General features: G+C 71.2%; 46 protein-coding genes and 1 pseudogene (2 of these 47 cut by a window edge). 20 read left to right on the top strand and 27 right to left on the bottom strand.

The genetic code is table 11. The annotated features are described in order from the left end of the window. Together QFZ64_RS06005 and QFZ64_RS06000 are read right to left on the bottom strand one after the other, a co-directional pair. Positions 1-1,205: the 5' portion of an ATP-dependent DNA ligase gene (locus QFZ64_RS06005; protein ID WP_307063081.1), read on the bottom strand. 334 nt of this gene lie to the left of the window's left edge; only the first 1,205 of its 1,539 coding nucleotides appear in the window; the start codon lies at positions 1,203-1,205; its stop codon lies beyond the left edge, outside the window. Between the two features lie 86 nt (positions 1,206-1,291). After that, positions 1,292-2,299, bottom strand: a complete 1,008-nt coding sequence (locus QFZ64_RS06000) for an NAD(P)/FAD-dependent oxidoreductase (protein ID WP_307063079.1) — start codon at positions 2,297-2,299, stop codon at positions 1,292-1,294. Positions 2,300-2,375: 76 nt separating this feature from the next. Here QFZ64_RS06000 and QFZ64_RS05995 point away from each other — a divergent pair, with 76 nt between their 5' ends. Continuing rightward, complete coding sequence (locus QFZ64_RS05995; protein WP_307063078.1) at positions 2,376-3,002, top strand: helix-turn-helix domain-containing protein; 627 nt, start codon at positions 2,376-2,378, stop codon at positions 3,000-3,002. Between the two features lie 72 nt (positions 3,003-3,074). Here the strand turns inward: QFZ64_RS05995 and QFZ64_RS05990 are convergent, their stop codons facing one another. Next, entirely contained in the window at positions 3,075-5,780 is a 2,706-nt protein-coding gene (locus QFZ64_RS05990) for an ADP-ribosylglycohydrolase family protein (RefSeq protein WP_307063076.1), read from the bottom strand. A gap of 373 nt (positions 5,781-6,153) precedes the next feature. On the opposite strand from QFZ64_RS05990, the gene QFZ64_RS05985 reads away from it, so the two are divergent. The 4 genes from QFZ64_RS05985 to QFZ64_RS05970 all read left to right on the top strand — a co-directional run bounded on the left by QFZ64_RS05985 (position 6,154) and on the right by QFZ64_RS05970 (position 9,806). Further along, entirely contained in the window at positions 6,154-7,131 is a 978-nt protein-coding gene (locus tag QFZ64_RS05985) for an NADPH:quinone oxidoreductase family protein (protein WP_307063074.1), read from the top strand. Next, positions 7,128-8,357: an acyl-CoA dehydrogenase family protein gene (locus tag QFZ64_RS05980; RefSeq protein ID WP_307063072.1), complete on the top strand. Its 1,230-nt coding sequence runs from the start codon at positions 7,128-7,130 to the stop codon at positions 8,355-8,357. Before QFZ64_RS05985 ends, QFZ64_RS05980 begins: the two co-directional genes overlap by 4 nt. After that, a complete protein-coding gene (locus QFZ64_RS05975) occupies positions 8,354-9,454 on the top strand; it encodes an acyl-CoA dehydrogenase family protein (protein WP_307063070.1) in 1,101 nt (366 codons plus the stop codon). Before QFZ64_RS05980 ends, QFZ64_RS05975 begins: the two co-directional genes overlap by 4 nt. A gap of 157 nt (positions 9,455-9,611) precedes the next feature. Then, positions 9,612-9,806, top strand: a complete 195-nt coding sequence (locus QFZ64_RS05970) for a hypothetical protein (RefSeq protein ID WP_307063067.1) — start codon at positions 9,612-9,614, stop codon at positions 9,804-9,806. Between the two features lie 59 nt (positions 9,807-9,865). Here QFZ64_RS05970 and QFZ64_RS05965 read toward each other — a convergent pair whose 3' ends face one another. Together QFZ64_RS05965 and QFZ64_RS05960 are read right to left on the bottom strand one after the other, a co-directional pair. Continuing rightward, positions 9,866-11,116 (bottom strand): phosphodiester glycosidase family protein, encoded by a 1,251-nt coding sequence (locus tag QFZ64_RS05965; protein WP_307063065.1) that lies wholly within the window; start codon positions 11,114-11,116, stop codon positions 9,866-9,868. Between the two features lie 120 nt (positions 11,117-11,236). Next, positions 11,237-11,620 carry a DUF779 domain-containing protein gene (locus QFZ64_RS05960; RefSeq protein ID WP_307063062.1) on the bottom strand — a complete coding sequence of 128 codons (384 nt, stop codon included), beginning with the start codon at positions 11,618-11,620 and terminating at the stop codon, positions 11,237-11,239. A gap of 316 nt (positions 11,621-11,936) precedes the next feature. Here QFZ64_RS05960 and QFZ64_RS05955 point away from each other — a divergent pair, with 316 nt between their 5' ends. Beyond that, a complete protein-coding gene (locus QFZ64_RS05955; RefSeq protein WP_307063060.1) occupies positions 11,937-14,345 on the top strand; it encodes a phosphoketolase in 2,409 nt (802 codons plus the stop codon). Positions 14,346-14,547: 202 nt separating this feature from the next. Here QFZ64_RS05955 and QFZ64_RS05950 read toward each other — a convergent pair whose 3' ends face one another. Further along, the gene (locus QFZ64_RS05950) at positions 14,548-15,444 is read right to left on the bottom strand and encodes an SDR family oxidoreductase (RefSeq protein WP_307063058.1); all 897 of its coding nucleotides are present in this window, start codon (positions 15,442-15,444) and stop codon (positions 14,548-14,550) included. Positions 15,445-15,565: 121 nt separating this feature from the next. Here QFZ64_RS05950 and QFZ64_RS05945 point away from each other — a divergent pair, with 121 nt between their 5' ends. Then, complete coding sequence (locus QFZ64_RS05945) at positions 15,566-16,138, top strand: TetR/AcrR family transcriptional regulator (protein WP_307063056.1); 573 nt, start codon at positions 15,566-15,568, stop codon at positions 16,136-16,138. Positions 16,139-16,624: 486 nt separating this feature from the next. On the opposite strand, the gene QFZ64_RS05940 is transcribed toward QFZ64_RS05945, so the two are convergent. Together QFZ64_RS05940 and QFZ64_RS05935 are read right to left on the bottom strand one after the other, a co-directional pair. Then, entirely contained in the window at positions 16,625-17,086 is a 462-nt protein-coding gene (locus tag QFZ64_RS05940; protein WP_307063054.1) for a DUF397 domain-containing protein, read from the bottom strand. Positions 17,087-17,165: 79 nt separating this feature from the next. Continuing rightward, positions 17,166-17,732, bottom strand: coding sequence for a TetR/AcrR family transcriptional regulator (locus QFZ64_RS05935; RefSeq protein WP_307063052.1), 567 nt, complete (start codon positions 17,730-17,732; stop codon positions 17,166-17,168). Between the two features lie 96 nt (positions 17,733-17,828). Between QFZ64_RS05935 and QFZ64_RS05930 the strand changes: the two genes are divergently transcribed. Next, complete coding sequence (locus QFZ64_RS05930) at positions 17,829-18,290, top strand: nuclear transport factor 2 family protein (protein ID WP_307063050.1); 462 nt, start codon at positions 17,829-17,831, stop codon at positions 18,288-18,290. 85 nt (positions 18,291-18,375) lie between these two features. Here QFZ64_RS05930 and QFZ64_RS05925 read toward each other — a convergent pair whose 3' ends face one another. Further along, positions 18,376-18,642 carry a DUF397 domain-containing protein gene (locus tag QFZ64_RS05925; protein ID WP_373430556.1) on the bottom strand — a complete coding sequence of 89 codons (267 nt, stop codon included), beginning with the start codon at positions 18,640-18,642 and terminating at the stop codon, positions 18,376-18,378. Positions 18,643-19,039: 397 nt separating this feature from the next. Between QFZ64_RS05925 and QFZ64_RS05920 the strand changes: the two genes are divergently transcribed. Together QFZ64_RS05920 and QFZ64_RS05915 are read left to right on the top strand one after the other, a co-directional pair. Then, entirely contained in the window at positions 19,040-20,470 is a 1,431-nt protein-coding gene (locus tag QFZ64_RS05920) for a WGR domain-containing protein (RefSeq protein ID WP_307063048.1), read from the top strand. 994 nt (positions 20,471-21,464) lie between these two features. Then, a complete protein-coding gene (locus QFZ64_RS05915) occupies positions 21,465-22,361 on the top strand; it encodes a hypothetical protein (protein ID WP_307063046.1) in 897 nt (298 codons plus the stop codon). A 392-nt stretch (positions 22,362-22,753) separates the two neighbouring features. Here the strand turns inward: QFZ64_RS05915 and QFZ64_RS05910 are convergent, their stop codons facing one another. The 9 genes from QFZ64_RS05910 to QFZ64_RS05870 all read right to left on the bottom strand — a co-directional run bounded on the left by QFZ64_RS05910 (position 22,754) and on the right by QFZ64_RS05870 (position 34,874). Next, entirely contained in the window at positions 22,754-23,866 is a 1,113-nt protein-coding gene (locus QFZ64_RS05910; protein WP_307063044.1) for a hypothetical protein, read from the bottom strand. A 717-nt stretch (positions 23,867-24,583) separates the two neighbouring features. After that, complete coding sequence (locus QFZ64_RS05905; protein WP_307063042.1) at positions 24,584-26,290, bottom strand: alpha-glucosidase; 1,707 nt, start codon at positions 26,288-26,290, stop codon at positions 24,584-24,586. 210 nt (positions 26,291-26,500) lie between these two features. Further along, entirely contained in the window at positions 26,501-28,093 is a 1,593-nt protein-coding gene (locus tag QFZ64_RS05900) for a glycoside hydrolase family 76 protein (RefSeq protein ID WP_307063040.1), read from the bottom strand. Between the two features lie 179 nt (positions 28,094-28,272). Further along, the gene (locus QFZ64_RS05895) at positions 28,273-29,169 is read right to left on the bottom strand and encodes a carbohydrate ABC transporter permease (protein ID WP_307063038.1); all 897 of its coding nucleotides are present in this window, start codon (positions 29,167-29,169) and stop codon (positions 28,273-28,275) included. 1 nt (position 29,170) lies between these two features. Then, entirely contained in the window at positions 29,171-30,193 is a 1,023-nt protein-coding gene (locus tag QFZ64_RS05890) for a carbohydrate ABC transporter permease (protein ID WP_307063036.1), read from the bottom strand. 118 nt (positions 30,194-30,311) lie between these two features. Then, complete coding sequence (locus tag QFZ64_RS05885; protein ID WP_307063034.1) at positions 30,312-31,595, bottom strand: ABC transporter substrate-binding protein; 1,284 nt, start codon at positions 31,593-31,595, stop codon at positions 30,312-30,314. Positions 31,596-31,717: 122 nt separating this feature from the next. After that, positions 31,718-32,773, bottom strand: a complete 1,056-nt coding sequence (locus tag QFZ64_RS05880; RefSeq protein ID WP_307063032.1) for a LacI family DNA-binding transcriptional regulator — start codon at positions 32,771-32,773, stop codon at positions 31,718-31,720. 262 nt (positions 32,774-33,035) lie between these two features. Next, on the bottom strand, positions 33,036-33,437 hold the full coding sequence (locus QFZ64_RS05875) for a hypothetical protein (protein ID WP_307063030.1): 402 nt from the start codon (positions 33,435-33,437) through the stop codon (positions 33,036-33,038). A 204-nt stretch (positions 33,438-33,641) separates the two neighbouring features. Continuing rightward, positions 33,642-34,874 carry an FAD-dependent monooxygenase gene (locus QFZ64_RS05870; RefSeq protein ID WP_307063028.1) on the bottom strand — a complete coding sequence of 411 codons (1,233 nt, stop codon included), beginning with the start codon at positions 34,872-34,874 and terminating at the stop codon, positions 33,642-33,644. 177 nt (positions 34,875-35,051) lie between these two features. Between QFZ64_RS05870 and QFZ64_RS05865 the strand changes: the two genes are divergently transcribed. Both QFZ64_RS05865 and QFZ64_RS05860 read left to right on the top strand, forming a co-directional pair. Continuing rightward, positions 35,052-35,642, top strand: a complete 591-nt coding sequence (locus tag QFZ64_RS05865; protein ID WP_307063026.1) for a MarR family winged helix-turn-helix transcriptional regulator — start codon at positions 35,052-35,054, stop codon at positions 35,640-35,642. A 202-nt stretch (positions 35,643-35,844) separates the two neighbouring features. Continuing rightward, on the top strand, positions 35,845-36,102 hold the full coding sequence (locus QFZ64_RS05860) for a DUF5302 domain-containing protein (protein ID WP_307063024.1): 258 nt from the start codon (positions 35,845-35,847) through the stop codon (positions 36,100-36,102). 127 nt (positions 36,103-36,229) lie between these two features. Here the strand turns inward: QFZ64_RS05860 and QFZ64_RS05855 are convergent, their stop codons facing one another. Further along, positions 36,230-36,973 carry a FadR/GntR family transcriptional regulator gene (locus QFZ64_RS05855; protein WP_307063021.1) on the bottom strand — a complete coding sequence of 248 codons (744 nt, stop codon included), beginning with the start codon at positions 36,971-36,973 and terminating at the stop codon, positions 36,230-36,232. Positions 36,974-37,124: 151 nt separating this feature from the next. Between QFZ64_RS05855 and QFZ64_RS05850 the strand changes: the two genes are divergently transcribed. Further along, positions 37,125-38,861 (top strand): IlvD/Edd family dehydratase, encoded by a 1,737-nt coding sequence (locus QFZ64_RS05850; RefSeq protein ID WP_307063019.1) that lies wholly within the window; start codon positions 37,125-37,127, stop codon positions 38,859-38,861. 58 nt (positions 38,862-38,919) lie between these two features. After that, positions 38,920-40,107: a fumarylacetoacetate hydrolase family protein gene (locus QFZ64_RS05845; protein ID WP_307063017.1), complete on the top strand. Its 1,188-nt coding sequence runs from the start codon at positions 38,920-38,922 to the stop codon at positions 40,105-40,107. A 42-nt stretch (positions 40,108-40,149) separates the two neighbouring features. Here the strand turns inward: QFZ64_RS05845 and QFZ64_RS05840 are convergent, their stop codons facing one another. From QFZ64_RS05840 to QFZ64_RS05825, 4 genes are all read right to left on the bottom strand, one after another. Next, on the bottom strand, positions 40,150-42,519 hold the full coding sequence (locus QFZ64_RS05840; protein ID WP_307063015.1) for a glycoside hydrolase family 3 N-terminal domain-containing protein: 2,370 nt from the start codon (positions 42,517-42,519) through the stop codon (positions 40,150-40,152). Between the two features lie 174 nt (positions 42,520-42,693). Then, positions 42,694-43,590, bottom strand: a complete 897-nt coding sequence (locus tag QFZ64_RS05835) for a carbohydrate ABC transporter permease (RefSeq protein ID WP_307063013.1) — start codon at positions 43,588-43,590, stop codon at positions 42,694-42,696. Between the two features lies 1 nt (position 43,591). Next, positions 43,592-44,497: a carbohydrate ABC transporter permease gene (locus tag QFZ64_RS05830; RefSeq protein ID WP_307063011.1), complete on the bottom strand. Its 906-nt coding sequence runs from the start codon at positions 44,495-44,497 to the stop codon at positions 43,592-43,594. After that, positions 44,494-45,801: an extracellular solute-binding protein gene (locus tag QFZ64_RS05825; RefSeq protein ID WP_307063008.1), complete on the bottom strand. Its 1,308-nt coding sequence runs from the start codon at positions 45,799-45,801 to the stop codon at positions 44,494-44,496. Before QFZ64_RS05825 ends, QFZ64_RS05830 begins: the two co-directional genes overlap by 4 nt. Positions 45,802-46,238: 437 nt before the next feature. On the opposite strand from QFZ64_RS05825, the gene QFZ64_RS05820 reads away from it, so the two are divergent. From QFZ64_RS05820 to QFZ64_RS05795, 6 genes and pseudogenes are all read left to right on the top strand, one after another. Continuing rightward, entirely contained in the window at positions 46,239-47,261 is a 1,023-nt protein-coding gene (locus tag QFZ64_RS05820) for a LacI family DNA-binding transcriptional regulator (protein WP_307063006.1), read from the top strand. A 239-nt stretch (positions 47,262-47,500) separates the two neighbouring features. Next, positions 47,501-48,958 carry a DEAD/DEAH box helicase gene (locus QFZ64_RS05815; RefSeq protein ID WP_373430555.1) on the top strand — a complete coding sequence of 486 codons (1,458 nt, stop codon included), beginning with the start codon at positions 47,501-47,503 and terminating at the stop codon, positions 48,956-48,958. 549 nt (positions 48,959-49,507) lie between these two features. After that, positions 49,508-49,642: a hypothetical protein gene (locus QFZ64_RS05810; protein WP_307063004.1), complete on the top strand. Its 135-nt coding sequence runs from the start codon at positions 49,508-49,510 to the stop codon at positions 49,640-49,642. Continuing rightward, positions 49,642-50,316, top strand: coding sequence for a restriction endonuclease (locus tag QFZ64_RS05805; protein WP_307063002.1), 675 nt, complete (start codon positions 49,642-49,644; stop codon positions 50,314-50,316). Before QFZ64_RS05810 ends, QFZ64_RS05805 begins: the two co-directional genes overlap by 1 nt. Before the next feature lie 43 nt (positions 50,317-50,359). Then, positions 50,360-51,085, top strand: coding sequence for a restriction endonuclease (locus tag QFZ64_RS05800; RefSeq protein WP_307063000.1), 726 nt, complete (start codon positions 50,360-50,362; stop codon positions 51,083-51,085). Between the two features lie 430 nt (positions 51,086-51,515). Continuing rightward, a pseudogene (locus tag QFZ64_RS05795) lies at positions 51,516-51,986 on the top strand (SAM-dependent methyltransferase); the annotation flags it as partial. Positions 51,987-52,560: 574 nt separating this feature from the next. On the opposite strand, the gene QFZ64_RS05790 reads toward QFZ64_RS05795, so the two are convergent. The 4 genes from QFZ64_RS05790 to QFZ64_RS05775 form a co-directional block, all read right to left on the bottom strand. After that, complete coding sequence (locus tag QFZ64_RS05790) at positions 52,561-54,084, bottom strand: aldehyde dehydrogenase family protein (protein ID WP_307062998.1); 1,524 nt, start codon at positions 54,082-54,084, stop codon at positions 52,561-52,563. Between the two features lie 167 nt (positions 54,085-54,251). After that, positions 54,252-55,529: a GAF domain-containing protein gene (locus tag QFZ64_RS05785; RefSeq protein ID WP_307062996.1), complete on the bottom strand. Its 1,278-nt coding sequence runs from the start codon at positions 55,527-55,529 to the stop codon at positions 54,252-54,254. 197 nt (positions 55,530-55,726) lie between these two features. Next, entirely contained in the window at positions 55,727-56,326 is a 600-nt protein-coding gene (locus QFZ64_RS05780) for an N-acetylmuramoyl-L-alanine amidase (protein ID WP_307062993.1), read from the bottom strand. A 243-nt stretch (positions 56,327-56,569) separates the two neighbouring features. After that, positions 56,570-57,671: the 3' portion of an ROK family transcriptional regulator gene (locus tag QFZ64_RS05775; protein ID WP_307062991.1), read on the bottom strand. Its footprint extends 107 nt past the window's final position; the window shows 1,102 of its 1,209 coding nt (coding positions 108-1,209); its start codon lies beyond the right edge, outside the window; it ends in the stop codon at positions 56,570-56,572.

Below are 57,671 nucleotides of genomic sequence, written 5' to 3'. Positions count from 1 at the left end.
CTGCGCCGGCCGTGTCCCCACTCGGCGGCCAGCACCATCAGGTCGAGGGTGTGCACCGGCTTCACCTTCAGCCAGGAGGCGCCGCGTCGGCCCGCGCTGTAGGGGGCGTCCAGCGACTTGACGACGACGCCCTCGTGCCCGCGCTCCAGCGTCGCCGCGAGGAACGCCTCGGCCCGTGCGCTCTCCTCCCGGCCCGTCACCACCGCCCGCCGCACCCGCAGGGGCTCCGGGACCAGCAGGGCGAGTTCGGCGTGCCGGTCGGCGAACGGCAGGTCGAGCAGGTCGCGGCCGTCCACCGCCAGTACGTCGAAGAAGACGGGGGAGACCGGCACGGCCGTCGCCGCCCGCGCCACGTCCACCCGGGAACCCACCCGGCCCGCGGTCTCCTGGAAGGAGCGGGGCCGCCCGTCCTCGGCCAGCGCCAGCACCTCGCCGTCCAGCACGAACCGGTCCTGCGCCAACCGCTCGGCCACGGAGACGACTTCGGGCAGCCGGTCGGTGATGTCGTCGAGCGTACGGGTGTACACGCGCACCGTGCCGCCGTCCCGGTGCACCTGGACCCGGATGCCGTCCAGTTTCTCCTCCACCGCGCAGGCGCCCAGCTTCTCCACCGCCGCGGTGACCGAGGAGGCGGTGTGTGCGAGCATCGGCAGCACCGGGCGGCCGACGGTGAGCCGGAACGCCTCCAGCGCCGCCGGTCCGTCCGCGAGCAGCGCCCGCGCCACCGGCTCCAGCGCACCGGCCAGCATCACCGCCCGCCGTACATCCGCCGGTGCCGCGCCGGTGGCACCGGCCAGCCCCTCCGCCGCGAGCGCGTCCAGCGCGCCCTGCCGCACCTCACCGGTGAGCAGGCCGACCAGGAACCGCTGCTCCTCCTCGGTGGCCGCTGCCATCAACGCGCCCAGCAGGCGGCCGCGCGCGGTCTGCGAACCGGTGCCGGTGACGGCGCCGATCGCGGTCAGCCGGGCGTCCACCTCGCGCACGGTCAGCGTGGGCTCGGCGGCCGGGGACACGGGGGTGCCGAGCAGCTTCCAGCCGATGCCGAGGCGCCCCTGTGGCAGCCGGCCCGCGAGGTAGGGGATGACGACAGGCACATCCTCGGGGTCGGCCGCCCGGAACAGCTCGGCGAGCAGGGCGGCCTTGCGGGAGCGCGACGAGGTGGCCGCGACCTCCCGGGACACACGGGCGAGCCGGTGCAGCAGCATGCAGCCATGGTGCACCGGGAGCAGGGGGTCCACACCTTCGCGCCGGTCCCGTCCGGATCGCCCGTCCCGGTCCGAGCCACCCCGGTCTACGCCGCCCCGTCCCGTGCCACCCCGACCCGGGCGTCGATGTCCTCGAAGACCAGCTCGCCGTTGACGGCGGCCGCCGCCGTGTACCCCGTGCTCGCCGCGTTGATCACCTGCTGCGCGACGAGGGTCGCGTTCCCCGCGGCCCACACCCCCGGCACCGTCGTACGCCCCGTCTCGTCCACCACCGGACAGGAGCCCATCGGGGTCTCCCGCAGCTCGGCGCCCAGCTTCTCCAGCAGCCCCGTGCGCGGCACCATGCGGGGCGCGACGAAGACCACGGAACGGGCGTGCACCGAGCCGTCCGCCAGCCGTACGCCGGTGATCCGGTCCTCCTCGACCACCAGCTCCGCGACCTCGCCCGGGACGACGTCCACGCCCGCCGCGGCGAGCCTGCGCAGCTCGTCGTCGGAGAGGTCCTCCTCGGCCACGGCGTTCAGGAAGAGCGTGGTGTCCTTGGACCAGTGGCTGACCAGCAGGGCCTGGTGGACGCTCATCGGGGAGGTGGCCAGCACTCCGAACGCCTCGTCGCGCACCTCCCAGCCGTGGCAGTACGGGCAGTGGATGACGTCCCGTGCCCAGCGCTCGGCGACACCGGGCACGGACGGCAGCTCGTCCTTCAGCCCCGTCGCCACGACGACCCGCCGAGCACGGACCGTCCGCCCGCCGGCCAGGGCGGCGGTGAAGCCGAGGGGGCTTGTCCCGTCCGCCCCGTCCCGGGTCAGGTCGACGACCCGGTCCTGGACCAGCTCGACCGTCCCGTACCGGGCGATCTCCTCGCGGCCCACGGCCAGGAGCTCGGCCGGCGGCATGCCGTCCCGGGACAGGTAGCCCTGCATGTGCGCGGCGGGCGCGTTGCGCGGTTCGCCCGCGTCCACGACGAGCGTCCTGCGCCGGGCCCGGCCGAGGACCAGCCCGGCGGAGAGCCCGGCCGCGCCGCCCCCGACGACGAGGACCTCGTAGCTGTCGGTGGGTCGGTCGATGTGGTTGTCGGTGTGCGTGTCGGTCATGGTGACCACCTCCACGGGCAGCCTCACCGAACCCCTCCGTATTGACAAACGAACTTGCCGAACCTGCAATGAAGCGATGAGCGACGATGCGCGGGACGAAACTCCCGCAAGCGGTGACGGCGACACGGACGAGGTCCTCGCCGAGGTGGGCCCCCGGTTGCGGCGGATCCGCAAGGAGCGCGGCGCCACGCTCGCCGCGCTGTCGGAGGCGACCGGCATCTCGGTGAGCACACTGTCCCGGCTGGAGTCCGGGCTCCGCAGGCCCTCCCTGGAACTGCTGCTGCCGATCGCCCGCGCGCACCAGGTGCCGCTGGACGAACTGGTGGGCGCCCCGAAGGTGGGGGACCCCCGGGTACGGTCGGAGCCGATCGCCCGGTTCGGCCGCACGTACTGGCCGCTCACCCGCCAGCCCGGCGGGCTGCAGGCGTTCAAGGTGCTGGAACCGCAGCGTGCCTGCGAACCCCACCCGCGCACCCACGAGGGTTACGAATGGCTGTACGTCATGTCGGGGAAGCTGCGGCTCGTGCTCGGCGACCACGACGTGGTGCTGGGCCCCGGTGAGGCGGCGGAGTTCGACACGCGCGTGCCGCACTGGTTCGGCTCGACGGGGGAGGGGCCGACAGAGTTCCTGAGCCTGTTCGGCCCCCAGGGCGAGCGGATGCACGTACGGGCCCGGCCGACGCGACGGGGCGGGGACGCCTGACGTCGCGCCGGTACGGGGCCTGTGCCGGGCCGAGATCCAGGTCGGTGCCGTGCCTGTGCCGGGTCCCGCGGGTCACCAGCCGGGGTAGCGGCCCCACCAGTGCGGGTCCCAGCCGCTGACGTACTCGCTCCCGCTGGGTGGATCGGTGAACTGGGCGACGAGGTCGTGGGCGAGGGTGTCGAGCACCCAGGCCAGCTCGTGCCGGCTCACCAGGCCGACGGGCAGCGCCTCCGCGCCGTGCGCCGCGCCGAGCAGCGCGCCGGTCACACAGGCGACCGAGTCGCCGTCCGGGGCCCCGGCGGCGAAGCACAGCGCGGCGTCCAACTGGTCCCGGCCGGGGAAGGACGCGGCGACGTACACCCCGCCGAGCAGTGCCGACGGCGCGGTGGCGTCGGGCGCGAGCTTCGCGAGCCGTGCCGCGTCCGCGGGATGCCCCTCGGCCTCCCCGAGCGCGGCGCAGAGCCGGTCGCGCTCGTCGGCCGTCAGATCCGGGTCGGCGTAGGGAAGGGCCCGCATGCCGTCCCGCAGGGCCTGCCGGACCCGCGACCGCCCGGCGGGCCCGGAGTCCCGGGCGTCGTCCTGCGCGGCGGTGAGGCAGTGGCCGGCCAGGACCACCGCATGGGCCGCCGCGGACTGCGCGGCCGGGTCGCCGTGGGTGAGGGCGGCGACGCCCCGTGCCAGCCCGGCTGCCTGTCCGTGGGTGTGGGCGGCGCCGACCACGGCGACGGGAAGGGTGCGGGTGAGCGCGTGGCAGCCGCGGCTGGCCGTCGGCTTCCCCGTGTCGCCCTGCTCGATCCGGGACAGGGCCGCCACGGTCGCCGGAGCCGAGCCGCGCCGTTCGGCGAGCACGGACACCTGGGCGAGCCAGCCGTCGGGCCAGACTCCGTCACCATGGGCCCAGCGTGCGCGCATCCGCTCGACCTCGATCCCTTGGAGGGCGGCCCAGCGGCAGTAGGCGTGCGCGATGCCCCCCGAAGGTGAGCAGATGCCTCTGTGATCGTCGCGCACGAGACCGCGGATGGTGCCCTCCGCGGTGAAGCAGGCCAGTTGGGTGCTGACACCGGCCCGCAGGGTTCCGGCGGCGGGCAGCTTGCCCTTCGCGGTGCCCAGCGTGTCCCCCAGCGCGAGCCCGAGCATCAGGCCGCGCACCCGGGAGGCAGCGCCCTTCCCATTCAGGAATTCCGCAGGCCGCTCCGCCTGCGCCGACCGCGCGGACTCGCTGGGCTCGGCGGACCCGGTCCCCCGGACGGGCCCGACGGCCCCGGCGGCCAACGCGTGGACCGCGTCCAGCAGTTCGGTGTGTGCCGAGAGCTGCCGGCCGTGCGGCAGCACCTCACGCAGACCGGAGAGCGCGGCCTCGGAGCCGATTCCGTGCGCGAGGTGGCTGTAGACCGCGGCGACGGCCGGCGTACGGCTCTGCCCGGCGACGCAGTGCAGCAGGACCCGCTTGCCCTCCTTCCGCAGCCGCAGCACCTCGCGGGCCGCCTGGTCCACGACGTAGTGGAGGTTGGCGTTCTGCTTGTCGCTGTCCACCAGCCAGACGCGCACGTGCTCGGCGTCGGTGCCCGGCAGGACCGGGTCCGTGCCCATGCGGCACAGCGACACCACCGCGTCGACGTCGACCGGCGCGCTTCCCTGGAGGAGGGCGAGGTTGCCCAGGACGACTCCGGGGTCGAGCGGGTGGGGGACGGCGAAGGCGCGGGGCGCGTCCGCCGGGACGGGCAGGCGGCCCGCGGAGGGCCAGCCGGCGGAGTCGTCCCGTCCGCCCCGGGCGGTGCGCACCGCCAGCCGGACGAGGTCGACGCCGGTGAGCGCGGGCCAGCCGTTCACGTCCTGCTGCCACCGCAGCGGGATGCCGGAACAACCCCAGCGCGCCCCGAGCAGGGCGCCCGCGATCGCCGCGACCGTGTCGGTGTCGTCGCCGGCCCGCACCGCCGCCTCGAGGGCGAGCCGCAGGTGCTGGGCGGGGAAGCTGCCCTCGCCGGGGTTCAGCACGGGCACGGGGGTGCGCGTGATCGCCGACCAGGCGGCCTGGAGCGCGGTGACGACCCAGCCGTTGGGGGAGAAGTGGTGCGGAGGGTGGGCCTCCGCCTCGTCCAGCCGCTCGGTCCACAGGGCCCGGCGCTCGGCGGGAAGCAGTTCCAGACCGGCCCGTACGCCGTCGAAGGTGCCCTTCAGCACGGCGGTGCGGATGCCGGAGCACCACAGTACGCAGGCATCGGCGCAGTCGGGGTCGGGGTGGGTGAGCCCGCTGACCGCGACGGCGGCCTCGGCCATCTCCGTCGCGTCACCGAGGTGGGCGAGGGCGACGATCCCGGTCCGCATGAGCGAGCCGTTGCCGGCGCTGTTCGCGCGGGCCGCGGTGAAGGCGGCCGCTGCCTCCCGCATCGCCGCTCCGGCCGCTCCGGCCGCGCGTCCGGCGGCGTTCAGCACGGCTCTGGTCTGGTTCCCGACGTCGCTCGCGCCCTCGCTCAGCCACCGCTGGAAATTCGCCGCGACCGCGTCGAGGGCCTCGGCACCCCGCAGATCGGCTCCGGTGGCCGCGACCTCGGCGATGCACACCTGCATCTGGGTGTCGTCGGAGTACTCGCCGGGCTTGTACGGCCCCAGACCACCGCCGATCATCCGCGGCTGCTCGTTCCCGGTCAGCGTGGCCTGGAACTCGTAGGGCACGCCCAGCGCGTCTCCCACGGCCGCGCCGAGCAGGACGCCCGCGGCGCGATCGGTGCACTGCGGGTCCAGGTGGGGCTGTGGGGCACGGGCGGCGGCGTGCGGCATGGAAACTCCGTGGGGACGAGACGAGACGGGATGTGACACAACGGCGATCGGAAGAGTGGTCGGACGGCCGACCGGAACGACGCGAACGCGGCGAAAGCCGAAATAGGCGCACCTTTCGGTGAATTGCCGCTGATCGGCGTGGATTGACGCCCCGCCAGCTTCGCACGCCGCCGCCCTTATCGTCAATGAGACCATATGGAAAAGCGGGAGTGCGGGGCGCCCCGGTGACGCCGTGGAGCGGAGCCTGTTCCCCTATGTGCAAGCGACCGCTTAGTATGTCGTCGGGGCGGAACCGCGGAACTGCGCAGACCGCTCGGCCGCGCAGACCGCGGAATCCCGGACCGACCGACGACCCAGTCTCTGGAGGCCGCGCATGCAGGCATGGCAGGTGCACGAGAACGGCGAACCCACTGAGGCCATGCGCCTCGTGGACGCCGAACCGCCCACCCCCGGCGACGGCCAGGTACGGCTCAGGGTGCGCGCCGCGAACATCAACTTCCCCGATGCCCTCCTCTGCCGCGGCCAGTACCAGGTCCGCCCGTCGCTGCCCTTCACCCCGGGCGTGGAGATCTGCGGCGAGACCGAGGACGGTCGTCGCGTCCTCGCCACCACCGCTCTCCCGTACGGCGGATTCGCCGAGTACGCCCTCGCGGACGCCGCCGCCCTCCTGCCCGCCCCGGACCCGCTCGACGACGCCGAGGCCGCCGCCCTGCACATCGGCTACCAGACCGGCTGGTTCGGCCTGCACCGCCGGGCCCGCCTGGAGGCCGGCGAGACGCTCCTCGTGCACGCCGCCGCCGGCGGGGTCGGCAGCGCCGCCGTCCAGCTCGGCAAGGCCGCCGGCGCCACGGTCATCGGCGTCGTCGGCGGTGCCGAGAAGGCCGCCGTCGCCCGCACCCTCGGCTGCGACCTGGTCGTCGACCGCCGCGCCGAGGACGTCGTGGCCACGGTCAAGGAAGCCACCGGGGGCCGGGGCGCCGACGTGATCTACGACCCCGTCGGCGGCACGGCCTACGAGCAGTCCGCCAAGCTCGCCGCCTTCGAGGGCCGCATCGTCGTCGTCGGTTTCGCCGGCGGCACGATCCCCAGCCCGGCGCTCAACCACGCCCTGGTCAAGAACTACTCCATCCTCGGCCTGCACTGGGGCCTGTACAACACCAAGAACCCCGAGCTGGTCCGGCACTGCCACGAGCAGCTCACCGAACTGGCCGCCCGGGGCGCGATCAAGCCGCTGGTGAGCGAGCGGGTCCCGCTGGAGGACGCGTCGGCCGCCGTGCAGCGGGTGGCCGACGGCGTCAGCACGGGCCGTATCGTCGTGCTGCCCGCAGCGAAGAACGGAGCTTCCGCATGACGGACCACGACGCGCCCGGCGAACCCGCGACCCACGTGCCCGAGAAGCTCGACGCCCCCGAACTGCGCCGACGCACCCGCGAGTTCCTCGCCGCCCACCCGCCCGCCGGTGCCGGCCGGCTCGACTTCCTCCGCGCCCGCTTCGACGCGGGCCTGGCCTGGGTGCACTACCCCGAGGGCCTCGGCGGCCTCGGCGCCCCCCGCTCGCTGCAGGCCGTCGTCGACACCGAACTGGAGTCCGCGGGCGCCCCCGACAACGACCCCCGGCGGATCGGCATCGGCCTCGGCATGGCCGCGCCGACGATTCTGCAGTACGGCACGCCCGAGCAGCAGCAGCGCTTCCTGCGCCCGTTGTGGACCGGCGAGGAGGTGTGGTGCCAGCTGTTCAGCGAACCCGGCGCCGGCTCCGACCTCGCCGCGCTCGGCACCCGCGCCGTGGCCGACGGCGAGGACTGGGTGGTCGACGGACAGAAGGTGTGGACGTCCAGCGCCCATGTCGCCCGCTGGGCCATCCTCATCGCCCGCACCGACCCCGGCGTCCCCAAGCACCGCGGCATCACCTACTTCGTGTGCGACATGACCGACCCCGGCGTCGAGGTCCGCCCGCTGCGGCAGATCACCGGCGAGGCCGAGTTCAACGAGGTCTTCCTCACCGACGTCCGCATCCCCGACTCCCGCCGGCTCGGCGCGGTCGGCGACGGCTGGCGGGTCGCCCAGACCACCCTCATGAACGAGCGCGTCTCCATCGGCGGCATGCGCCTGCCCCGCGAGGGCGGCATGATCGGCCCCGTCTCCCGCACCTGGCGCGAACGCCCCGAGCTGCGCACCCACGACCTGCACCAGCGGCTGCTGAAACTGTGGGTGGAGGCCGAGGTCTCCCGCCTCACCGCCGAACGCCTGCGCCAGCAGCTCGCCGCCGGACAGCCCGGCTACGAGGGCAGCGGCATGAAGCTCGCCTTCGCCCGCCTCAATCAGGAGATCAGCGGCCTGGAAGTCGAACTCCTCGGCGAGGAAGGCCTGTTGTACGACGACTGGACCATGCGCCGGCCCGAACTCGTCGACTTCACCGGCCGAGAGGCCGGCTACCGCTACCTCCGTTCCAAGGGCAACAGCATCGAGGGCGGCACCAGCGAGGTGCTGCTCAACATCGTCGCCGAGCGCGTCCTGGGCCTGCCCGCCGAACCGCGCACCGACAAGGACGTCGCCTGGAAGGACCTGGCCCGATGAGCACACAGCCCGACCTGCTCCACTCCGAGGAGGAAGAGGCGCTGCGCGCCGCGGTCCGCGACCTGCTCACGGACCACTGCGACCCGGCGGGCGTCCTGCGGCGCACCGAGTCGGACTCCCCGCACGACCTGAAGCTGTGGAAGTCGCTCACCGAGGGCATGGGCCTCGCCGGACTGCTCGTCCCCGAGGAACTCGGCGGACAGGGCGCCACGCACCGCGAGGCCGCCGTCGTCCTGGAGGAACTGGGGCGCGCGGTCGCCCCCGTGCCGTACCTGACCAGCGCCGTCGTCGCCACCGAGGCCCTGCTGGAGTGCGGACACGAGGGCACTTCCGGCGCACTGCTCGGCGAGCTGGCCTCGGGCGCGTCGGTCGGGGTGCTCGCCGTCGGACTGCACACCGCACCCGGCGCCCCCTTCCCGACCGCGCGCCTGGAGAACGGCACGCTGCGCGGCGAGCTGACCGCCGTCGCCGACGCCGGCGCCGCCGACGTACTCCTCGTCCCCGCCGACGACGGCGGCCTGTACGCGGTGGCCGCAGCCGACGCGACCGTCACCCCGCGGATCTCCCTGGACCTGACCCGCCCCGTGGCGCGGATCGTGCTCGACGCCGCGCCCGCCCGCCGCCTCGGCGACGCGGCACCCGCCGTGCGCCGCGCGCTGCGGGCCGGAGCCGGACTGCTCGCCTCCGAACAACTCGGCCTCGCCGACTGGTGCCTGACCGAAACCGTCCGCTACCTCAAGGACCGCAAGCAGTTCAACCGGCCGGTCGGCGGCTTCCAGGCGCTCAAGCACCGGCTGGCCGCGCTGTGGCTGGAGGTCGTCAACCTGCGCGCCGCCGCGCGCAACGCCGCCGACGCGCTCGCCACCGGCGGCGAGGAGCGCGACCTCGCGGTCGCCGTGGCCCAGGCATACGCCGCGGGTGTCGCCGTGCACGCCGCGGAGGAGGCCGTCCAACTGCACGGCGGGATCGGCATGACCTGGGAGCACCCGGCCCACCTCTACCTGAAGCGGGCCAAGGCCGACTCGCTCGCCTACGGCACAGCGGGCGCCCACCGCGAGCGGCTGGCCGCCATGGTGGACCTGCGCCCGCCCGCGTAGGCGGTCCCCGCTGTCCCCGCCGGTCGGTTCGCTGTCGTCGTCGGGCCGGCCGGGACACCACTCGTTCGGCGGACACGTCAGCTGCCCGGACGAACCCTCCACTGCGCCACACTTGCGGCCGAACGCCGCGAAGCGGACGTTGCGGAGGAGGGTGACCATGGCCATTTCCATCTCGCTGGTGCTGCTGCTGACGATCCTTGCGGTGATCTTCCTCCGCAACGGCGGCCTGAAGGTCTCGCACGCGCTGGTCTGTGCCCTGCTGGGCTTCCTCCTGGCGAGCTCCAGCATGGCGCCCACCATCCACAACGGCCTGCTGGCCACGGCGGACATCGTCAGCGGCTTGCGCCCCTGATCGAGAGGCGCGGGCCCGGGCCCGCGCCTTGGGCCTGGGCCCGCGCCCGGGCCCGGGGCTCACCCTCCGACGGCGAACACGCCCACCCCATTGGCGACCGCCCTCTCCGCACCCCCGGAGGGATGGTTCCGCACATCGACAGCCCCACTTCCCGCGCCCTTCGTCACGAGTGTCGTGGACCCCCCACCGTCCACCCCGAACGCGTCCGACGCACCCAACCGCCCCAACTCCGCGGCCACTTCGGTGACGGTCAGCCCGGACCGGTACGCCGCCCCGCCGTCCAGCGCGAGCAGCAGCAACCGCCTCCCGCCGTCCGCGATGCCCAGCGCCGTGCGGACCGCCGACACCGAGTCGTCCAGCCCCGGCGCCTCCCGGCCGTCCCGCCGCAGTACGGCACCGCCGACGGCGAACCGGTACGGCACGCCCGCCTTCGCAGCCACCAGCCACTGCCCCACAGTGACCTTCTCGCCCACGGACAGCTTGCGCAGCCACTGGGCGCCCGCCTCGCGGCCGACCAGCACGGTCGTGCCGCCGGCGATCGTCCCGGAACCGGGGGAGTCCGCGGCCGAGACGACCCGCCCGCCACGCACGGTGACCTCGTAGGTGTCCGTACCGCAGGGCGCCGCGCGCTCGGTGTCGGTACCGCACACCGCCCGCCGCCGCGAGACGCCGCCCCAGTCGGCGGTGTACGCCCCGACCGAACCCTCGGGCAGCGCGTACTGGTTGAGCCCGCGCAGCGGCAGCGCCCCGTCGGCCGCCGTCCGCACCGTTCCGGAGAGAGCCAGCCGGTCCAGCCGCGCCACCCCGTCGGTGCCGACGCCGAGTACGTCCTCGGTGCTGCCCCCGGCCGGCAGTGCCGGGCCGAAGCGCTGGCCGCGCGGCACCGCCGCCTTCAGCGCCCGGCCGCCCGCGACCGCCGGGCCGACCGGGGCGCCGGTCACCTCCACGCCGGGGTGCTGGGCCTCGCTGATGTCGAAGAAATCACCGTTGACACCGGCGACTGCCCCGGCGGACGCCGCCATCCGGGACACGGCGGCGCGGGCGGCGACGGCACCCGGATACAGCAGGTCGACACGTACATGCGGATCGCGCAGATCGACGGAGAGCAGATGGACGTGGGTCGTCCCGTGGGCCGCGGCGAGGTCGAAGTCCCGGTAGGTGACGCCGGGTGAGACGTCGACGGCGTGCTGTACGGCGCCGGCGGGCGCCGCGCCCGCGAGAGTGGCGCCGGCCAGCGCGCCGAGGACGGAGAGCTGGGCGAGGACGGTGGTGAGCCGGGCTCTGGGACGGAAGTGCCGGTAACGCGTCACAAGTACCCCCTGGGAACTGGTGGCTGTCGCATCATCGACTCACCCGCTCATCACCACATCACAGGAATGAGCCGGGAGTGCGAGGGGCAGTCCACCAGACGGCGGTGACGCGTCGGACGGCTATGCGTCGACGACGCGGGAACGGATCAGAAAACGCACTCCTTCGGGTGCTTCGAGCGAGAAACCGCTGCCGCGCCCCGGGACGACGTCCACGATCAGCCGGGTGTGCGCCCACGCCTCGTACTGGCTCCGCGACATCCAGAACCCGACGGGTTCGCCGACACCGTCGACCTCCAGCTCGGCGAGCAGCACGTCGGAGCCACCGGTGCGGAATTCCCCCTCGGGGTAGCACATGGGGGCGCTGCCGTCGCAGCAGCCGCCCGACTGGTGGAACATCAATGGCCCGTGCAACGCACGCAACCGCCGCACGAGGTCGGCGGCGGCCGCCGTCAACACCACACGCCCCACGACGACATCACCGGCGCCGGCTTCTTCCTCACCCATTCCACGCCTCCTGACTTCCGCCCCCGATTGAACGCCGCCCCGGGTTGCAGCGAGGTTGCAACGGGTTTTGGGGGAGCGGGGAACTGCGCGAAACGGGGCGAGGCCCCGTGCCGGGGTCGAAGGGGCAGAGCCCCTGAAGGTCGGGAAGGGAAGGAGCGGCGGGGGCGGAAAAACCCACCGCACCCACTCGGACGCGCACCGCCCCCCCCGAACGGGTGGGGCCGTCCGGCCCCGGAACGGGTGGGGCCGACCGGCCCTCGCGGGTACCCGGGAAACCCGACAAGGTGGAACCACCCGCCCCGACCCGGAGGCCCTCATGCCCGCCGACACCCCCACTCCCACTCCCACTCCCACTCCTCGAACCCCCACCCCCCTCACCTCCGAGGACCTCACCACCCTCGACGCCCACTGGCGCGCGGCCAACTACCTCTCCGTCGGCCAGATCTACCTCATGGCCAACCCGCTGCTCACCGAGCCGCTGCGTCCCGAACACGTCAAACCCCGACTCCTGGGGCACTGGGGCACCTCACCCGGCCTCAACCTCGTCCACACCCACCTCAACCGCGTCATCCGCACCCGCGACCTCGACGCCCTCTGCATCTGGGGCCCCGGCCACGGCGGCCCCGCCGTCGTCGCCAACAGCTGGCTGGAGGGCTCGTACACCGAGACCTACCCCGACGTCACCCGCGACGCCGCCGGCATGGCCCGCCTCTTCAAGCAGTTCTCCTTCCCCGGGGGCATCCCCAGCCACGTCGCCCCCGAGACCCCCGGCTCGATCCACGAGGGCGGCGAACTCGGCTACGCCCTCTCCCACGCCTACGGCGCCGCCTTCGACAACCCCGGCCTCCTCGTCACCTGTGTCATCGGCGACGGCGAGGCGGAGACCGGCCCGCTCGCCACGTCCTGGCACTCCAACAAATTCCTCGACCCCGTCCACGACGGCGCCGTCCTGCCGGTCCTCCACCTCAACGGCTACAAGATCGCCAACCCGGCCGTCCTCGCTCGCCTCCCCGAACACGAGCTCGACGAACTGCTGCGCGGTTACGGCCACGACCCCCTCCACGTCACCGGCGACGACCCCGCCGCCGTCCACCGCGCGATGGCCGGCGCCATGGACACCGCCCTCGACCGCATCGCCGCGATCCAGCGCGCCGCCCGCGAGGACGGCGCCACCGAGCGCCCCCGCTGGCCGATGATCGTGCTGCGCACCCCCAAGGGCTGGACCGGCCCCGCCGAGGTCGACGGCCTCCCGGTCGAGGGCACCTGGCGTGCCCACCAGGTTCCGCTGTCGGCCGTCCGCGACAACCCCGAGCACCTGAGCCAACTGGAGGCGTGGCTGCGCTCGTACCGTCCGGAGGAACTGTTCGACGAGCACGGCGCACCCCGCCCCGAGGTCCTGGCCTGCGTGCCGCAGGGAACGCGCCGGCTCGGCGCCACCCCACGCGCCAACGGCGGGCTGCTGTTGCGCCAACTGCCCCTGCCGCCACTGGAGAAGCACGCCGTCGCCGTCGACAAGCCCGGCACCACCCTGCACGAACCCACCCGCGTGCTCGGCGACATGCTCGAAGACGTCATGGCCGCCACCGCCGACCGCCGCGACTTTCGCCTCGTCGGCCCCGACGAGACCGCCTCCAACCGCCTTCAGGCCGTCTACGCCGCCAGCGGCAAGGCATGGCAGGCGGACACCCTCCCCGTGGACGAGGACCTCGACCGGCACGGCCGGGTGATGGAGATCCTTTCCGAACACACCTGCCAGGGCTGGCTGGAGGGCTACCTCCTCACCGGCCGGCACGGGCTGTTCTCCTGCTACGAGGCGTTCGTCCACATCGTCGACTCGATGGTCAACCAGCACGTCAAGTGGCTGCGCACCACCCGCCGCCTCAGCTGGCGCGCCCCCATCGCCTCGCTCAACTACCTGCTGACGTCACACGTCTGGCGCCAGGACCACAACGGCTTCTCCCACCAGGACCCCGGCTTCGTCGACCACATTCTCAACAAGAGCCCCGAGGCCGTACGGGTCTACTTCCCGCCGGACGCCAACACCCTCCTCTCAGTCGCCGACCACGCGCTGCGCAGCAAGAACTACGTCAACGTGATCGTCGCCGGCAAACAGCCCTGCTTCGACTGGCTCAGCATGGACGAGGCCCGGGTCCACTGCGCCCGCGGCCTCGGCGTCTGGGACTGGGCAGGCACCGAGGACGGCACCCGCGAACCCGACGTGGTGCTCGCCTGCGCCGGCGACGTCCCCACCCTGGAGACCCTCGCCGCCGCCCAGCTGCTCCGCACCCACCTGCCCGACCTCGCCGTCCGCGTGGTCAACGTCGTCGACATCGCCCGACTGCTGCCCGCCGAGGAACACCCGCACGGCATGAGCGACTTCGAGTACGACGGCGTCTTCACCGCCGACAAACCGGTGATCTTCGCCTACCACGGCTACCCGTGGCTCATCCACCGCCTCGCCTACCGCCGCGACGGCCACGAACACCTGCACGTGCGCGGCTACAAGGAACGCGGCACCACGACCACCCCGTTCGACATGGTCGTCCAGAACGACCTCGACCGCTACCGCCTGGTCATGGACGTCATCGACCGCGTCTCCGGCCTCGCCGTCCGCGCCGCCGCCGTCCGCCAGCACATGCAGGACGCCCGCCTGCGCCACCACGAGTGGATCCGCGAACACGGCATGGACCTCCCGGAGGTCGCCGACTGGACCTGGGACGCCTGACCCGGCGGGGGTCCGGTCAGGGGCGTCGCGGGGAACTGCGCAGCCCCGGGGGCCCGGGGAACTGCGCACAACGGGGCACAGCCCCGTGTCGGGGTCCGAAGGGGCAGAGCCCCTGAAGGTCGGGAAGGGAAGGGGCGGCGGTGGCGAGAACCCGCTGGGCGAACCCCCCATCTCCCTCGACGTGTCACGCGTGTCACGCGCGTCACGCGCGAAAGTAGTGCCCGGCCTCCAGGTCCTCCATGACGCCGGGCCCGCTCGGCGCCCAGCCGAGGAGTTCCCGCGTCAGAGTGCTCGACGCGGGGATGTCCGCGGCGAAGTAGCGGCCGATCCAGCCGAAATGCTCCTGGGCGTCCTCCGGTGCGATCGAGGCGACGGGAACGCCGATCCCCCGTCCGACGGCTTCCGCGATGTCCCGTGTGGGGACGCCCTCCTCGCCCACCGCGTGCAGCAGCGTCCCCGCCGGGGCCTTCTCCAGCCCCAGGCGGGTGATCCGCGCCGCGTCCGACCGGTGGACCGCCGACCAGCGGTTGGTGCCGTCGCCCGGGTAGCCCGCGACCCCCTTCTCACGGGCGAGGGCGGTCAGGACCGCGAGGAAACCGTGGTCGCCGTCGCCGTGCACGGTCGGGGCGTACCGCACGCTCACCGTGTGCACGCCGCGGTCGACGTATTCCAGGGCGAGGTTCTCGCTGCCGCCCCGGGGGGAGTCCGGGCCGTGGAACGTCGACGGGTCCTTCTCGGTGGCCGTGCGGCCGTTCGCCAGGCCGGCGACGCCGGAGGCCAGCAGGAACGGACGGCCCGATCCGGTCAGGGCGTCGCCGATCGTCCGCACGGCGTCCCGTTCGGCGCGGGCGGAGACGTCGGGGTGGGCGAAGTCGTGCTTGTTGGCGAGGTGGATGACGGCGTCGGAGGCGGCGGCGCCCTCCCGGATGCCGTCGAGGTCGTCGAGGTCGCCGCGGCGGACCCGGACACCCTTCGCGCCGAGCGCGGCGGCCGAGGCGTCGGAGCGCGCGAGCCCCTCCACCTCGTGGCCGGCGGCGAGCAACTCGTCGACCACGGCCGATCCGATCCATCCTGATGCTCCGGTGACGAAAACGTGCATGTGAAGGCTCTCCTTCGAGGCGCGGGCAGTGTGAGGGAACGACCGACGTCAGTGACTGACGTCGGTCACTGACATCACTGTAGCCGCCACGTCAGTCGATGTCATCACTAGACTGGTGCGCATGGTGCGATGGGAGCCCGGAACGCGGGAACGGCTGCAGGCGGCGGCGCTGGACCTCTTCGTCAGCCGCGGCTACGACAGGACGACCGCCGCCGACATCGCGCAGGCCGTCGGGCTCACCGAGCGGACGTTCTTCCGCCACTTCGCCGACAAGCGGGAGGTGCTGTTCGGCGGCCAGGAGCTGCTGGAGCAGGCAGTGCTCGACGGCATCGCCGCGGCCGCGCCGGACGCCTCACCGCTCGAAACGGTCCAAGCCGCCCTGGAGGCCTTGGCACCGCACTTCCCGGCCGAGCGCCGCCCCCTCTCCGGGCGACGGCAGACGATCGTCGCCGAGAACCCCGCGCTGCGGGAACGGGAGTTGCTGAAGTCGGCGGGGCTGGCCACGTCGATCGCCGCCGCCCTCCGGGCACGCGGGGTTCCCGAGGTGACGGCCCGGCTCGCCGCGGGCTCCGGGGTGGCCGTGTTCGGGGTGGCCATCGGCGTGTGGGTCGCCGAGGGCGAGGAGCGGTCGTTCCTGGACATCCAGCGCGAGGTGTGGGAGGAACTCGTCGCGATGACGGCCGTGTCGAGGTAAGGGGCCGGAGCGGCGTGACGCCCCTGCCGCGCCACCGCAGCCGCGGCCGTCGTACTCCCGGGCGACCGCGGCGGACAGATGCCCGGTGCCGCAGGCCGGATCGAGGACGGTGAGCTCCCCGGCCTTCTCGCCACCACCCCTGCTCACGCCCTCCTCACGGCTTCCGCCCAGACGGACGGCGAGGGCGATCCCCGGCATCTCAATGCCGCCGGCGCCGGCGCCGGCAGCGGGGGAGTGGAGCTGAGCTGCCGTACGTGCGTCTCCAGCCACCGCAGCGGCAGGAACTCGAAGGTCTTCACAAGGCCATCCCCGCCGCCCCAGCCTGGCCGTCACCGTCACCGTCACCGTCACGGACTCCCGTGCCTCGGGCGGCAGTCGCGGGTGATCGGAGCGCGTACGAGGGGAACGCATGCGCCGGGCCGGCCCGGCCCCGGCCGGCCCCGGACCGTCCCTGCTGCCGAGCGCCTCGAACCGGGCCAGAGCAGCTCACGTGCGTCGATGCCCGTGAGCTCGCCGTTCTTCCGCAGCCACTCCTCCACCTCGGCGAGGGAGAACTGCGGACTGACGTCGGTGCCACCGATCCGGGTCGGGAACGAGTCGTGGCGCAGGCGCCAGTTGCTGACGGCTGTGCCCCATACCGGCGATTTGGGCGATCTCGGCGAGGCTGACGGGCACCACCTCGCCTCGGGTGACGCGGATTAGCCTATTGTTCCGCCCGGGCATCCAGGTCGGCGCCGGCTGTTCCGCCGCGAGCGCGACGAACGCCGCCCGCTCCCCCCGGCCGACGCGCGGCACGGGCCCGCCGTCCGCGGCCCTGGAATCCCGCACGCACACGACGTCGAGACCGGCGGCCGCCTCCACGCAGTTGCCGCCGCCCGATCCGCTGTGGTTGCTCCGGAACCAGTGCGGTGCGGCCGCCTTCTCGGTCTTCTCGGTCTTCTCGGTCACCTGCTCCACGCGCCCGTCTCTCGTCGTCCGCTCGCCGAGTCGTGCAGAGTCCTCGACCTCCTCGCCGTTCAGCAGGGGATCACGGCATGCCGAGCAATGTCGCGACGGCTGCACGGGCATGTCGCGCCGGGGCCGGATCGCCGCTGATGCCGGCCGTCACGATGGCTCCCTCGGCGAGCAGGACGACGGGTTCGGCCACCGGCAGCCCGGTGGCACGGACCCACACCGCGACCTGGTCGTGGAAGGCCCGCTTGTGCGACCGGACCTCCGCCAGCACCGCCTCGGAGGAAGGGCCGAGTTCGCCGTGGGCGTTGATCCAGGCGCAGCCGCGGAAACCGGGTTCCGCGAACCACTCGGCCAGCCAGTCGAAGAGGGCGAGAACCCGCTCGCGGGGGTCCTGGACCTGCTCGACGTGGGCGGACAGGCTTCCGCGCCAGCGCTGATCGCGTCGCTTGAGCACCGCCACCACCAGGTCCTCCTTCCCCGCGAAGAACCGGTAGATCCGCTGCAGGGGCAGGCCCGATGCCGTACGGACCTCGTCCATGCCGACCGCCTGTATGCCGCGCTCGTAGTAGAGCCGCTCCGCCGCGTCGAGCAGTGCCTCGCGGTCCGAGCGGTTCTGCTCCTCGGTGATCGGGGCCGGCATCCCACACTCCTTGACATCGAGAACGGTCGTTCCCTACCTTAGTCCCGACCGGTAGGGAACGACCGTTCTCGACCGTTCTCGGCAAGAGGAGCAGCAGTGCCGGACAAACGACCGCCCTACCCGCCGTTCACGCGGGAGACCGCCCAGCAGAAGGTCCAGGCCGCCGAGGACGCATGGAACACCCGCGATCCCCACCGGGTGGCGTCGGCCTACACGCCCGACTCGACGTGGCGCAACCGGGACACGTTCATCAGCGGACGCGAGGAGATCGTCGCCTTCCTGACCCGGAAGTGGGAGCGGGAGCTCGACTACGCGCTGCGCAAGAACCTCTGGTCGTTCCACGAGGACCGGATCGCCGTCCGGTTCCAGTACGAGTGGCACGACGCGGAAGGCGCATGGTGGCGCAGTTACGGCAACGAACTGTGGGAATTCGACGAGCGCGGCCTCATGCGACGCCGCGAGGCGAGCATCAACGACGTCGCCATGGCCGAGGCCGACCGCCGCATTCACGGCCCCCGGCCCAGGGACGAATACGGAGTCGACCTCCCGCTCCTGTAGCGACGAACGGGCGCTCACGATCCGTCGTGGCCACGAAGGCGACCGGGGCCGACACCTCGCGGTCCCCAGGCCGACGACTGCGAGATCACGCCGACCGGAACGGCGCCCCACCGGCCGCCGGCCCTACGAACGCGGCCCACTCGCCCCGGCCGGCCCGCAGCACGGGGCCGCCGTCCATGACCTCGGAGTCCCGTACGTACACGGCGTCCAGGCCGGCGGCCACCTCCACGCGGTCGCCGCCTCCCGACCCGCTGTAGCTGCTCTTGGACCAGCGCGGCCCGTCCTGGCCCATCGCTCCGAAGCCGAACGGCAGCACCTCCTGGTCGAAGTCGACAGTCCGCTGCGGAATCACGTGCCGGTCCTCTCCGCGCTCCTGCGGGAGAACGGAAAGCCGCTGCCCTAAGGGCTGTCCCGCCTCGGCGTCCATTACTCGGGCACCTCGTCGCGCGTCGCGGAGTGAGCCGTCGTGGAGACGGAGCGCGCGTTCGCCGCCTACGCGATCCCCCCACGCACCGTGCGACCACGGCTCTCCCTCGCGCCGACGCAGCCCATCGTGCGCCGCCCGGCCGGTGTGCGCGAGGGGTGAGGCGTCGCCCGTGAGGTGCCCGCGGTCGACCGAGTACCCAGGGGGCCGAGCCGCGTCCGACGGGACCCGCTCGCCCGTGGCGATGTCAGTGGTCCCTCCTAGCATTCTCTTCGTCGAACACGGTGTGCACGGAGCGCCGGTTCATCTTGCCGAGGGGACTGCCATGTCATCCACCACCACGTATCTCGAGCTGTCCCAGCAGGGCGAGGGGGCACACAAGTTCTACGAGGTGACCGTGCGAGGGACAGTGGTCTCGGTGCGCTACGGACGCATCGGTGCCAGCGGCCAGTCGCAGACCTCGACCTTCCCCTCGGAGGCGAAGGCACAGGCCGCGGCAGCCAAGAAGATCGGCGAGAAGGTCCGCAAGGGCTACGCACCGGCGGTCCAGGGGCAGCGCGCGGCCCGAGCGGTGACGCGCCGCCAGGTCAGTTCCGCGCCCTCCACCGCCCGCGCCGTGGCGCCCGTGCTGTGGAGGTTCAGGACCGGTGCGGCGGCCTTCGGTATCCATGTCGACGAGGACCGCTGCTGGGTGGGGAATCAGGCGGGTGACGTCTACACCGTCAGCCACGGAGGTGAGGTCCTGGCCCGCTACCAGCTCCCCGACGGCGTCAAGTGCCTGGTGGCGGACGACTTCTGGATATACGCGGGGTGCGACGACGGCAAGGTCTACGACCTCTCCTCGAAGCTTCCGTTCGCGGCGTACGACATCGCGGCCGACGTGGACATCTTCTGGCTGGACATCCGCGAAGGCGTGCTGAACGTCTCCGCCGCCGACGGGGGTCTGACGGTCATCGACCACGAGGACGAGTACCAGTGGGCACGCAAGTCCACCGGAGCTCAGGGCTGGATGGTGCGCGCCGACGAACGGGGCGTCTACCACGGACACGCCAAGGGCGTCACGGCCTACGCACCGGACGGCTCGGGCGAGTTGTGGCACACCCCGGCCCAGGGCCAGGTGCTGTTCGGCTGGCAGGAGGACGACTCGGTGTACGCGGGCACCGCACGCCACGTCGTGCAGCGGATGTCCAAGGCGACGGGAGCGGTGGAGGCGACCTTCCGCTGCGACGCCAGCGTGTACTCGTGTGCGACAGCGCCCGGCGGCCGCTTCGTCTTCGCGGGCGACAGCTCCTCGTCGGTGTACTGCTTCGACGCGGACGGCACCCGGTTGTGGAAGCTCGGTACGGGCGGTGGTTCGGCGTTGTCCATGCAGTTCTTCGACGACAAGCTGTACATGGTCACCACGGACGGCTCACTGGTGTGCCTCGACGCGAGCCCCGCGGCCGTCGCGGCGGCCCAGCAGGGCACGGTCCCGGTCGCGGCGGACATCAAGTCCGCGGCGGCGCTGCCCACTTACACCCCGGCGGCCACGGTCACGACCGTCACCTCGGCCCCGGCCGGCGCGGTGGTCGTGGAGTGCGTCCAGGAGGCGGGCAGGCTGCGGGTCCATGTCCTCTCCGACGGCTTCGAGCCGTCGTGGAACGTGCAGTTCCCGCGCGGGATGCGCCAGCCGGGGGCCCGCTATGTGGTCGACGCCCTGCATCCCGCCCAGGCGGGTTTCTATCGGGTACGCGGTGAGATCAGGCGGCTGGTCTGACGCACGGATTCCGGCTCGTCGGTCCCCACAACCGGCCGGCCGGGGCCGGCGTGGTCATGCGGGTGTACGAGTGAAATAAGAGAGTGTCTGTGAACTGAGTACATGGCACGCATACTGGTGCCGGTCGTGCCGGCTGGGTGCCACCCTTGGCGGGTGGGAAGAAGCAGTCGGACAGGGCGACGGACCGGGAGCGCGGAAGAGCGCGCTGCAAGGGCGAGGCCGAGGTCGAACAGGCGCTGGGGATCGAGTCCTGGAGGAACCTCTCGAAGTCCGCCTTGCGGGCGCCGACGCCCACGCTCACCTTGCCCTCACTCACGGCATTGACAAGGCACTCCTCCCGCCCCCCGCCGTGCGACTGCGGCGCCTACCAGGACACACGAGCCATACCGGTGCACCGGGACATGGCTCAAGCCGTGCAGTACTTCTGACACAGCGCCCTTGCCTACAATCTCCTCGGCGGGGATACCGTGCGCCACTACGCACGCGCCGAACTGGACTGGTACCGCAAACGCGTCAAGGGCCTGGACCGCCACCGCGGAATCCGCTGAGCCCTTCCGTGCCGTCGGGAACGAAGGGGACCTCGGGGTCGTGTCGTGCGTCCATGGGCGGATGGCGCGACCGCCGTGGACAATCGTGGCTCAGCCTGTCCGCCACGGCTGACGTCGGCTCATCGATCCACCACGGTTGCCCACACCGGGCGTCTGCGTCCGATCGGCGTCTTTATCCGTGACAGGGTCCAGATCTGGTCCGGCCGGCCGTGTGCCACCGGTCCCCACACTGTGCAATCACCGCAGCCTCATGCCGCTCGCCCACGACGCGCGGAAACCCGTGTTCGACTGAAGGCGGCCGACGGCGAGCTTGGCGACGACCGTGGCCTCCACGTCTCCTGACGGCCGAGTCCGTTCAGTTGCCGTAACCGGTGAAACCCGTTGTGGCCCGGTCACGTCACAGGAGCAGAAACAGCCGGCTGCCGCTCCGCACCTCGGGAGAGAACGTGCCCATCAGGACATCGCGCTCGGTAGGCGTGCTTGCTGAGATCGCGTTGTCCGTCGTCGTCCTGGCGGCCGTCACCGGTTGTGCCAGCCGGAGCGCGCCGGCCGACAGTGACACGGACCGGCTCACAGGCCGCGCCCAGTTGGTCGCCGCGGCTTGGGACGGCTCGGCGGCTGCCGCAGCGTGGCGCGCCGGCTACTACCCCAGGGGAGAGCCGGTTCAGTTGCCGAAGGGCGGCCCGCACAGCGAGGCCGACAAGCTGGCCTTCAAGGAGAGGAAATTCGTTCTGAGGGGCGAACTGCCCGTCGATGAACCCCGGAACGGTCAGGTCATGTGGACCGGCGGTGGTTCCCTCGCCCGGCCGCTGGAGGGCGCAGTACGGTCGTACGAGGGCCTGGCCGACACCCACGTCGACGGCAGACCGCACCTTACGGTGACCGGGGCGAAACCGGGCAGGATGACGGTGATCACCAGCCGCGGGTCGGCGACAGTCCCGGCCTGGCTCTTCAGCCTGGACGGCTACACCACTCCCCTCAAGCGAGCTGCGGTCCTTCCATCGGAACTTCCTACGTCACCGATCAAGGCAGCTCGTGACATCCCCGGCCATCCACTCGACCGACTCGTAAAAATCACCGACCACGGGCGCTCGGTGACGGTGGTCGCCCTTCACGGGGTCTGCGACGACGAGGCCGAGGTGGACGTACTGGAGACACACGGAAGCGTCGTACTCTCGGCCGCGGTCAAGGGCCATGGGAGCGGCAGCACCTGCACCAAGCAGGCCAGTCTGCAGCAGGTGACGGTGGAACTGGAACGTCCCGTGGGCAATCGCGTCCTGCTCGACGCGCGCACCGGCCGACCGGTTCCCTACAAGGGGTTGGACGGGATCTCACCGCCGTGAACGGGAGCCGGTTCGTGGCGTGCAGGCCGAGCGCCGGGGTTGAACCGGTACTGCGGCGGGTGGTTGTGGACGAGGGGCCGCAGGGCCATCCCGCGTGCTCCGACCACAGGTACATCGCCGGGTCGCCGGGGTCGAAGCCCACCTTGGTCTCGTCGTTGCCGGCCGTCTGGTCGGTGCCGAGCGTTCGTCGGAGTGCGTTGGTTACGTTCATGACCTGTGTGGCCGCGCGGTCCGCGGCCCGGATGTCGTCGCCGTCGGTGTACACGGCTCCGCTCCGGTTCGGTCTGTCGTGATGACGGCACTTCGAAAGGCGCCCGGAAAAGGGCCGAAGGGAAGAAGGGGCATGCCCTCGAAGGGCGGTTCGCGCCGGTGTTCGGTGGTGGCGGGCCAGACTAGATCTGGCTCTGCCGCAGGATCTCCACCTGCTTCTTGTGGCTGGCGCCACCCTGGAATATGTGGCGCACATCCGGTGAGATCACCGGCCTGATATTGTTTTCGAGGAGCAGCTTCGGCAGGATCACGTGAACGTTGAGCCGGCGGTTCCCGTCCTGGAACGGATGTGTTATCTGCAGCTTGGTGATCGTCTTTGCTATTATTTCAAGCCTGGTTTCTTCGGTTTCTGCGGTGCTTATTTCGCTGTAGTAATCCTGGAATATCTGATCGACCAGCGTTGACCAGTCTGCAATATTATAATTGGTCGAGATCTCGGTATTGTTCTGCTTCTTCGCGGTGGGGACGCCGAGAACGGAGACGGCCCTGCCGAGATCCTTGTTCGGCTTGTCGAAGGAGAAGTGAGCGAAGTCCGCCAGGAGTTTTCGGTCGCCGACGTGCAGTTCATTGGTGTCCTCGCTCATGGCGTCGGCACGCAAGGGGAATATCGTCGGCTGGCCTCCCCTTCCTGTTTTTTCCGGCTTCTTCCCCAGGTTCGATGTGACTGTGGTGTGGAGATCGCTGTACGATTCGGAATCGAGGGTGTTTTCGGGATTCTCGAGTGTTTGGTGGTATGCCGCGACCATCCCCGCTCTGAATCCTGGGGATCGATCGTTGTCGTAATAGCTGCCCGGGTCCTCCGGGTGCTTCTTCTGTGCGTTCTGGTGGTCATTCGGGTCCATGAAGAGTTTCCACCATTCGCTCTCCGGGAGGACGTCGGAAAGCTTCTTGGCGACACGGACGCCAGAATTACCGGGTTTACGGGAAGCCCCGGGGTCGTCCCGGTCCCGGCTGTCGCTCGGCGTGCGGGAGTCGCTGCGACGGGGCGATTCGTGGGCCCGGGCCGAGAGGGTGGGGGGCTCGTAGGTCCGAGAGGAGAGGGTGAGGCCGGAGAGGTCGGGCGGATACCCGGGGCTCTTCCCCTCGTTGTCCTCCATGCGCTGAACCGGCGCGGTCGGCCTCTGCATGCGCTGAACCGGCGCGGTCGGCCTCTGCCGCATCGCGCGGTTGACGGCTGCGTTGCCTGCCGTGCGCTGAAGCTCCAGGATCTCCAGCTCCGCGGCGGACGCCGTCACGGAACGGGACGGGGTCCTGTCGGGGCCCGTGACGGACCCGCCGCGCCGTCGGTGTTCGTGCATGAGTCGCCTCTCACAGGGGTCAACAGCCATGTAACTGTGCCGGAGGTTTCAAGATCAAGGACCGGGCGGGCAAGATGGCGAGCATCGCCGGATGCCTTCGGGGCCCGCGGCACCGCCCGTCCCCACTCGGTCACGAAGTCCTTGGACACCCGGTCGATCTCGCCGGGCGGGCCGCTTCACAGCAGGCGGTCGACCTTGCCCGCCGTGATGTCGAGGAACATCCGCCGGAGGGCTTCGCGACGTCGAGCCCGGCGGGGCCGAGGTGCCGGATGGCGGGCCCGAGAAGCGCACCGGCCGGGCACGGCCGGAGCCCCGGGCGACCGCGTCCGCATCCGCGCCCCCGCTCAGCACGCGCCCCGGGCCGGACAGGGCACCCTTCCGTAAGGGAGGGTGCCCGCCGCTGCCTCCCAGCGTCTGGTGGGCGAGATGCAGGCGCTGTAGGCGGCCGGACACCCCCGACGAGACGCTCCGGTGCCCCCTCCGCCCCGGCCTCGGGTGAGGCCGGCAGCGCAGACCCGTGGACCCCTACGGGTCGGAGCGATCCGGAGAAGCGCTTCCTCCCGGGCGCGAACGCCCGGTTCCATGCGGTGTGTCCGCCGTGCGCCGCGGTCCCGGTGTCCCCGCCCTTGGAGGGGACACCGGTGGTCGCAGGCTTCAGTCCGCCACCGTGCGCCGGTAGACCACCGCCTGCCAGGGGGTGAGGGTGAGGGTGAGGTCGGGTGGCGGGGGTGTGGTGTTGGTCAGCAGCAGTTCGGCGGTGGACCAGGCGGCGGCGTCCGGAATCTCGGCCTTCACGGACTCGCCGGTGAAGTTGCCGATGACCAGGAGCTCGGTGGCGTCGAGCCGGCGCGTGAAGGCGTACAGCCGTTCGTCGTGCGGCAGGAGCATGCGGAAGTCGCCCTCGACCACGGCCGGTTCGGTGTGCCGGAGCTCGATCAGCCGGCGGTAGTAGTGGTAGACGGAGTCGGGGTCGTCGTGCTGTGCGGCGGCGTTGATGCGGTCGTGGTTGGGGTTGACGGCCAGCCACGGCCGGCCGGTGGTGAAGCCGGCGTGCGGTGAGGCGTCCCACTGCATCGGGGTGCGCGCGTTGTCACGCCCCCGGGCGCGCAGCACGGTGAGCACCTCTTCGGGTGCGCGACCCTCCTTCTCGGTCGCCTCCGCGTACTGCCCGAGGGCCTCGATGTCGCGGAAGTCGGCGATGGTCTCGAACGGGTAGTTCGTCATGCCGAGTTCCTCGCCCTGGTACACGTAGGGCGTGCCGCGGTGCAGGTGCAGAACGGTGCCGAGCATCTTGGCGGAGGCGACGCGGTGGGCGGGGCTGTCGTCGCCGTAGCGCGAGACCGCGCGGGGCTGGTCGTGGTTGTTCCAGTAGAGGCTGTTCCAGCCGCGCTCCGCCAGACCCGCCTGCCAGCGCCCGAGGATGGCCTTGAGACGGGTGAGTTCGAGCGGGACGAGCTGCCACGGGTCGTCACCGCGGTCCGCCCAGACGTGGTCGAACTGGAAGACCATGTCGAGTTCACGGCGTCGCGGGTCGGTGAAGAGAACGGCCTCGTCGATGGTCACGCCCGGCATCTCGCCGACGGTGAGCACCGCGTCCCGGCCGGCGAAGACCCGCTCGTGCATCTCCTGGAGGAACTCGTGGACGCGCGGGCCGTTGACGTACCCCGCCGCGCTGTCGGGGAAGACCCCGTGGTCCGACACCTGGCCGTCCGGGAGCGCGGTGTCCTTGGAGATCAGGTTGATGACGTCCATCCGGAAGCCGTCCACGCCGCGGTCCAGCCACCACCGCATCATCGTGTACACCGCCTCGCGGACCTCCTCGTTCTCCCAGTTCAGGTCGGGCTGCTTGCGGGAGAACAGGTGGAGGTAGTACTCGCCGGTCCGCTCGTCGAACTCCCACGCCGGTCCGCCGAAGGCCGCGCCCCAGTTGGTCGGTTCGGCGCCGGGCGACCCGGGTTCCATGCCCTCGCGGGCCGGGCGCCACCAGTACCAGTCGCGCTTGGGAGAGGCCTTGTCGCTGCGGCTCTGAAGGAACCACGGGTGTTCGTCCGAGCTGTGGTTGACCACCAGATCCATGATCAGCTTCATGCCGCGGGCGTGGACGCCGGCGAGCAGTTCGTCGAAGACGTCGAGGTCGCCGAAGAGGGGATCGATGTCCTGGTAGTCGCTGATGTCGTAGCCGTTGTCGTCCTGCGGGGAGGGATAGATGGGCGACAGCCAGACGACGTCCACGCCGAGGCCGGCGAGGTGGTCCAGGTGGTCGATGATTCCGCGCAGGTCCCCTACGCCGTCACCATCGGCGTCCGCGAAACTGCGGGGGTAGATCTGGTAGACGACAGCGCTTTTCCACCAGGGATCCATCGTGCTGCATCCTTCCCTTTGCGTCGCCGCCGCGGATTCGCCCGGCAGCCTGATTCGTTGTCGGCCGGAAGCGGCGCACACCGCCGAAGCGCGCGTCGGCGAGGTGCGCCCCGGCGAGGCGCGTACCGTCGACGCGCGCACGGCAGATGTGCTCATGCCGAGGTGCTCATCGCCGACGCGCACACCGGCGGTGTGCCGCCGCCCTCCGGCCTAACTGCCGGTGATGTAGTCGATGTTCGCGGCGGAGTCACCGGAGTCGAACTGGAGCTTGACCGTCGCCCCGTCGGGGACCGACACCGGGACGGATGTGTCGGTGAAGGTGGCGTTCCAGTTCCCCGTGTACGGGAAGTTGACCTTCCGCGCGAAGCGGCCATTGATGTACAGGCTGAGCTTCGCTCCCTTGTTGGCGCTGGCGGTCCTGAAGGTCAGCGACTTCGCCGCCGCCACGTTGTGGAACTCCACGCCCGCCCCGGCCTTGTCGATGCTCCCGACGAGCTGGCCGTTCGACGCCGACGAGGCCGACTCGTTGCGGCCCGTGCCGTAGTGCAGGCCGGTCTCCGCCTCGATCCTGCCCGTGCGCTTCTGCGCGGCCAGGGTGTACGTCATCGCCGCGAGACCGGAGGCCACGCCCGTCGAGCGCCCGTTGGTGAGGGTCTGGTCGAAGGTGGCCGAGGGGAGGTCGTCGGTGCGGTGGTCGTAGGACGACTGGGCGTTGTCACCGAGCCAGCCGAGGTACTGGTCCTGCCCGCCGAGCGTGATGAACTTGTACAGCCCGCGCAGGAAGATGCCCTTGAAGACGATCTCGTAGTTGCCCACCGGGTCGGGCCGGTACAGGCCGTTCCCGCCGACGTCGTCCTCGTCGACGATGATCTGCTTGCTCCCGGTGGTGAAGTGGGACCTGGCGAAGTCGGCGACCTTCCGCCCGTCGGCGAGATAGGTGTCGTCCTTCGTGAGGTCGTAGAGGTTGGCGCCCAGTTCCAGGAAGACACCGGCGTTGTAGGTGTAGAGGTTGTCGTCCCAGGAGCGTCCGGAGAAGGAGTTCTCGAAGCCGCCGTCCGGCCGCAGGAAGCTCTTCTTCAGCCAGTCGTAGGTGTCCTGCGCGATCTGCAGGTACGTCTTGTCGGTGTTCAACGGGTTGTTGTGCACCGTGGCGTCCGGGTAGTAGCGGGCCAGTTCGGAGGCCGCTATGGCGAAGCCGTTGGAGGGGACGTCCTTCTGGTCCTTGGTGCCGCGCTCCCGCCAGAAGCCGCCGCCGTGGACGTCGTCGTAGTAGTCGCGGTAGAAGAAGTCCGTGTGCCACTTGGCCTGGTCGCGCATGTGCCGGTCGCCCGTCGCCTCGTAGGCGTCGAGGGCGAACTGGACGGCCCAGGAGTAGTCGTCGTTCCAGTCCGTGTCGTTGCCGATCCAGCACTTCGGGTTCCCGAAGCGGTCGACCGAGTGCGTGTTCTCGTACCGGTAGTAGGCCTCGCTGATCTTGTCCTTCCACTGTCCGGTGAGCCGTGAGGCGTCGGTGAGCGTCTCGCGGTCGAAGGACGCCTCCCAGAAGTGGATGGCCGAGGTGTTGGACAGGTCGGTCTTGAAGTCCCCTCCGTTGACGGCGTAGTGGGAGAGGAAGGAGTTCGTCGTCCTGACGAGGTCGGCGCTGCTGAACGTGGCGGCGGCGTTCGCGGTCGTGGCGCCGGGGGTCCTGGCGCCGGCGGTCGTGGCGTTCGCGGTCGTGGCGCTCGCGAGAAGACCGCCGGTGAGCATCGCGGACGTCAGCACGATTCCTGTCGCCCTCAACGCATGGGTTCGGTACCTCATGGGGTGCGCTCCCTGTCTGTCGCTGAACGACTCGCCGCGCGGCGGATCGTTCCCTGTGGGGTGGTGCGGTACGAGGGGTGGTGCGTACGGGGGGTGGTGCGAATGGGGGGTGGTGCGAATGGGGGTGCGGTACTGGGCTGGGTGCGGTTCTGGGGGTGGGTGGTCCGGTCCGGGGGAGGTCAGCCCTTGATGCCGCCGGCGGTCAGGCCGCTCACGATGCGGCGCTGGAGCAGCAGTACGACGGCGATCAGGGGGACGGTGACGATGAGGCCGGCGGCCATCGTCTGGGTGTAGGGGACGATGTGCGGCCCCGCGGTGAAGTTGGCGATGGCCACCGTGGACGGTGCCACGTCGGTCGAGCCGTTGGACAGCACGCTGGACAGCAGGTATTCGTTCCACGACGCGAGGAAGACCAGGATCGCCGTGGTGAACATGGCCGGGGCGGCCAGCGGCAGGATGACCAGGCGGAACGCCTGCCGGGAGGTGGCGCCGTCCACCCGGGCGGCCTCCTCCAGGTTCCACGGCATGTCGGCGAAGAAGCTGGTCAGCGTGTAGACGGCGAGTGGCAGCGAGAAGGAGATCTGCGGCAGGGCCAGCGCCTGGTAGGAGCCGAGCCAGTGCCAGCTGCTGAACAACTGGAACAGCGGGGTCAGGATCGCGACGCCGGGGAACATGGAGGCGCCGAGGATCACCGTCAGGACGAGACCCTTGCCGCGGAAGGAGAGCCGGGCCAGCGCGTACGCGGCGAAGACGCCGATCACCATGGACACGACGGTCACCACCGTGCCGATGAGGAGGCTGTTCACCAGTGAGCGCGCGAAGGAGTTGTAGCGCGCGTCGAACGCGTACCGGAAGTTGTCCAGGGTGACGTGGCTGAACCACAGGTCCGTCGAGAAGGTGTAGTCGCTGTCCCGGAAGGCCAGCACGAGCATCCAGTAGAACGGCGCCAGACACCACACGACGATGATCGCCGTGGTGACGACGGTTCCGATCGCGCCCAGGTCGATGTTCCGGCGCCGGGGGGCGACGGGCGCGTCCGCGGTGGGGACGGGCGGTGCGGTGGTGGTGGGAGCCATCTCACCTCACCGCCTTCGCCTGCGCGCCGAAAAGATTGGCGTTGAGCAGGCGGACCAGCCCGAACGCGATCACGAAGATGAGCACGAAGGTGATCGTGGAGAGGGCGGACGCCGAGTTGGCGCCCCTGGTGAGCTGGTCGACCACGAGGATCGAGCTCGTCGTCGTCCCGTTGGAGCCACCGGTCAGGATCTTCGGCAGGTCGTACATGCGCAGCGTGTCCAGGGCGCGGAAGACGACGGCGACGGCCAGGGCGGGTTTCACCAAGGGCAGGGTCACGTTCGTGAAGCGTCGCCAGGCGCCCGCGCCGTCGATCTTCGCCGCCTCGTACGTCTCCGCGGGGATGTTCTGCAGGCCCGCCAGGATCAGCAGCGCGATGAAGGGCGTGGTCTTCCAGGTGTCCGCGATGACGATCGCGGACCGGGCCGGCCACAGCGAGGACGTCCACGCGTAGTGGGTGCCCAGCAGCTTGTTGACGCAGCCCTGCGGGTCGAACATGACCTGCCACAACTTGGACGTGACGGCGGTGGGGATCGCCCACGGGACGAGGATCGCCACGCGGACCATGGCGCGGCCGCGGAAGGCCCGGTGCATCGTCAGCGCGAACGCCATGCCGATGACGGTCTCCAGCGTGCAGGCGACGACGGTGAAACCGACCGTGACCCCGACCGAACTCCAGAACTGCGAGCCCAGGGCCCCGCTCGGGCAGGAGGTGTAGCCGCCCTCGGGGGTGGCGCACCGTTGCAGCAGCCAGTGCGTGTAGTTGTGCAGCCCGAACCAGTTGTTTCCCGCGTCGAACATCCCGGTGGCCTTGTTCAGACCCGGGTCGGTCAGGAACGACTGGTAGACGGCCTTGACGACCGGGTAGCCGACGACGAGTGCCAGCAGGAGGAGGGCGGGCGCGATCAGCAGAAACGCCGTGCGCGCCTCGCGGGGACGAAGGGCGCCCCGGCGGATTCTGGTCCGGCGCCGGTCGCCGCCGGGTTTCCCGGCGGTTCCTGGTTCCACGTGACCGGCTACGGTCATGACTGCTCCTTGCGGTGGGTGCACCGTCCGACGGCGTGACCTGGGGGAGAAGGGCGGCAGAGTGGAGGGGGGCCGTCGGCCCGGGCCCGCCGGCCCGCCGACCCCCCCTGCCGTACGGTCAGCCGCCGGCGGTGGCGGACTTGATCGCCGCCTGCATGTTCTTCAGCGCCTGCGCGGTGGTCGTCCGCCCCTGCAGCGCCGCGTAGGTGTTGGTCTCGATCGCCTCGGTGACGCCCGGGTAGAACGGGGTGATGGGGCGCGGCACCGCCGTCTCGATGCTCTTGAGCAGGTCGGGCAGGTAGGTGAACTTGCGTGTGAGCTTCGGGTCGCTGTACATCGAGGTGAGCACCGGCGCCAGCGTGCCGACCGTGAGGTTGTTGCGCTGGACCTTGTCGGACTCGATGAACTTCAGGAAGTCCAGGGCGGTCGCCTGGTGCCTGGAGTAGGCGCTGATGCCGAGGTTGTGGCCGCCGAGCGTGGAGGCGCCGTGCCCGGAGGGGCCCGGCAGCGGTGCGACGCCGAACTTGCCGGCCACCTTGGAGCCCTTGCCGTTCAGGATGGCGACCGCGTACGGCCAGTTGCGCATGAACATCAACTGGCCCGACTGGAACGCGTTCACGCTCTGCGTCTCCTGGAAGCCGAGCGCCTCCTTGGGGATGTAGCCGTCCTTGAAGCCGTTGACCAGGAAGTCCAGACCGGCCGCGGACTTCGGGGAGTCGACCGTCGTGCTCCGCCCGTCCGGGCCGACGATCGTGCCGCCGGTGGCGTTGATCGCCTCCGCGGCGTTCACCGTCAGGCCCTCGTACTTGGCGAACTGGCCCGCGTAGCAGGCGGGCCGGGCGCCGGTGATGGTTCCCTTGGTGGTCTTGCCCTTGCAGTCGCCGATCAGCTCGTTCCACGTGGTGGGCGCCGAGTCGACCAGGTCGGTGCGGTAGTAGAGCAGCCCGCCGTCGGAGCCGTACGGTGCCGCGTAGAGCTTGCCGTTGTAGGTGCCCGCCTTGACCGTCGCCGGGAGCAGCTTGTCGGTGTCCAGGGCGTGTCGGCCGGTGAGCGGGACGATCCAGCCGCGGGCCGCGAACTCGGCCGTCCACACCACGTCCACGGTGACCACGTCGTAGCCGGGGTCCTTCGCCTGGAAGTGCTGTTCGAAGTCGGAGAGTTGCTGGTCGGCCTGGTCGGACTGCTGCTTGATCGTCACCTTCTCGTCGGGGTGCGCCTTGTTCCACTCGTCGGCGATGAACGGAAGGACACCGCTGTTGTCCTTCTGCGTGACGAAGGTGATCGGCCCCCGGCCGTCCGCTCCCTGTGCCGCGCTGTCACCGTCGCCGCCCGAGCCGCAGCCGGCCAGGACCAGTGTCGCGCTGAGCACGCCTGCGACGCCCGCGACCCTCCTTGCTCGCATGAGCCGCTCTCCTTCGTCCGGGGGAATCGATACGATTCGACGATGTTGCGAGCACGTTAAAGTGAGGCGCGAAGGGGTGTCAACGGCCGGGAAGTCGGGCCGCGTTACGGGTGGATAACGGATCAGTGCGGTTCGGGGGCCGGTCCGGAACTCGCCCGCACCACCAACTGCCCGTCGAACAGCAGTTGCGAAGGCGCGCCGAGCCGCTGCCCCTCGATACGGCGGATCAGCATCTCGGCGGCCGCCTTGCCCATGTCGGCGGCGACCGGTCCCACCGTGGTCATCGTCGGCGTCGTCATCTGCGCCGCCTGGGCCGGCATGTCGATGGACACCACGGAGAAGTCCTCGGGGATACGGCGGCCCTGGGCCACCGCGGCGGCCATGAGCCCAGGTGTGGCCTGCTCGTTGAACGCGATCACCGCGGTCGTCCGCGGATCCGCCGCGAGCAGTTCGGCGAACGCCTTCCGGCCCCCGGCGGTGTGACTCCGGCACGTCAGCGCGGTCAGCGCGACGCCGGCCTCCCGCGCCGCCCGCAGCATGCCGTCGCGCAGCCGGATCGCGTTGCCGCGTCCAGAGGCGATCGTCGCGGCGTCCTGGTGCACGAAACCCAGATGACGGTGCCCGTGCCCGACGAGGTGTTCGACGGCCAGCCTGGCGCACTGGTCGAAGTCGGTGTCCACGTAGTCCAGGTCGCCCGGATCGGCGTTCTGCCCCAGCATGGTGAAGATCAGCTCGGAGTTCCGCAGCACCTCGATCCGCGGATCCTTCAGCCGGACCTCCATGAGCAGGACACCGTCCACCAACCCCTGCTGGGCGAGGCCGGCGAGGTCGTCCAGCGCATCGGCCCCGGAGGTCCACAGCAACAGGTGGTACCCGCGGTCCTGGGCATGGTCGGAGGCGCCGAAGATGTACTCCATCGAACCGAGGTTCATGCCCCGCTCGTGCTCGTTCTTGGGAAACAGCACCGCGATGATGTGGCTGCGCTTGCTCTTGAGCCCCCGCGCGAAGACATTGGGCCGATAGCCCAGATCGAGCATCGCCTGCTGGATCCGCAGGCGGGTGGCCTCGGAGATGGGCCGGCTGCCGGTCATGGCATAGGAGACCGTGCTGGGCGAGACGCCGGCGCGCCGCGCGACGTCCACCATGGTCGGTACCTTGTCGCCCGCACTACGGGACATGGTCCCCTCTCATCCCGGGCCCCGGCGGCCACCCGGCGTGGCCACTCGCGGGGCGTCCACGCCACACCGCCGGTGTTCCGCGGCGTCGGTGAGGCGCAGTCTATCCAGCGCCGACGCCGGGCAATCGTCCTCGTCGGGCGGTCGGCCCGGGCGGCTTCGGGACGGTCCTTGTCGTACGGACGACCCGCGTACCGTCGGGCGCCGCTCACGCCGCAGGACGCCGCTCACGCCGCAGGGCGCCGCTCACGCCGGAGGGTGCCGCTCACGCCGGAGGGCGCAGCGACTCCATCCGGCGGACGGCGTCGCCGAGGAGCGCGCGGGCCACCGGCTTCCCGACCGGGCGAGACGGCTGCAGCAGCGACGGCGGCACATCGACGTACGTCCGGTCGGCACGGCTGACCCGGACGGTCTCCGCACCGCGCACACCGGAGACGACACCGATGTGCGCGACCGACGGCCACGGCAGCCACTGCTCACGGCGCAGGAACCGGACGGCGATCCCCTCGTCGTCCACCACGAGATACATCCGCGAGGCCACCAGCGCCGCCCCCAGCGCGACGGCGCCCACCGCGAGGGTGACCAGACGCAGCGCCGCGGACGGCTGCCCGTAGATGTTCAGCGCGGCGCACGGGCAGGCGAGAAGGATCAGTACGGCGATCTGCACGGGCGGAATCCGCCACACCGCCGGTGAACTCCCTGCCGGTGAACTGCCCGCCGACGAACGCCCCGCCGGTGAACCTTCCGCCGGTGAACTCCCCGCCTCAACCATGTCGACCCCCGCAGACCGGCGTTTTGTCGCACACAGCCTAGAGCCTGTGGCTCCTGGCGAGACCTGCGGATCACTCCGGTCCGGTGAGGGAGGAGGGGCTCAGAGCGCCGCCGGGGCGTACTCCGGCAATGTCAGGGACGAGTGCGTCGCCCGTCCCGCCGCGGCGCCCGCCGTCGCGAGTTCCCTCGAGATCGCCGCCGGGTCGCCGAGCAGCGCGTTGCGGGCGTCCAACTGCGCGCGCGTCGTCGGAGTGACGATCGTGCCGCCCTCGGTGGCCAGCGCCTGGTTGCGCTCCGCGAAGGGGCGCATCCGGCGCTCGTACGCCGCGAAGGCCTCGGCGTGGTCCGCGTGCGAGGCGAGCTCGCCGGCCAGGATGTATGCGCCGACGAGCGCGATGCTGGACCCCTGCCCGGAGAGGAAGGACGTGGCGTGCGCCGCGTCGCCCGCCAGCGCGACGCGCCCGTGGGACCAGGCGGGCATGTGGATCTGGCTCACGATGTCGAAGAAGAGGTCGTCGGCCGCCCGCATCGCCGCCACCAGGCGCGGCACCTGCCAGACCTGCTCGGGGAAGAGCGAGGCGACCAGGTCGCGCTGGGCACGCGGGTCGCGGAACGCCTCGAAGGGCGGGGTGTCGCGGACGAAGGTGAGGAATCCCTGCACGGGCTCGGAGGAGTCGTAGGCGTACATGACGGCGCTGCGCCCCGGCTCGTTCCAGATGAACGCCTCGTGCGAGAGCCCGAGTTCGTTGGGCAGGGTGAAACCCGCGAAGACGTGTCCGAGGTAGCGGTGGAAGGGCTCCTCGGGGCCGAAGACCAGCCGACGCGTGTTCGAGTGCAGCCCGTCCGCGCCGATCACGAAGTCGAACGTGCGGTACGTGCCGCTGTCCAGGACGACGTGCACGGCGTCCCCGTCGTCGTCCAGCGTGGCGATCGAGTCGCCGAAGAGGAACTCGACGCGGTCCCGCAGTGGCGCGTAGAGGGCGTCGGCCAGGTCGCCGCGCCGGACCTCGAGGTCCTTCCCGCTCTCCCCGCCGGTCAACTGCTCGGGCTGCACCGTGCCCACCGTGTCCCCGGCGGCGTCGAGGAACGAGATCCGCCGGGTGTCCACGTGGGCCTCGCGCAGTCGGGGCAGCAGGCCCATGCGGTCCACGACCGCCCGGGCCGTGCCGCGAATGTCGATCGCGTAGCCGCCGCCGCGCACGGCGGCGGCCTTCTCGACGACGGTCACCTCGAAGCCGTACCGGTCGAGCCAGTACGCGAGCGTCGGACCGGCGATACTCGCTCCGGAGATCAGTACGCGACGAGGGGCGGACGTGGATGTCTGGCGTGTCATGGAAATGGCACCTTTCCGCCGGGCGGGCCCGGCACGGAGGCGGTACGCGGCTCGCGGCGGAGGGCGGCGTAGATACGTACCTTAGGTATCCTTTATGAAGTCGTACGGCACCCCTGGTGCCGTGACTCCGCTCCCCACGATATAGATACCTAACTCAGGTATGCAAATGGAGGTGTCATGATCCCCGAGTCCCCCGGGGAGCCCGAGCCCGCGCCGGAGTCCGCGCCGGAGTCCGCGCCGGAGTCCGCGCCCGCGGCCGAACCCGCGCCCGGCCTCTCGCCCGACGATCTGCTCGCCGTGCTGCCCCGGCTCACCCGGCTCAGTTCCGCGTTCAGCAAGGGCAGGCTCGTCGATCGCGCTGCGGAGGCGGCCGGCCCCTCCTTGGACCGCCCCGCCGTGGGCGTGCTGGTGGCCCTGCTCGCGGCCGGGGAACCCCTGCGCATCGGGGAGATCGCCGACCGCATGCAGGTCGTGGGCCCGCACGTCACCCGCCAGGTCCAGGCCCTGGAGAAGCGCCGCCTCGTGCGGCGCATCGCCGACCCCCACGACCGCCGCGCGAGCCTCATCGAGCCGACGGAGGCGGGCGACGAGGCCGCCCGCCGCTATGTCGCCTCCCTGCTCGGCTGGTTCGCCGACGTCCTCGGCCGATGGCCCCGGCAGGACCGCGACGATCTCCTCCGCCTCCTCGCCCGCTTCGCCGACGACGTCACGGACCGGCTGGCCCTGCCCGAGGCGGGGGACGAGGGGGAGGACGGGGAGGGGGCTTGAAGTGGTGAAGCGAGAGGGGCCGGCAGCGGTGAAGCGGGCTGGGCCCGAGGTGGTGAAGGGGGCGGGGCCCGAGGTGGTGAAGGGGGCGGGGCCCGAGGTGGTGAAGGGGGCGGGGCCTGCGCCCGCGGGGTCTCGCGGCACCGCGCACCCGTCGGGCATGACAAGCTTGTGCTGACTCACCCCCGAACCGCAGGAGGTCACCATGACCGCAGAGCCCGTGTCCCCGGAAGGTTCGGAGCCGGAGGCCGCCCCGGGGACTGCCCCCGAGGCCGCCCCGCTCGCGCCGGACAGCGACGGCAACTACGACCTCAAGCGCAAGTTCCGCGAAGCCCTGGACCGCAAGCGCGGTACGCAGGCGAACGCCGCCGAGGCCGGCGGCAGCCCGGACGCCGCCAAGGTGCGCGCGGCGCACGGCCCGGCGGCGAGCCAGCGCTCGTTCCGGCGCAAGAGCGGCGGCTGAGCCGTGAAGGGGCGCCCGAAGAGACGCCCGAAGAACGCCTGAAACGCGTCGTGGAAGGCGCCCGACGGGGGAGAACCCGGGGCGGGCGCCTTTCCGCGGGGCGGCGGGGGAGCGGCCCGCGATCGGGTCACCCGGCGTCGCCCGGTAGTCCGGGCGACCGGGCGATCTCCTGGTCGGCGGCCTCGATGATGGCCAGTACGGCGGCCGCCGCGGCCGCCGGATCGCGCGCCTCGACGGCCCGCACGACGGCCCGGTGGCCCGGCAGCGAGGCCTCCACCGCGCCGGGCGTCTGCGTGCTGACGAGGAAACTGTGCTCCAGCGCGATGTCGACGGCACGCCCCAGTGAGCCGAGCAGACGGTTGCCGCTGGCGTCCAGCAGGGCCCGGTGGAAGGCGATGTCCGCCTCGACATAGCCGCCGCGGCCCGGATCCGCCGCCGCGGCCTCCATGGCCGCCAGCGCCTCGTACAACCCGCGTACCTCCTCGGAGCCGGCCCGCTCGGCGGCCAGCCGCGCCGCCTCCGGCTCGACGATCCGGCGCAGCTCACCGGTGTCGCGCAGCAGGGCCGCGGCGTCCCCGGCCTGCTGCCAGCGCAGCACGTCACGGTCCAGATGGTTCCAGTGCTCCCGGGGCAGCACGCGCGTGCCGGTACGCGGACGCACGTGCAGCATCCCCTTGGCCACCAGTGCCTTGACCGCTTCTCGCACCACGCCCCGGCTGACGCCGATCTCGGCCGCGAGCGCGTCCTCGACCGGCAACGCGTCCCCCGGCGCCCACGCGCCGGCCGCGACGCGCCGCCCGAGCTCGTCGACCACGCGCTGGTGCATGGTCAGGAAACGCACCACGATCTTCGCTCGCCCCCTGGACGCCATTCATCGAATCATTTAATGATTGGCCCACAGGGTACGGCCTGCGGGACCGTCCCCCACAACGTCCCACCACCCCGACGCGCTACCGCCCCACCGCCCCACCGCGCAGCGGACGACGCCGGGGCCACGTCGCCAGAGCCACGGGAGTGTTCACATGACCGACGGTCGCAGGACGAGTCGCCGCAGCCAGGCCTGGTTCGGAGCCCAGGGCCGCGCCGGGATGCTGTACCGCTCCTGGATGCGCAACCAGGGCTTCGGCCACGAGGTGTTCGACGGGCGTCCCGTCATCGGCATCGCCACCAGCGCCTCCGAACTCGCCCCGTGCAACGCCCACCTGACGGACGTCGCCGAAGCGGTCAGGCGCGGCGTGTGGCAGGCGGGCGGTCTCCCGCTCGTGTTCCCCACCATGGCCACCGGCGAGACCCTGATGCGCCCCACCGCCATGCTGTACCGCAACCTCATGGCGATGGAGGTCGAGGAACTGATCCGGGCCAATCCGCTCGACGGCGTCGTGCTGCTGTCCGGCTGCGACAAGACCACCCCCGCCATGCTCATGGGCGCCGCCAGCGTGGACCTGCCCGCCGTCATGGTCACCGGCGGGCCCATGCTCAACGGCAAGTACCGGGGCCAGGACGTCGGATCCGGCACCCACGTCTGGAAGTTCGAGGAGGACCTGAAGACCGGCCGGATGACCGAGGAGGAGTGCTTCTTCGCGGAAGGGTGCATGGCCCGCTCCCGCGGCCACTGCATGACCATGGGAACCGCCTCGACGATGGCGTGCATGGCCGAGGCGCTCGGCATGCAACTGCCCGGCTCGGCGGCCTGGCCCGCGGTCGACTCCCGCCGCATGGAGACCGCGCAGGCGGCGGGGCAGCGCGTCGTGACCATGGTGGAGGAGGAACTGCGCCCCTCGCGCATCCTCACCCGGGAGGCGTTCGAGAACGCCGTCCGGGTCAACGCGGCCATCGGCGGCTCCACCAACGCCCTCATCCACCTCACCGCCCTCGCCGGACGCGTCGGTGTCGAACTGGACCTCGACGACTTCGACCGACTCGTCCGCGCGGTGCCGACCCTGGTCAACCTGATGCCCAGCGGTAAATACCTCATGGAGGACTTCTGCTATGCGGGCGGCCTGCCCGCCGTCCTCGCCGAGCTGCTCGCCGGCGGACTGCTGCACGGCGAACCGATCACGGTCACCGGCCGCACCGTCGCCGAGAACACCCGTGACACCGAACGCTTCGGCTCCGACGTCATCACCCCCCTCGACACCCCCTTCCAGCCGGCCGGCACCGGCATCGCCGTCCTGCGCGGCAACCTGTGCCCGGACGGCGCCGTCATCAAGCAGTCCGCCGCATCCCCGCACCTGCTCACCCACCGCGGTCCCGCCCGCGTGTTCGACTCCCCGGAGGCCTACCACGAGGTGGCCGACGACCCCGACCTCGACGTCGACGAGAACACCGTCCTCGTCATCCGCAACGCCGGCCCCAAGGGCTACCCCGGCATGCCCGAGGTCTCCAACGTCCCCCTGCCCGCCAAGCTGCTCAAGGCCGGCGTCACCGACATGGTGCGCGTCTGCGACGGCCGGATGAGCGGCACCGGATACGGCACGGTGGTCCTGCACGTGGCGCCGGAGGCCGCCGTCGGCGGCCCTCTCGCCCTGGTGCGCGACGGGGACCCCGTCGTCCTCGACGTCCCCCACCGCACCCTGCGCCTGGACGTCGACGATGCCGAACTCGACCGGCGCCGACAGGCCTGGCGCGCACCCGAGCAGCGGTACACCGGCGGCTACACCTGGCTCTACACCCAGCACGTCGAACAGGCGGACAAGGGCGCCGACTTCGGCTTCCTGCGCGGAAGCCGCGGACACGAGGTCCCCCGCGACTCCCACTGAACACCCTTGGGCCCTTGGGCGACCGCACCCTCCCACAGAACTCAGGAGAGCACCGATCGTGGAACCGGCAGCAGCACGCCCCCGTCCGCGCCTCGATCCCGGATCCGTCCTGCCCGAGGACGCCGACCGGGCCGCCCTCGTCGCCCGCGTGCACGACCCGGAGAGCGGCGGACCGTGCGTGGCCGCGGTCCGGGGCGAGCACGTCGTCGACCTGACGGCCCTCGCCCCGACCGTCGCCGACCTCATGGAACGCGACGACGCCGCGACGCTCGTCCGGCAGGCCGACGGCGCACGCGCCTGGCGCCTGGACGCCCTGCTCGCCGCGCCGGCCGACCGCCCCGACGTCCCCCACCTCCTCGCCCCCGTCGACCTCCAGGTGATCAAGGCCGCGGGCGTCACCTTCGCCCGCAGCCTGCTGGAACGCGTCATCGAGGAACGCACCGGCGGCGACCCGGCACAGGCCGCACGCGTACGGGAGCGCGTCGCCCGGGTGGTCGGCGGCGCGCTCGACGGCATCCGTCCCGGATCACCGGAGGCGGAGCGGGCCAAGGAGGCACTCGTCGCCGAAGGACTGTGGTCGCAGTACCTGGAGGTCGGCATCGGGCCGGACCCGGAGATCTTCACCAAGGCGCCCGTCCTGTCCGCGGTGGGCACCGGCGCCGACATCGGAGTGCTCGGCGCCTCGGTGTGGAACAACCCCGAACCCGAGGTCGTCCTCGTCGTCGACTCGCACGGCCGGGTCCGCGGCGCGACCCTCGGCAACGACGTCAACCTCCGCGACATCGAAGGACGCAGCGCCCTGCTGCTGTCCCGCGCGAAGGACAACAACGCCTCCTGCGCCATCGGCCCGTTCGTCCGCCTGCTCGACGACGGCTTCGGCCTCGACACCGTCCGCCATCTCGACGTCGACCTGCGGATCGACGGCACGGACGGCTACGTCCTGCACGGCAGCAGCTCCCTGCGCGAGATCAGCCGCGACGTGAGCGATCTGGTGGCCGCCACGCTCGGCCCGCACCACCAGTACCCGGACGGCTTCGTGCTGTTCACCGGAACCCTGTTCGCGCCCACCGAGGACCGGCACGCGCCCGGTGCCGGCTTCACCCACGAGTACGGCGACCTCGTACGGATCTCCAGTCCGAGGCTCGGCGCCCTGGTCAACACCGTCGTCACCAGCGAGCAGGCCGCGCCGTGGACGTTCGGGGCGGGCGCGCTGATGCGCAACCTCGCCCGGCGCGGCCTGCTCTGAGCGGGCGGGGACCGTCCGTGCCCCGCCCGCGTCCGTCCCGTGTCAGGCCCGGGTGACCGGCTCCTGTACGACCGTGGAGTGCAGGCGCCGCGTGTGGTCCACGTGGCGGGCGGCCCCGGTCAGCGTCACCTCGGCCGTCAGCCGCGGATCCGCGCTGGACGCGGCCAACCGCAGCTCCAGCGCGCCCGGTTCCACCACGCGCCGCCCGTCGCGCCCGGTGAAGGAGGCCAGGTCCGCCGGGACCGTGACCCGGACCCGCCGGGCCTCGCCCGGCTCCAGGCCGACGCGCGCGTAGGCGATGAGGCGCTGCACCGGCTGGACCACGGAGGCGACCGGGTCGTGCAGATAGAGCTGGACCACCTCGGTCCCCGCACGCCCGCCCGCGTTGCGCACGGTGAAGGCGAGGGCGAACTCACCGTCCGTGGGCGCCTGTCGGACCTCCACCGCCAGGTCCGTCCAGTCGAACCGTGTGTAGGACAGCCCGTGGCCGAACGCGAACGCCGGCGTCGGGTCGATGCTGGACACCCCGCTGACGTGGGCGAGCCGCGCCCCCAGGTACGTCGACGGCTGCGAGCCCGGATCGCGCGGCACACCGACCGGGAGACGTCCGGAGGGATTGACGCGGCCGCTGAGCACCCCGGCGATCGCGTGCGTGCCCTCCTCGCCCGGGAAGAAGGACTGCACGATCGCGGCGGACTCCGCCACGGCACGGCCGAGGGCGTACGGCCGCCCCGCGAGGAGCACCGTGACCACCGGCGTCTCCCCGTCGAGCAGCGCGTCGAGCAACTGCTGCTGCGCGCCGGGCAGGGCCAGCGTCCCCACGTCGCACCCCTCACCGCTGGTGCCCCGCCCGAACAGCCCGGCCCGGTCACCGAGCACCACCAGCGCGACGTCGGCCTCCCGCGCCGCCCGCACGGCCTCGGGGACGCCGGAGAGATCCCCGTCGTCGATACCGGTGCCGCGGACGACGGTGATCTCGGTGTCGGGGAACTCGGCGGCCAGCGTGTCGCGCAGCGTGGGCAGTTCGATGCCGAGCGGGGTTCCGGGGTGGCGGACGCCGATGTGCTGGGGGAAGGAGTAGCAGCCCAGCACGGCGACGGGCTCGTCGGCGTTGGGACCGACCAGGGCGATCCGGCGCGGCCGTTCCAGCGGCAGGGTGCCGTCGTTGCTCAACAGTACGACCGCCTTCTCGGCGAGCGTCCGGGCCAGCGCGCGGTTCTGCGGACCGTCCAGGTCGATCCGCCCGCGCAGCGCGGCGGGATCGTCCGCGTCCACCCCGTCGAGCGCCGCCGGAACGGGGTCCCAGTCCGGGTCGAGCAGACCGAGCACCGCCTTCTGGGCGAGGACCCGGCGCACGGCACGGTCGACCAACGCCTCCGGCACCCGGCCGTCGGTCACGGCCTCCACCAGGGGCGCGCCGTACGTCTTGACGGTGGGCAGTTCGACGTCGACGCCGGCCCGCAGCGCCGCGCCGGCGGCCTCCGCCCAGTCGCCCGCGACCCCGTGCAGGGTCTTCAGGAAGGCGATGGCGAAGTAGTCGGCGACGACGGTGCCGTCGAAGCCCCAGGTGTCCCGCAACAGCCCGGTGAGCAACTCCTCGTCGGCGGCGGAGGGGAGGCCGTCGGTGTCGGTGTAGGCGTTCATCACCGACCGGACGCCGCCCTCACGGACCGCCATCTCGAACGGCGGCAGCAGCACGTCGGCGCGCTCCCGCGGCCCCACGGAGGACGGGGCGAGGTTGCGTCCGGCGCGGGAGGCGGAGTAGCCGACGAAGTGCTTGAGGGTGGCGACGACGCCCGCGGACTGAAGGCCCTGGACGTAGGCGGTGGCGACGGTGCCGACGAGGTAGGGGTCCTCGCCGATGGTCTCCTCCACCCGGCCCCAGCGGGCGTCGCGCACCACGTCCAGGACGGGCGCCAGCCCCTGGTGGACGCCGACGGCGGCCATGTCGCGGCCGATGGCGGCGGCCATCCGCCGCACCGTGTCCGGATCGAAGGCGGCACCCCACGACAGCGGGACCGGGTAGGCCGTCGCCCCCCAGGCGGCGAAGCCCGCCAGGCACTCGTCGTGGGCGAGCGCCGGGATGCCGAAACGGTTCGTCGCGGCGATACGGGCCTGGGTGCGGGCGAGGGACAGCGCGCCCAGCGCGGGATCGACCGGAAGCGTGCCGAACGGCCGGGTCAACTGGCCCAGGCCGGTGGGCAGCAGCGCGTCGAGATCGACGGGCTCCTCCATGTCGTGCTGATGGGGAGCCACCTCACCGCCCTGGTCGGAGGCGCCCACCCACACTCCGTAGAGCTGGGCGATCTTCTCCTCGAGCGTCATGGCCCCGATCAGGGCGTCGACCCTCGCGGCTATGGGGACGGCGGGATCGTTCCAGAGGGAGAGGTCGGGGGTGTTCTGCACAGCCATGTCGGCGTTCACTTTCCTCCCACGCCCGTCGACCCTCGGCGGACGCGGGCACGACGGGGCATTGACGGGGCAACGACGGGTCGCTACGGGGTGCTACGGGGCTGGCCGGTTCGGCGGACGGTGCGACGGGTCGACGGACGGCACGTGACGGGTCGACGCCGGGCACATGACGGGTCAACGACTGAATCCGGCCGTCAGACCGCTCAGCAACTGGCGGCGGCCGAACACGTAGAGGATCAGTACGGGCAGTGTGGTGAGGACGACGGCGGCGAGAACGGCCGGAACGTTGACCCCGTACTGGCCCTGGAAGGTCCACAGCGCGAGTGGCAGCGTCCGGCGCTCCGGGCTCTGGGTGAGGATCAGCGGCAGCAGAAACCCGTTCCAGATCGTCAGCGCGTTGAAGATGGACACGGTGACGATCGCCGGCCGGGTCAGCGGCGCCGCCAGCCGCCACAGGGTCGTCCACTCGGTGGCACCGTCGACCCGCATCGAGTCGAACAGTTCCTTGGGCACGTCACGGATGAAGTTGGCGAGCACCAGCACGGACAACGGGATGGCGAAGGCGATCGACGGAAGGATCAGCGCCAGCAGGTTGTCGTACAGGTGCATCTTGATGATGATCAGATAGATCGGGATCACCGTCGCCTGCAGCGGAATCGCCAGGCCCATGAGGAAGAGTCCGTTGACCGCCCGCAGGAACCGCATGCGCCACCCGCGCACGATCGCGTAGGCGGCCATGAAGGACACCACCACCGCGGGCACCACGGCACCGACGGTGACCACGACGCTGTTCAGGAAATAGCTGAGGAAGTCCGACTCGATGACCAGCCGGTAGTTGTCCAGGGTCGGATCCCCCGAGGGCACCAGCGGATTGCTCGCGTAATAGTTGCTCTGCTCCTTGAAACTGGTGATGAAGGACCAGTACAGGGGCACGGCGACGACGACCAGCCAGAGCCATCCGGCCAGCCCGCCGAACCAGTTGCGCCGACGGCGCGGCCGGGAGGAGACGGGGCGCCGCTCGCGGGGAGCGGACTTCTGCGGGCGGCGCTGCCCGGGCAGCGTGGTGGTCACGTCAGACTCCCTCGAGTTGGCTCGCCCCGGCGTCCCGGCCGCCGAGCCGGCGCAGCAGCAGGGCCAGCGCCAGACCCACCAGGACCAGGATGACCGCGATGACGCTGGCCGGGCCCATCAGGCTGGCCTGGAACCCCCGCTTGTACATGTCCAGTGCCAGAACCCGGGTGGCATCGCCGGGGCCGCCCTCCGTGAGGATGAAGATGAGGTCGAAGAAGGTCAGCGACCCGACCACCATCAGCGTCGACGAGGTGATGATCGTGTACTTCAGCTGGGGCAACGTGATGCTGAAGAACTGCCGGACCCGTCCCGCCCCGTCCAACTGCGCCGCCTCGTACAGTGACTTCGGGATCTGCTGCACACCCCCCTGGTAGATCAGGGAATGGAACGGGACGAACTGCCACGACACGACGAAGACGACCACCCCGAACGCCAACCCCGGCCGTCCCAGCCAGTCCTGGCTCAGCAGATCGATGCCCAGCCCGGCACCGAGGCCGAAGTTCGGGTTCAACAGCGCCTTGTAGGCGATCGCGATCGCCGCGGAGCTGAGCATCAGGGGCACGAAGTACACCACGCCCAGCACCGCTCGGTAACGCTGGTCGCCCGCCAGGAAGACACCGATCAGGATGCTCGCCGGCGTCTGGAACGCCCAGGACACGGCCATCACCAGGAACGTCACCCAGAGCGCGTGCGGCAGCCCCGGATGGGTGAGCACCGCACGCCAACTGGTCAGTCCCGAAGGGTGGATGGCGCCGATCCCGTCCCACGTGGTGAAGCTCAGCGCGAAGACCCCGAAAAGCGGGATCACGGCGAATCCGACGAAGATCAACAGTGCCGGAGCCACCAGCCACGGCAGGACATCGCGCTGCTGACGGCGCGGCGGAGGACGATGGCTGACCGCGCTCATTTGCCGGTGACCGCGTTGAGGTTGTCGGCGAACTGCTTCGGCGAGATCGACAGCTGGAACAACTTCACGATGTTGTCCAGCAGGGTCTCGGCGGCCGTCGGACTCAGCGCCTGGTCCCAGGACTGCCCGAACACCTTCGCCTTGCTGGCGATGTCATAGGTGAACTTCAGGAAGTCGGCACTGTCCGAGGCGGCCAGCAGTTTCTCCGTGCCCAGCCGGATCGGCACCGACCCGTTGTCGATCCACTTCTTCACCTCCTCGTCCTGCAGGACACCCGTGGCGAAGAAGTCCCTGGCCACCTTCTTCTGCTCGGCACTCGCCTTCGAGGAGATCGACAGGTACTGCGCGGGGTTGCCGACCGTGTCGCTCGGATCGCCCTTGCCACCCTCCACCGGCGGGAAGGTCATGTAACCCAGCGCGCCACTGGAGACGAATTTCTTGCCGTCGTTCTTCTGGATGCCGTACGACCAGGCGCCGTGCAGCATCATCGCGGCCCTGTCCGTGTACAGCAGCGCCTGGTCGGCGTTGGAGTCCGCGGTGATCGACGAGAAGCCCTTGACGAACCCGTGCGCCTTGGCCAGGTCCTGCACCTTGGTCAGCGCGTCGATGGCGTCCGGCTGGGACCAGGCGTTCTTCTCGCCCTCGGCGATCGACTGGAACAGCTGCGCACCGCCGATGCGGTCGAACAGGAACTCCAGCCACATCATGTTCGTCCAGCGGGACTGACCGCCGAGGGAGAACGGCGCTATGCCCTTCGCGTTGAACCTGGGGACCAGCGCCATGATGTCGTCCCACGACTTCGGCGGTTCCGCGCCGATCCTCTCGAAGACCCTCCTGTTGTAGTAGAGGATGATCGGCTGCACCGTTTCGCACGGCATCGCGTAGATCTTGCCGTCGACGGTCGCCGCGCCGAACGAGGAGGGGAACAGCCGCTTCTTGATGTCGGAGTGGGAGTCGAACCACGACGTGAGGTCCTCGACCTGCCCCGCCGCCACGTAGGTGCGCAGCGTCCCGCCGCCCCAGCCCCAGATGATGGTGGGCGCCTTCCCGGCACCGATGGCGGTCTTGATCTTCGTCTTGTACGCGTCGTTCTGGTAGGTCGTGTCCTTGATCTGCGTCTTGGAATGGGCCTTGTTGAACGCGTCCACCGCCCCGGCCCTGACGCCTTCCTGCGGTTGGCCGTTCAGGTACCAGTACGTGGCCCCTTTGCCGGAGCCGGGTCCGGAAGAGCCGCAGGCCGCCAGGGCCGCGGAGGCCGGTACGCCGGCGGCCAGGCCGAGAAGGGTACGTCGGGAGAGCGCCATGTCTTTTCTCCGCACTCGAGAGCCAGCGGCTTCTCGTGAGTCATGTGAGTCATGGTCAGTCACGATGAGTCATGGTCGGTCGTGTCCAGTCGTGGCCAGCCGTGGCCAGTCATGGTGAAAGGTTTTCGAAACAGCCTTGCCCGAAGCTCTGTGCGTGCAAATTAGGTTTCGGGCTGAAGCCCTGTCAAGACGTGTGCAGTAGCGTTATTCCCTTGTGTCAAATGGTTTTTATCGTCAGGAAACACCCTCCGGAAAGCCTTGTCGAAATCCGAAACTTTTCGAAACCTGCTGGTGGAGGGTGGGATACGATGCCATGGCCTCTGTGGACCGGCCCGGTGACGGGGTGCCGTACGGTTGATCGGTTCCACCCTCGCCGCCGGCCCGTCCGGCGGAGCACCGCGCGGGTGGACGTACAGACGTACAGCGGAGAGGAACCGATGCGACCGAACGCCAGGCGCACCACTTTGGCGGACATCGCCCAGGCGGCCGGAGTCTCCGTCGCTACCGTGTCGAAAGTGGTCAACGGCCGCGGTGACGTGGCGCCGCACACCCGCACGCGAGTGCAGGAACTGCTGCACCAGCACCACTACCTCGCGCCCGTGTTCCGTCACACCGAGGCAGCCGACATCCCCACCATCGAGGTGCAGTTCCAGGGCGGCCTCAGGTCGTACGTGGCCGAGACCCTCGAAGGCATCATCGACTCCGCGGCCGAACTGGGCGCCTCGGTGGTGGTCAGCAAGGCCACCAGCGCTCCGCACTGGGCCCGGGACCTGGTCTCCGCCGGACGCCGCGCCGTCATCGCGGTCACCAGCGTGTACACCGCGGCACACCTGAACGAACTGGCCAGGTCCGGACTGCCGTTGGTCGTCCTCGACCCCCTGCACCTGCCGGACAGCCGAGTGCACAGCGTCGGCGCGACCAACTTCGCCGGCGGCCTGACCGCGACCCAGCACCTGCTCTCCCTGGGCCACCGCCGCATCGCCTATCTCGGCGGACCCACCATGGCCGTCTGCAACCAGGCACGTATGCACGGCTACCGCGCGGCCATGGAGGCGGAGGGGGCGAAGGTGCCCGACGTCTACATCCGGCCCGGCGAATTCACGTATGCGACCGGGCTGAACGGTGCCGCCGCCCTCCTGGATCTCCCGGAGCCTCCGACGGCGATCTTCGCGGGCAACGACGACATCGCCGTCGGCGCCATCGAGGCCGCCCGCGTCCGAGGCATGCGCGTGCCCGAGGACGTCAGCGTGGTCGGATTCGACGACACCAGCCTGGCCCGGATGGCGTCACCGCCACTGACCACCGTGCGTCAGCCGCTGCGGGAGATGGGCGGCGCGGCCCTGCGCACCGCCCTCCGGCTGGCCAACGGCGACACGATCGAGTCCCACCACATCGAACTCGCCACCGCACTCGTCGTACGCGCCTCCACGGCACCGCCCCGCACGGACCCGTCGGCGTGATGATCTGGGCCGGCCGGGGTACAGCCGGCCGGCACGGTGACTCGGGCCCGCCGCCGGCACGGTGACTCCGGCCCGCCGGCGGAGTGCCCGCCGTGCGTACCGCGGAAGCCCGGGCGACGTGCCACGTGCTAACGTCGTTCATTTGCAGTCGCTGTCCTGGGGTCCCGAGGGGCGCCCCGACCGGTGACGCGTCCCCGCCGCGCCTTCCCCGGTACGGTCCCTTCGGAGGAAGGCTCTCAGTGAGCGAATCAACACGTGCCGACGTTCGGCCCCAGGACGAAGCGCCCGAGGTGTCGGAGGCGTCCGCGTCCGAGGCGCCGGAAGCGGCGGAGGCCGCTTCCACGGTGCCCGCCGTGGCGTCCTTCGCGGGGCTGGGGCTGCCGCCCGAGGTCCTGCGGGTGCTCGACGACCACGGTATGACCGTCCCCTTCCCCATCCAGGCCGCGGCACTGCCGGACGCGCTCGCGGGACGGGACGTCCTGGGCCGCGGCCGCACCGGATCCGGCAAGACGCTCGCCTTCGGCCTGGGGATGCTCGCCCGGACGGCCGGGCGGCGCGCACAGCCCAAGGAGGCGCTGGGGCTCGTGCTGGTGCCCACCAGAGAACTCGCGCAGCAGGTCGGCGAGGCACTCACCCCGTATGCCGAGGCGCTGCGGCTGCGGCTCGTGACCGTCGTCGGGGGAGTCTCCGTCGGACGGCAGGCCGCCGCACTGCGGGACGGCGCCGAGATCGTCGTCGCCACCCCCGGCCGGCTGCACGACCTCGTCGAGCGCAAGGGCTGCCGACTGGGACGCGTGGGCATCGCGGTCGTGGACGAGGCCGACCGGATGTGCGACCTGGGATTCCTGCCCCAGGTCACCGGCATCCTGGACCAGGTGCGCACCGACGGGCAGCGGATGCTGTTCTCCGCGACCCTCGACCGTGACGTCGACCAACTGGTGCGGGCCTATCTGCGCGACCCCGCCGTCCACTCCGTCGACCCCTCGTCGAGCGCGGTCGCCGCGATCGAGCACCACGTCTTCGTCGTGCACGGCCCGGACCGATACGCCGTGACCACGGAGATCGCCGCCCGCGACGGCCGCGTCCTGCTGTTCCTCGACACCAAGCACGGCGTCGACCAGCTCACACGGCACCTACGGGCCAACGGCGTGGCCGCCGCCGCACTGCACAGCGGGAAATCCCAGCCACAGCGCACCGCGACCCTGGCCCGCTTCAAGAACGGGCAGATCACCTCCCTCGTCGCGACGAACGTCGCCGCCCGCGGCCTGCACGTCGAGGACCTCGACCTCGTGGTCAACGTCGACCCGGCCACCGACCCGAAGGACTACCTGCACCGCGCGGGCCGCACGGCACGGGCCGGCCGCTCCGGCACCGTCGTGACCCTCGTCCTTCCGGGGCAGCGCCGCGAGGCGAGCCAGGTCATGGCGGACGCCGATGTCACCCCCAAGGTCACCAAGGTGCGCTCCGGTGAAGCGGAGCTGAGCCGGATCACCGGCGCCAGGACCCCCTCCGGGAAACCTCTCGACCGCGCGGCGGCCGCGTCGAGTCCCAAGAACCACAACATCCCCTTCCGCGGCCTGGGCAGCGCCAAGGGCCCCGAGAACGGCTCGGCCGGCGGCAGGCCGTCCCGCAAGAACGACGAGGCCCGCAAACTCGCTGAGGCCCGCAAGGCGGCTCGGGTGCGACGCGGCGGCTGACTCCGGCTCCCTGAGTCGAGTCACCGGGCGGAGGGGCTGCCGGGCGGAGGGGCCGACCGGGTCGCACCAAGGCTGGACTGGGTCGCGGAACCACGGTTCGAAGGGGCGGCGCCGGCGCACCACGGCTGTGAGTGCGCTCCGCTGCTTCACGCCATTCGTCGGCAGAGCTCCGCCGGGCGTGACCGGGGCTGTTTCCGCAGGTGAGGGACGGACGGTCACGCTCCCCGCGTGCGCGCCTGCGGCAAGGGCCGTGGTGAACCGCGCGGGAGCCGATAAGGGCATTCGCCCAGCTGAGCTGCCTCGGGCTCGCCGCCCCGTGAATCGGCCCGACGGTATGGGCTCTCCTGGCTTGATGGTGACTCGACCGGGGGGTCGCGCCGTGATGGCCCGTCAGCTGCTGTCAGTGCCCACTGCTACACCCTTTTGTTGGGATGAGCCGTGCTTCGCGGCTTACCCGACGGGAGGGGAAACATGTCGAAGGTGCCGGACGGGTTCCACCGGGTACGGGGACACATCCGTCGCAATCCGAAGCCCAGGAGCGCCAAGCGCATGAGCGGTTGGATGCTTGCCGGACTACTGGCCGGCGTGTGGCTGTGGGGGCAGGTGTTCGGGTTCAGTGAGTCCACCGCCACGACACCGCCGGCGGATCCGAAGCCGACGGCCGGCGCGACGGCCGACCGCTGATGGGAGGCATGCGTCTGAGGTGCCCTCGCGGAGCCGCGGAACTGGTCGCAGCGGCTGTGGTCGCCCTGGCTGTGCTCGTCCTGCTGGCGCGGACGGCGGCCATGGCGGTCGGCACACTGAAGGCGGCCTGGCCTGTTCTGCCGGCTCTCGCCCTGCTCACGGGAGCCGTCGCCGCGTGGCGGATCAGGCAGGCGACCACGATGCGGCGTCGGAAGAGGGAACGGCTGGCCACTCTGCGGATCACGCTTGCGGAGTTCGACACCATGGACGACCGCCGCTTCGAGTACGCCCTGCGGGATCTGCTGGTCCGCGACGGCTGGCCGGCCCGCAGAGTGGGTGGCGCCGGCGACCAGGCCGCCGACGTCATCGGTGACCGTCCGCAGCGCGGCCGGATCGTGGTGCAGGCCAAGCACACCCGCGTGGGCGGGAAAGTGGGCTCAGCTGTGATGTACGCGGTGAAGGGGACGGCCGGGCCGGTCCACAGAGCCGATCACGCTGTCGTCGTCACCAACGGGGCGTTCACCCGCGATGCCATGGCATGGGGTGACCGGCACGGCGTCCACTGGATCGACCGGGAAAAGCTTCGGCGCTGGGCCGAGGACGGTGCCGCTCTGCACGAACTCCTCGGACTGGCGGCGCGCTCCCGCCCGAGCCGATTCAGGCGTGCGGCATGACCGGCAGAGAGCGTGATCGCTGCACAAGACGTCTGGAGGTGTGGTGTTCGACGAGGACGGGTCGCTCGACCCGCTGCTGAAGTTCCTGCTCTACGTGGTCCTCGCGCTGGCCGTCGGCAAGATGCTCTGGGAGTGGCTCACCGAGGACGTCGGTCAGTGGATCACCGTGGATGTGTGGGGGCTGATAGACGATCACCCGTGGTGGACCGGGCTCTTCGTGGTCGGCGGACTGTTCATGCTGCTCCTGCTCGGCGGAATCCTGTCTTTCCTGTTCGGTGCCTACGCCCGCACCTGCGCGGACGACAGGTTCGCCGCTCCCGCTCCCGCTCCCGCTGGCGATGCGATCGAAGCGGATGCGCTGACCTTCAGGATGAAGCAGCTTGCGGCGATGAGCGCGACGGGTTTCGAGCAGGCGTGCACTGATCTCCTGGCCCGTGACGGATTCCGGCGTCCCGAGCGGGTCGGCGGCGCCGGTGACCTCGGAGCGGACGTCACTGCCCGCGATGACGATGACCGCCTCCTGATCGTGCAGTGCAAGCAGTATCGGAGCCCAGTCGGATCAGGTCACGTGCAGAAGTTCAACGGGACAGCCCGCCCGCACCACGGAGCCGACCTCCCGATCATGATCGCGCTCAACGGTTTCACACAGCCGGCGATCGACTTCGCCCGGCATCACCAGCTCATCCTCATGGGCCGCCCGGAACTGAAACGATGGGCCCACGGAGAGCACCTCTACGACGTCCTCGGCATCCGGAGCGCGACACACTGACGCCGGCGCACACGGAGCCGAGTCCGTCCCGGGAGCTCCCGCCCAGTGGCCGGTGGCCCCGTTCCGGGCTCCCTCCGGTGCGGCGCGTTGTCATGGAGACCGGCCCGGGCCCCTCCCGGCGAGGAGCCCCCCACAGCGAGGCGACCTCGGGCCGAGAGATCGTGAGGCGACACCCCTGTGACGACGCCACGGTCTCCGGCATGCCGTTCCTCCCCAATGGCCCTCTGCCTCAGCCGCTCACCGTCCGGGCAGGTCGAGTACGGCAGGACAGATGACCGACGAGGCCCCCGAGCGGCGTGGATGAGACGTCGGACACCGGACCGCCGGACGCGGGGAATGCCGCCCCACACGCTGACCACAGGACAGGTCCGCAGACGCTGCTGACGGCACATGCTGCACACGCGACCCCGCTGGAGAGGAACGAGCACCGATGGCGACGTACGAGGTCGAATCGAGCGCAACGGTGGTCGGGGGCCACACCCGCGTTCAGGACGATCACCAGGGCGGGGTCGAGTCGGTCATCCGTCTCAACGAGGCGTAACCCCTTGAGACGCTGCAGGGAATCGAAGGGTTCTCCCACCTGACGGTGACCTGGGTCTTCCATCTGGCGCGACCGGAGGACGTTCAGCTCCACGCACGCAGCCCCCGCGGTAATCCGGACCGGCCGCCGACCGGTACCTTCGTCCACCGCAACCATCGGCGGCCCAATCAACTGGCGATCAGCCACCCGCGGCTGCTCAAGGCCGAGGGACGAAACCTCTGGGTCACCGATTTCGACGCTGTAGACGGAACGCCCGTGATCGACGTGGCACCGTACTGCGACCAGATGGGGCCTCGTGGCCCGGTCCGTCAGCCCGCCTGGCCCGGCGAGATGCTCGAACCCAATTACTGGGCGAAGGCAAGGCGAACGGCCCTCGGAGCGCCCTGTATGACAGAAGCGACTGAGCCGCCCGGCTTGCCGTCCACATCGTCGGAATCAACTGGAGGTCAGGCTCGCGCTGCAGCTCTCGCGCCTCGGGACTCAGCCACGTCTCCTCGTCGCTGCTCTCCCATGCGTGTGAGATCGCACCGACCAGCAGGATCCCTCGCGCCCCGATCCACCGTCAGGTCCGGCCCCCTTGGGCACAGCGGGCGCCCGGTCGCGGTCGGATACAGGGACACGTCCGACGTCGACGCCCGCCGTGACGCGAAGCACGACTTCGTCCTCACCGTGACCAGGGCGTTGGTGACCAGCTCCGAAGCGGCCGGCACGACGAGCCCCGCGACCGGCTCCGGAACACGGCAGCGCCGCAGGCACACCCCGGCTACCCGTCGCATCTCCCCGACCTTCGCGAGGTCGGGGAGAAAGGCCGCCCGACAGGCAGAGGATGCCGCCGGTACCTCTGCCCCGCCCGTGCTCCGGGCCCGTTCGAGAGCGGGCCGAGCGAAGGGCGCACGACGGGTCGAACATCTGGGCAGGCGCCTTTTCGTAGGTGTCAGAAGAAGCCCAGCCTCTTCGGCGAGTACGACACGAGGAGGTTCTTCGTCTGCTGGTAGTGCTCCAGCATCATCTTGTGCGTCTCGCGACCGATGCCGGAACCCTTGTAGCCGCCGAACGCCGCGTGCGCCGGATACGTGTGGTAGCAGTTGGTCCACACACGTCCCGCCTGGATCGCGCGACCCGCCCGGTATGCCGTGTTGACGTCCCGGGTCCACACGCCCGCGCCCAGCCCGTACAGGGTGTCGTTGGCGATCTTGACAGCGTCGTCGAAGTCGTCGAACGACGTCACCGACACCACCGGTCCGAAGATCTCCTCCTGGAAGATCCGCATCCGATTGTCGCCCTCGAAGATCGTCGGCTGGACGTAGTAGCCGCCCTTCAACTCGCCCTCATACTGAATGCGTTCGCCCCCGGTCAGGACGCGGGCCCCCTCCTGACGGCCGATGTCCAGGTAGGAGAGGATCTTCTCCAACTGATCGTTGGACGCCTGTGCTCCGATCATGGTGTCGGTGTCCAGCGGATGCCCCGTGGTGATCCGCTCGGTACGCGCCACCGCCGCCTCCATGAACTCGGCGTAGTGGCCCCGCTGCACCAGCGCGCGCGAGGGGCACGTACACACCTCGCCCTGATTGAGAGCGAACATGGTGAAGCCCTCGAGCGCCTTGTCGAGGAAGTCGTCACGCGCGGACGACACGTCGTCGAAGAAGACGTTCGGCGACTTGCCGCCCAGTTCGAGCGTGACGGGTGTGATGTTCTCCGACGCGTACTGCATGATCAGCCGGCCAGTGGTCGTCTCCCCCGTGAACGCCACCTTCGCCACCCGCGGACTGGACGCCAGCGGCTTGCCCGCCTCGACCCCGAAACCGTTCACGACGTTCACCACACCCGGCGGCAGCAGGTCGGAGACCAGACTCAGCCAGTAGTGGATCGACGCCGGGGTCTGCTCCGCGGGTTTCAGCACCACCGTGTTGCCCGCGGCCAGCGCCGGGGCGAGCTTCCAGGTCGCCATCAGGATCGGGAAGTTCCACGGGATGATCTGAGCGACCACGCCCAGCGGCTCGTGGAAGTGGTACGCCACCGTGTCGTCGTCGATCTCCCCGAGCGAACCCTCCTGCGCCCGGATCGCGCCCGCGAAGTAGCGGAAGTGGTCGATGGCCAGCGGAATGTCCGCGGCCAGCGTCTCCCGCACCGGCTTGCCGTTCTCCCAGCTCTCCGCGACCGCCAACCGCTCCAGGTTCGCCTCCATCCGGTCGGCGATGCGCAGGAGAACATCGGAGCGATCGGTCACCGACGTGCGACCCCAGGCGGGGGCCGCGGCATGCGCGGCGTCCAGCGCGCGCTCGACGTCCTCGGCGGTGCCCCTTGCGATCTCCGTGAACGGCTGCCCGTTCACCGGGCTCGGGTTCTCGAAATACTGCCCCCGGGCGGGCGGCACGTACTCACCGCCGATGAAGTGGTCGTAGCGCCCCTGGTAGGAGACAACCGCGCCCTCGGTCCCCGGCGCTGAATAACGGGTCATACCGCTCTACCTCCCGAACGAAGCACCGCCCACCACCGGGCAGCTCCCGAACTGACGCTATGGAGGCAGAGGTTGCAGGGAGGTTGCGTAGGGGAGGGGGCGGGGAGTGGGGGGCGGGGAATGGAGTGGGGGTGGGGCCCCTCCCCCTCCCCGCCCCCTCCCACCCCTCACCCCACCCTCACGTCGCCCCCACCCCCCGGTGCCGCCAGTTCCGTCTCCAACCGGTGGAGATGGACGCGGACCGTCGGCGTAGGGCGCAGCGTCGCCAGCGCGCGCCACACCTCCAGGTCGTCCTCGCCCCACGCGGCGTGTGCCCAGCCGGCGAGCAGGTCCGGATCGCGTCGGGCCAGCAGTGCCGCACGCAGCCCGTCGGCAAGCAGCCGCCGCAGCCGTACCACCGCCGGTGCCTGCGAGGCGGGCAGCAGTGGACCGACGTAGGCGAGGACCGCGCCGGCCACCGCACCGGTCTCCAGCCGACGTTCCACGACGGTGACGTCGGACTCGATCGCCGCCGTCAGCCGGTACGGCCGTGAGGCCAGCAGGTCCGGCCCGAGGATCCGGCGCAGCCGGGCCAGTTCGGCACGCAGCGTCACCGGGGTCACCGACTCGTCCTCGTACAGGGCGCACAGCAACTCGTCCCCGCTCAGCCCCTCCGGATGACGGGCCAGCAGGACGACGATCTCGCTGTGCCGACGACTGAGCCGCAGCGTCCGTCCGCGTATCCGCAACCGCGCCTCGTCCCGGCCCAGCGCCGACAGCTCGACCGTGTCCGCGGCGGGTCCCGGCGGTCGGAGCAGCGACAGTTGCGACTCAGCGGCCCGGGCCACGGCCTGTACGAAGCCCAGACTGTGCGGATGCGCCAGTCCGTTTCCGCCGGTGATGTCGACGGCGCCGAGCACCCGTCCCGTCCGTGGATCGTGCACCGGCGCCGCCGCGCACGTCCACGGCTGCACCCGACGGCTGAAGTGCTCGGCCGCGAAGACCTGCACCGGCCGGTCGACGGCCACCGCCGTTCCCGGCGCGTTGGTGCCGACGGCGCTTTCCGCCCAGCGGGCGCCCGGGACGAAGTTCATCCGGTCCGCCTGCCGCCGGGTCGCCGGATGCCCTTCCACCCACAGCAGTCTGCCCTGCGCGTCGCACACCGCCAGGAGGTGTTCGCCGTCCGCCGCGAACGAACCCAGCAGTTCCCGGAAGAGGGGCATCACCGTTGCCAGTGGATGTTCCGCCCGGTAGGCGCCGAGGTCCGTCCCGGACAGTTCCACGTCCGCTGTGCCGTCCGGCCCCACCCCGGCCCGTGCCGAGCGCCGCCACGAGTCGGCGACCACGGACCGCACCGGCCGCGGCACCGTGCCGGCCCGCGTGAACGTGTCATGGGCCTGCCGCAGGGCCCGGACCCGCGCGACGGGGTCGGCACCCGGTTCCAGGGCCACCCAGGGATCGGTCAAGTCGGCCTCCCGGAAGGTGGTGCGGCGCGATGCTGTGTGGAGGGATGCGAGGCAGTGCGAGCGGTGCGCGGCGTGGGGCTGCGCACATCGTCACTCATTGGGCACATCGTCACTCCGCAATCGGACGCCGACAACCGTTTCGACGGGTATCCGTGCGAAGGGACGCGGACCGGCACCGTCGAGCGGACGGCGGCGGGTCAGGCGTTGTTGACGAGTCTTATGTAGCGCGTCCAGTCCCAGTGGGATCCGGGATCGGTGTGGTCCGTGCCCGGCACCTCGGCATGCCCGAGGATGTGGGAACGGTCCTTGGGGATGTCGTAGGTGTCGCACAGCGCGGCCGTGAGTCCGGCAGACTCCTCGTACAGTGCGTCGGTGAAGTACGCCGGCTGGTCCACCCAGCCTTCGTGCTCGATGCCGATGCTGCGGGTGTTGTAGTCCCAGTTCCCCGCGTGCCAGGCGATGTCGTGCTCCCTTACGCACTGCGCCACGTGCCCGTCGGCCGACCGCACGACGTAGTGCGCGGAGACCTGCTTCTTCGGATCCTGAAAGATCTTCAGGGTGTCGGCGTAGGTCTCCTGGGTGACATGGATGACGACGTGATCGACCGGGTAGCTCGCCGGGCGGCTGGAAGCGGTGTAGTTGGAGCTGCTCGCGGCCGCCCATTCGGCGTTCGGGTAGTCGACCGTGCGGGTTCGCGCGCCCGCCGACGACGTGGGGAGCAGCGGGTGGGTGACGGCGGCGAGCACGGCGCTCTTCAGTAACAGTCGCCTGTGGAGGGGGGAGAAGCCTCGTTCCATGATCGAGTCCCTGTTCCGTGAGGGGTGAGGGGTGAAGGCGAGCCGCGCGAGGGGTGGTGCGGTGCGCGGCGGCACGAGGCTCGCCGGGAGGTGCCTCGTCGAGCCTGCGTGCCTCGCGGGAATCACGGTACGGCGCTCGTCGGGAGGACAGGGGAACGGCACGGGAATCGGTGGACAACCCTCGAATTGTGGATATCTCCCTCACTCACACGAGTGAGTGGGGGCTCCTCCGGCTCGCGTAGGTCACCCGCGTTCCGCCACGGCCGCCGGATCGTCGAGGACCGCCCGGGCCACCGAGTGCGCTGCCCCGAGCAGAGGCCCCTGCGGACCGAGCCGGGACACGGTCACGGGGCAGGCGGACCCGGCCGTGCGGCGGTCCAGTTCCCGTTCCAGCGCCGGCAGCAGCCAGGGCGCGAGACCGGACAGCGCCCCGCCCAGCACGACCGCCTGGGGGTCGAGAAGGTTGACCGCGCCGGTCAGCGCGATGCCGAGCGCCGTGCCCGCCCCGCGCAGCGCCCGCCGTACGTCGGCGTCGCCCGCGGCGGCTCGCTCGCCCAGCAGCCCGACCCGGTCCTCCCGCGGCTCCAGTCCGGCCGCGCGCAGTACCGCCTCCTCACCGGCGTACTGCTCCAGACAACCGCGCCCACCGCAGACACAGGCCGGCCCCTCGGGGCGGACCGGGACATGCCCCAGCTCCCCCGCGAACCCCCGCGTCCCTCGTAGCAGCCGCCCGTCCACGACGACGGCGCCACCGATGCCGATCTCGGCGGACACGTGCAGGAAGTCGCGGGGCGTGCCCTCACCGAGCCAGAGCTCCGCCAGACTGCCGAAGTTGGCCTCGTTGTCGACGGTCAGTGGTAGCCCGGCGGGAAGCAGCGGGGCGAGATCGAGCTCTCTCCAGCCCAGGTTGGGGGCCCGGACGACGGTACGGGCGTCGGGGGCGACCAGGCCCGGCACGGCGACCGCGAGGCCCGCCGCCCACAGGCCCTCCCGCTCGACGTCGGCGACGACCTGGCGTACCAGCGCGGTCAGTTCACCGAGCACGGGCTCGGCGGGACGGCCGCGGTTGGTGCCGTGCCGTATCGCCCGGGCCCGCACCTCGCCGCGCAGGTCGACCGCGCACACGGCGAGGTGGTCGACGCCGATCTCCGCGCCGATGCCCGCCGGACCGTGTCCGCTCACCGTCAGCGCCGAGCCCGGCCGCCCCACCCTGCCGGGCCGTTCCGGACCCAGTTCCTCCAGGAGCCCGGACCGGATGAGCTCGTCGACCAGGGTGGACACGGCCGCGCGGGTCAGACCGATGCGCGAGGCGACAGCGGCGCGCGACAGCGGTCCGTCCGCGCCG

Origin of the sequence: Streptomyces sp. B3I8, from assembly GCF_030816915.1 — a bacterium.
Classification (GTDB): Bacteria; Actinomycetota; Actinomycetes; order Streptomycetales; family Streptomycetaceae; genus Streptomyces.
This window is presented reverse-complemented; position numbering and strand designations above follow the sequence as displayed.

Excerpts from the sequence above, each read along its gene's own strand:
- QFZ64_RS06000 (WP_307063079.1), bottom strand. The coding sequence starts at position 2,299 with ATGACCGACACGCACACCGACAACCACATCGACCGACCCACCGACAGC.
- QFZ64_RS05995 (WP_307063078.1), top strand. The coding sequence starts at position 2,376 with ATGAGCGACGATGCGCGGGACGAAACTCCCGCAAGCGGTGACGGCGAC.
- QFZ64_RS05990 (WP_307063076.1), bottom strand. The coding sequence starts at position 5,780 with ATGCCGCACGCCGCCGCCCGTGCCCCACAGCCCCACCTGGACCCGCAG.
- QFZ64_RS05985 (WP_307063074.1), top strand. The coding sequence starts at position 6,154 with ATGCAGGCATGGCAGGTGCACGAGAACGGCGAACCCACTGAGGCCATG.
- QFZ64_RS05980 (WP_307063072.1), top strand. The coding sequence starts at position 7,128 with ATGACGGACCACGACGCGCCCGGCGAACCCGCGACCCACGTGCCCGAG.
- QFZ64_RS05975 (WP_307063070.1), top strand. The coding sequence starts at position 8,354 with ATGAGCACACAGCCCGACCTGCTCCACTCCGAGGAGGAAGAGGCGCTG.
- QFZ64_RS05970 (WP_307063067.1), top strand. The coding sequence starts at position 9,612 with ATGGCCATTTCCATCTCGCTGGTGCTGCTGCTGACGATCCTTGCGGTG.
- QFZ64_RS05960 (WP_307063062.1), bottom strand. The coding sequence starts at position 11,620 with ATGGGTGAGGAAGAAGCCGGCGCCGGTGATGTCGTCGTGGGGCGTGTG.
- QFZ64_RS05955 (WP_307063060.1), top strand. The coding sequence starts at position 11,937 with ATGCCCGCCGACACCCCCACTCCCACTCCCACTCCCACTCCTCGAACC.
- QFZ64_RS05950 (WP_307063058.1), bottom strand. The coding sequence starts at position 15,444 with ATGCACGTTTTCGTCACCGGAGCATCAGGATGGATCGGATCGGCCGTG.
- QFZ64_RS05945 (WP_307063056.1), top strand. The coding sequence starts at position 15,566 with ATGGTGCGATGGGAGCCCGGAACGCGGGAACGGCTGCAGGCGGCGGCG.
- QFZ64_RS05935 (WP_307063052.1), bottom strand. The coding sequence starts at position 17,732 with ATGCCGGCCCCGATCACCGAGGAGCAGAACCGCTCGGACCGCGAGGCA.
- QFZ64_RS05920 (WP_307063048.1), top strand. The coding sequence starts at position 19,040 with ATGTCATCCACCACCACGTATCTCGAGCTGTCCCAGCAGGGCGAGGGG.
- QFZ64_RS05905 (WP_307063042.1), bottom strand. The coding sequence starts at position 26,290 with ATGGATCCCTGGTGGAAAAGCGCTGTCGTCTACCAGATCTACCCCCGC.
- QFZ64_RS05900 (WP_307063040.1), bottom strand. The coding sequence starts at position 28,093 with ATGAGGTACCGAACCCATGCGTTGAGGGCGACAGGAATCGTGCTGACG.
- QFZ64_RS05895 (WP_307063038.1), bottom strand. The coding sequence starts at position 29,169 with ATGGCTCCCACCACCACCGCACCGCCCGTCCCCACCGCGGACGCGCCC.
- QFZ64_RS05890 (WP_307063036.1), bottom strand. The coding sequence starts at position 30,193 with ATGACCGTAGCCGGTCACGTGGAACCAGGAACCGCCGGGAAACCCGGC.
- QFZ64_RS05885 (WP_307063034.1), bottom strand. The coding sequence starts at position 31,595 with ATGCGAGCAAGGAGGGTCGCGGGCGTCGCAGGCGTGCTCAGCGCGACA.
- QFZ64_RS05880 (WP_307063032.1), bottom strand. The coding sequence starts at position 32,773 with ATGTCCCGTAGTGCGGGCGACAAGGTACCGACCATGGTGGACGTCGCG.
- QFZ64_RS05870 (WP_307063028.1), bottom strand. The coding sequence starts at position 34,874 with ATGACACGCCAGACATCCACGTCCGCCCCTCGTCGCGTACTGATCTCC.
- QFZ64_RS05865 (WP_307063026.1), top strand. The coding sequence starts at position 35,052 with ATGATCCCCGAGTCCCCCGGGGAGCCCGAGCCCGCGCCGGAGTCCGCG.
- QFZ64_RS05860 (WP_307063024.1), top strand. The coding sequence starts at position 35,845 with ATGACCGCAGAGCCCGTGTCCCCGGAAGGTTCGGAGCCGGAGGCCGCC.
- QFZ64_RS05855 (WP_307063021.1), bottom strand. The coding sequence starts at position 36,973 with ATGGCGTCCAGGGGGCGAGCGAAGATCGTGGTGCGTTTCCTGACCATG.
- QFZ64_RS05850 (WP_307063019.1), top strand. The coding sequence starts at position 37,125 with ATGACCGACGGTCGCAGGACGAGTCGCCGCAGCCAGGCCTGGTTCGGA.
- QFZ64_RS05840 (WP_307063015.1), bottom strand. The coding sequence starts at position 42,519 with ATGGCTGTGCAGAACACCCCCGACCTCTCCCTCTGGAACGATCCCGCC.
- QFZ64_RS05830 (WP_307063011.1), bottom strand. The coding sequence starts at position 44,497 with ATGAGCGCGGTCAGCCATCGTCCTCCGCCGCGCCGTCAGCAGCGCGAT.
- QFZ64_RS05825 (WP_307063008.1), bottom strand. The coding sequence starts at position 45,801 with ATGGCGCTCTCCCGACGTACCCTTCTCGGCCTGGCCGCCGGCGTACCG.
- QFZ64_RS05820 (WP_307063006.1), top strand. The coding sequence starts at position 46,239 with ATGCGACCGAACGCCAGGCGCACCACTTTGGCGGACATCGCCCAGGCG.
- QFZ64_RS05810 (WP_307063004.1), top strand. The coding sequence starts at position 49,508 with ATGAGCGGTTGGATGCTTGCCGGACTACTGGCCGGCGTGTGGCTGTGG.
- QFZ64_RS05805 (WP_307063002.1), top strand. The coding sequence starts at position 49,642 with ATGGGAGGCATGCGTCTGAGGTGCCCTCGCGGAGCCGCGGAACTGGTC.
- QFZ64_RS05790 (WP_307062998.1), bottom strand. The coding sequence starts at position 54,084 with ATGACCCGTTATTCAGCGCCGGGGACCGAGGGCGCGGTTGTCTCCTAC.
- QFZ64_RS05780 (WP_307062993.1), bottom strand. The coding sequence starts at position 56,326 with ATGGAACGAGGCTTCTCCCCCCTCCACAGGCGACTGTTACTGAAGAGC.